At 39.1% G+C, this 57671-nt stretch carries 60 protein-coding genes (2 of these 60 running past the window's edge); 11 read left to right on the top strand and 49 right to left on the bottom strand.

The window, feature by feature from the left end; genetic code table 11:
- From ftsZ to ACFQ4X_RS05905, 23 genes are all read right to left on the bottom strand, one after another.
- A protein-coding gene (gene ftsZ, locus ACFQ4X_RS06015; protein ID WP_379833704.1) for a cell division protein FtsZ crosses the window boundary here: on the bottom strand, positions 1-974 show its 5' portion. The gene continues 220 nt to the left of window position 1, outside the view; 974 of the gene's 1194 nt are visible here — the first part of the coding sequence; its start codon is at positions 972-974; the stop codon falls past the left edge of the window.
- 31 nt (positions 975-1005) lie between these two features.
- Positions 1006-2286, bottom strand: a complete 1281-nt coding sequence (gene ftsA, locus ACFQ4X_RS06010; RefSeq protein ID WP_379833703.1) for a cell division protein FtsA — start codon at positions 2284-2286, stop codon at positions 1006-1008.
- A 142-nt stretch (positions 2287-2428) separates the two neighbouring features.
- Positions 2429-2782, bottom strand: a complete 354-nt coding sequence (locus ACFQ4X_RS06005; protein WP_066289181.1) for a small basic family protein — start codon at positions 2780-2782, stop codon at positions 2429-2431.
- A 1-nt stretch (position 2783) separates the two neighbouring features.
- Entirely contained in the window at positions 2784-3491 is a 708-nt protein-coding gene (locus ACFQ4X_RS06000; RefSeq protein ID WP_379833701.1) for a DUF881 domain-containing protein, read from the bottom strand.
- A gap of 5 nt (positions 3492-3496) precedes the next feature.
- Entirely contained in the window at positions 3497-4192 is a 696-nt protein-coding gene (locus ACFQ4X_RS05995; RefSeq protein ID WP_379833700.1) for a DUF881 domain-containing protein, read from the bottom strand.
- Entirely contained in the window at positions 4179-4958 is a 780-nt protein-coding gene (locus ACFQ4X_RS05990) for a cell division protein FtsQ/DivIB (protein ID WP_379833698.1), read from the bottom strand. Before ACFQ4X_RS05990 ends, ACFQ4X_RS05995 begins: the two co-directional genes overlap by 14 nt.
- Positions 4959-5199: 241 nt before the next feature.
- The gene (gene murB, locus ACFQ4X_RS05985) at positions 5200-6111 is read right to left on the bottom strand and encodes a UDP-N-acetylmuramate dehydrogenase (RefSeq protein WP_379833697.1); all 912 of its coding nucleotides are present in this window, start codon (positions 6109-6111) and stop codon (positions 5200-5202) included.
- A gap of 437 nt (positions 6112-6548) precedes the next feature.
- Positions 6549-7622 (bottom strand): stage V sporulation protein E, encoded by a 1074-nt coding sequence (spoVE, locus tag ACFQ4X_RS05980; RefSeq protein WP_379837058.1) that lies wholly within the window; start codon positions 7620-7622, stop codon positions 6549-6551.
- Positions 7623-7685: 63 nt separating this feature from the next.
- Complete coding sequence (gene murD, locus ACFQ4X_RS05975) at positions 7686-9038, bottom strand: UDP-N-acetylmuramoyl-L-alanine--D-glutamate ligase (protein ID WP_379833695.1); 1353 nt, start codon at positions 9036-9038, stop codon at positions 7686-7688.
- A complete protein-coding gene (gene mraY, locus ACFQ4X_RS05970) occupies positions 9039-10013 on the bottom strand; it encodes a phospho-N-acetylmuramoyl-pentapeptide-transferase (RefSeq protein WP_379833694.1) in 975 nt (324 codons plus the stop codon).
- Positions 10010-11392, bottom strand: a complete 1383-nt coding sequence (locus ACFQ4X_RS05965; RefSeq protein ID WP_379833692.1) for a UDP-N-acetylmuramoyl-tripeptide--D-alanyl-D-alanine ligase — start codon at positions 11390-11392, stop codon at positions 10010-10012. Before ACFQ4X_RS05965 ends, mraY begins: the two co-directional genes overlap by 4 nt.
- Complete coding sequence (locus tag ACFQ4X_RS05960) at positions 11389-12855, bottom strand: UDP-N-acetylmuramoyl-L-alanyl-D-glutamate--2,6-diaminopimelate ligase (protein ID WP_379833691.1); 1467 nt, start codon at positions 12853-12855, stop codon at positions 11389-11391. Before ACFQ4X_RS05960 ends, ACFQ4X_RS05965 begins: the two co-directional genes overlap by 4 nt.
- 100 nt (positions 12856-12955) lie before the next feature.
- A complete protein-coding gene (locus ACFQ4X_RS05955; RefSeq protein ID WP_379833689.1) occupies positions 12956-14890 on the bottom strand; it encodes a stage V sporulation protein D in 1935 nt (644 codons plus the stop codon).
- Positions 14891-14961: 71 nt separating this feature from the next.
- On the bottom strand, positions 14962-17181 hold the full coding sequence (locus ACFQ4X_RS05950; RefSeq protein ID WP_379833688.1) for a penicillin-binding protein: 2220 nt from the start codon (positions 17179-17181) through the stop codon (positions 14962-14964).
- Positions 17182-17196: 15 nt separating this feature from the next.
- Positions 17197-17562, bottom strand: a complete 366-nt coding sequence (gene ftsL / locus ACFQ4X_RS05945; RefSeq protein ID WP_379833686.1) for a cell division protein FtsL — start codon at positions 17560-17562, stop codon at positions 17197-17199.
- A 15-nt stretch (positions 17563-17577) separates the two neighbouring features.
- Complete coding sequence (gene rsmH, locus ACFQ4X_RS05940) at positions 17578-18510, bottom strand: 16S rRNA (cytosine(1402)-N(4))-methyltransferase RsmH (RefSeq protein ID WP_379833685.1); 933 nt, start codon at positions 18508-18510, stop codon at positions 17578-17580.
- 33 nt (positions 18511-18543) lie between these two features.
- Positions 18544-18975 (bottom strand): division/cell wall cluster transcriptional repressor MraZ, encoded by a 432-nt coding sequence (mraZ, locus tag ACFQ4X_RS05935; RefSeq protein ID WP_379833683.1) that lies wholly within the window; start codon positions 18973-18975, stop codon positions 18544-18546.
- 128 nt (positions 18976-19103) lie between these two features.
- Entirely contained in the window at positions 19104-20726 is a 1623-nt protein-coding gene (bshC, locus tag ACFQ4X_RS05930; RefSeq protein ID WP_379833681.1) for a bacillithiol biosynthesis cysteine-adding enzyme BshC, read from the bottom strand.
- Between the two features lie 80 nt (positions 20727-20806).
- Positions 20807-21190, bottom strand: a complete 384-nt coding sequence (locus ACFQ4X_RS05925) for a DUF3397 domain-containing protein (protein ID WP_379833680.1) — start codon at positions 21188-21190, stop codon at positions 20807-20809.
- Positions 21191-21194: 4 nt separating this feature from the next.
- On the bottom strand, positions 21195-22088 hold the full coding sequence (locus ACFQ4X_RS05920; protein WP_379833678.1) for a ketopantoate reductase family protein: 894 nt from the start codon (positions 22086-22088) through the stop codon (positions 21195-21197).
- An 86-nt stretch (positions 22089-22174) separates the two neighbouring features.
- Positions 22175-23716 carry an acyl-CoA carboxylase subunit beta gene (locus ACFQ4X_RS05915; RefSeq protein WP_379833677.1) on the bottom strand — a complete coding sequence of 514 codons (1542 nt, stop codon included), beginning with the start codon at positions 23714-23716 and terminating at the stop codon, positions 22175-22177.
- Positions 23717-23765: 49 nt separating this feature from the next.
- Positions 23766-23978, bottom strand: a complete 213-nt coding sequence (locus ACFQ4X_RS05910; protein WP_066289134.1) for an acetyl-CoA carboxylase biotin carboxyl carrier protein subunit — start codon at positions 23976-23978, stop codon at positions 23766-23768.
- Between the two features lie 19 nt (positions 23979-23997).
- A complete protein-coding gene (locus ACFQ4X_RS05905; protein WP_379833675.1) occupies positions 23998-25341 on the bottom strand; it encodes an acetyl-CoA carboxylase biotin carboxylase subunit in 1344 nt (447 codons plus the stop codon).
- 166 nt (positions 25342-25507) lie between these two features.
- On the opposite strand from ACFQ4X_RS05905, the gene ACFQ4X_RS05900 reads away from it, so the two are divergent.
- Complete coding sequence (locus ACFQ4X_RS05900) at positions 25508-25987, top strand: N-acetyltransferase (protein WP_379833674.1); 480 nt, start codon at positions 25508-25510, stop codon at positions 25985-25987.
- Positions 25988-26019: 32 nt separating this feature from the next.
- On the opposite strand, the gene ACFQ4X_RS05895 is transcribed toward ACFQ4X_RS05900, so the two are convergent.
- The 4 genes from ACFQ4X_RS05895 to ACFQ4X_RS05880 all read right to left on the bottom strand — a co-directional run bounded on the left by ACFQ4X_RS05895 (position 26020) and on the right by ACFQ4X_RS05880 (position 28263).
- Complete coding sequence (locus ACFQ4X_RS05895; RefSeq protein ID WP_379833672.1) at positions 26020-26589, bottom strand: RsfA family transcriptional regulator; 570 nt, start codon at positions 26587-26589, stop codon at positions 26020-26022.
- A gap of 89 nt (positions 26590-26678) precedes the next feature.
- Positions 26679-27440 (bottom strand): enoyl-CoA hydratase/isomerase family protein, encoded by a 762-nt coding sequence (locus ACFQ4X_RS05890; protein WP_379833671.1) that lies wholly within the window; start codon positions 27438-27440, stop codon positions 26679-26681.
- 79 nt (positions 27441-27519) lie between these two features.
- On the bottom strand, positions 27520-27693 hold the full coding sequence (gene rpmF / locus ACFQ4X_RS05885; protein WP_066240492.1) for a 50S ribosomal protein L32: 174 nt from the start codon (positions 27691-27693) through the stop codon (positions 27520-27522).
- Between the two features lie 51 nt (positions 27694-27744).
- The gene (locus tag ACFQ4X_RS05880; protein ID WP_379833669.1) at positions 27745-28263 is read right to left on the bottom strand and encodes a YceD family protein; all 519 of its coding nucleotides are present in this window, start codon (positions 28261-28263) and stop codon (positions 27745-27747) included.
- A 151-nt stretch (positions 28264-28414) separates the two neighbouring features.
- Here ACFQ4X_RS05880 and ACFQ4X_RS05875 point away from each other — a divergent pair, with 151 nt between their 5' ends.
- Entirely contained in the window at positions 28415-29620 is a 1206-nt protein-coding gene (locus ACFQ4X_RS05875; protein ID WP_379833668.1) for a nucleotidyltransferase, read from the top strand.
- A gap of 151 nt (positions 29621-29771) precedes the next feature.
- On the opposite strand, the gene ACFQ4X_RS05870 is transcribed toward ACFQ4X_RS05875, so the two are convergent.
- Positions 29772-30815, bottom strand: a complete 1044-nt coding sequence (locus ACFQ4X_RS05870) for a SepM family pheromone-processing serine protease (RefSeq protein ID WP_379833666.1) — start codon at positions 30813-30815, stop codon at positions 29772-29774.
- Complete coding sequence (locus tag ACFQ4X_RS05865; RefSeq protein WP_379833665.1) at positions 30802-31599, bottom strand: patatin-like phospholipase family protein; 798 nt, start codon at positions 31597-31599, stop codon at positions 30802-30804. Before ACFQ4X_RS05865 ends, ACFQ4X_RS05870 begins: the two co-directional genes overlap by 14 nt.
- Before the next feature lie 129 nt (positions 31600-31728).
- Here ACFQ4X_RS05865 and ylbJ point away from each other — a divergent pair, with 129 nt between their 5' ends.
- Positions 31729-32946, top strand: coding sequence for a sporulation integral membrane protein YlbJ (gene ylbJ / locus ACFQ4X_RS05860; protein WP_379833663.1), 1218 nt, complete (start codon positions 31729-31731; stop codon positions 32944-32946).
- On the opposite strand, the gene coaD is transcribed toward ylbJ, so the two are convergent.
- Both coaD and rsmD read right to left on the bottom strand, forming a co-directional pair.
- A complete protein-coding gene (gene coaD / locus ACFQ4X_RS05855; RefSeq protein WP_379833662.1) occupies positions 32943-33431 on the bottom strand; it encodes a pantetheine-phosphate adenylyltransferase in 489 nt (162 codons plus the stop codon). The genes ylbJ and coaD overlap by 4 nt on opposite strands.
- A 20-nt stretch (positions 33432-33451) precedes the next feature.
- A complete protein-coding gene (rsmD, locus tag ACFQ4X_RS05850) occupies positions 33452-34006 on the bottom strand; it encodes a 16S rRNA (guanine(966)-N(2))-methyltransferase RsmD (RefSeq protein ID WP_379837056.1) in 555 nt (184 codons plus the stop codon).
- Between the two features lie 339 nt (positions 34007-34345).
- Between rsmD and ACFQ4X_RS05845 the strand changes: the two genes are divergently transcribed.
- Positions 34346-34723, top strand: coding sequence for a DUF7147 family protein (locus tag ACFQ4X_RS05845; protein WP_379833660.1), 378 nt, complete (start codon positions 34346-34348; stop codon positions 34721-34723).
- A 41-nt stretch (positions 34724-34764) separates the two neighbouring features.
- Here ACFQ4X_RS05845 and ACFQ4X_RS05840 read toward each other — a convergent pair whose 3' ends face one another.
- The gene (locus tag ACFQ4X_RS05840; RefSeq protein ID WP_379833659.1) at positions 34765-35040 is read right to left on the bottom strand and encodes a YlbG family protein; all 276 of its coding nucleotides are present in this window, start codon (positions 35038-35040) and stop codon (positions 34765-34767) included.
- A gap of 113 nt (positions 35041-35153) precedes the next feature.
- On the opposite strand from ACFQ4X_RS05840, the gene ACFQ4X_RS05835 reads away from it, so the two are divergent.
- On the top strand, positions 35154-35477 hold the full coding sequence (locus tag ACFQ4X_RS05835; protein ID WP_379833657.1) for a hypothetical protein: 324 nt from the start codon (positions 35154-35156) through the stop codon (positions 35475-35477).
- 3 nt (positions 35478-35480) lie between these two features.
- Here ACFQ4X_RS05835 and ACFQ4X_RS05830 read toward each other — a convergent pair whose 3' ends face one another.
- The 4 genes from ACFQ4X_RS05830 to ylbD form a co-directional block, all read right to left on the bottom strand.
- Complete coding sequence (locus tag ACFQ4X_RS05830) at positions 35481-35915, bottom strand: YlbF family regulator (protein WP_379833656.1); 435 nt, start codon at positions 35913-35915, stop codon at positions 35481-35483.
- Positions 35916-36301: 386 nt separating this feature from the next.
- Positions 36302-36733 (bottom strand): hypothetical protein, encoded by a 432-nt coding sequence (locus tag ACFQ4X_RS05825; protein WP_379833654.1) that lies wholly within the window; start codon positions 36731-36733, stop codon positions 36302-36304.
- A 65-nt stretch (positions 36734-36798) separates the two neighbouring features.
- Positions 36799-37086, bottom strand: coding sequence for a YlbE-like family protein (locus tag ACFQ4X_RS05820; protein WP_379833653.1), 288 nt, complete (start codon positions 37084-37086; stop codon positions 36799-36801).
- 14 nt (positions 37087-37100) lie between these two features.
- On the bottom strand, positions 37101-37502 hold the full coding sequence (ylbD, locus tag ACFQ4X_RS05815; protein WP_379833651.1) for a spore coat protein YlbD: 402 nt from the start codon (positions 37500-37502) through the stop codon (positions 37101-37103).
- 171 nt (positions 37503-37673) lie between these two features.
- On the opposite strand from ylbD, the gene ACFQ4X_RS05810 reads away from it, so the two are divergent.
- Positions 37674-38153 carry a PaaI family thioesterase gene (locus ACFQ4X_RS05810; protein ID WP_379833650.1) on the top strand — a complete coding sequence of 160 codons (480 nt, stop codon included), beginning with the start codon at positions 37674-37676 and terminating at the stop codon, positions 38151-38153.
- Positions 38154-38513: 360 nt separating this feature from the next.
- Here the strand turns inward: ACFQ4X_RS05810 and ACFQ4X_RS05805 are convergent, their stop codons facing one another.
- Together ACFQ4X_RS05805 and ACFQ4X_RS05800 are read right to left on the bottom strand one after the other, a co-directional pair.
- Positions 38514-39545 (bottom strand): CAP domain-containing protein, encoded by a 1032-nt coding sequence (locus tag ACFQ4X_RS05805; RefSeq protein WP_379833648.1) that lies wholly within the window; start codon positions 39543-39545, stop codon positions 38514-38516.
- Positions 39546-39651: 106 nt separating this feature from the next.
- Positions 39652-40080: a CBS domain-containing protein gene (locus ACFQ4X_RS05800; protein WP_379833647.1), complete on the bottom strand. Its 429-nt coding sequence runs from the start codon at positions 40078-40080 to the stop codon at positions 39652-39654.
- A 159-nt stretch (positions 40081-40239) separates the two neighbouring features.
- Between ACFQ4X_RS05800 and ACFQ4X_RS05795 the strand changes: the two genes are divergently transcribed.
- A complete protein-coding gene (locus tag ACFQ4X_RS05795) occupies positions 40240-40590 on the top strand; it encodes a YugN family protein (protein WP_066289067.1) in 351 nt (116 codons plus the stop codon).
- Positions 40591-40631: 41 nt separating this feature from the next.
- On the opposite strand, the gene ACFQ4X_RS05790 is transcribed toward ACFQ4X_RS05795, so the two are convergent.
- The 7 genes from ACFQ4X_RS05790 to cyoE all read right to left on the bottom strand — a co-directional run bounded on the left by ACFQ4X_RS05790 (position 40632) and on the right by cyoE (position 47387).
- Positions 40632-41354: a nucleotidyltransferase domain-containing protein gene (locus ACFQ4X_RS05790; RefSeq protein ID WP_379833645.1), complete on the bottom strand. Its 723-nt coding sequence runs from the start codon at positions 41352-41354 to the stop codon at positions 40632-40634.
- A gap of 99 nt (positions 41355-41453) precedes the next feature.
- Positions 41454-42323, bottom strand: a complete 870-nt coding sequence (locus ACFQ4X_RS05785) for a cytochrome c oxidase assembly protein (protein ID WP_379833644.1) — start codon at positions 42321-42323, stop codon at positions 41454-41456.
- Between the two features lie 133 nt (positions 42324-42456).
- A complete protein-coding gene (locus tag ACFQ4X_RS05780) occupies positions 42457-42801 on the bottom strand; it encodes a cytochrome C oxidase subunit IV family protein (protein ID WP_379833642.1) in 345 nt (114 codons plus the stop codon).
- A 3-nt stretch (positions 42802-42804) separates the two neighbouring features.
- The gene (locus tag ACFQ4X_RS05775) at positions 42805-43425 is read right to left on the bottom strand and encodes a cytochrome c oxidase subunit 3 (RefSeq protein ID WP_379833641.1); all 621 of its coding nucleotides are present in this window, start codon (positions 43423-43425) and stop codon (positions 42805-42807) included.
- Positions 43425-45269, bottom strand: a complete 1845-nt coding sequence (gene ctaD, locus ACFQ4X_RS05770) for a cytochrome c oxidase subunit I (RefSeq protein WP_379833639.1) — start codon at positions 45267-45269, stop codon at positions 43425-43427. Before ctaD ends, ACFQ4X_RS05775 begins: the two co-directional genes overlap by 1 nt.
- Positions 45270-45299: 30 nt before the next feature.
- Positions 45300-46319, bottom strand: a complete 1020-nt coding sequence (gene coxB, locus ACFQ4X_RS05765; protein ID WP_066289058.1) for a cytochrome c oxidase subunit II — start codon at positions 46317-46319, stop codon at positions 45300-45302.
- 174 nt (positions 46320-46493) lie between these two features.
- Positions 46494-47387, bottom strand: a complete 894-nt coding sequence (gene cyoE / locus ACFQ4X_RS05760) for a heme o synthase (protein ID WP_379837054.1) — start codon at positions 47385-47387, stop codon at positions 46494-46496.
- Positions 47388-47779: 392 nt separating this feature from the next.
- On the opposite strand from cyoE, the gene ACFQ4X_RS05755 reads away from it, so the two are divergent.
- Complete coding sequence (locus ACFQ4X_RS05755; RefSeq protein WP_379833637.1) at positions 47780-48664, top strand: COX15/CtaA family protein; 885 nt, start codon at positions 47780-47782, stop codon at positions 48662-48664.
- Positions 48665-49241: 577 nt separating this feature from the next.
- On the opposite strand, the gene pyc is transcribed toward ACFQ4X_RS05755, so the two are convergent.
- The 3 genes from pyc to ACFQ4X_RS05740 form a co-directional block, all read right to left on the bottom strand.
- Positions 49242-52685 carry a pyruvate carboxylase gene (gene pyc, locus ACFQ4X_RS05750; RefSeq protein ID WP_379833636.1) on the bottom strand — a complete coding sequence of 1148 codons (3444 nt, stop codon included), beginning with the start codon at positions 52683-52685 and terminating at the stop codon, positions 49242-49244.
- 22 nt (positions 52686-52707) lie between these two features.
- On the bottom strand, positions 52708-53868 hold the full coding sequence (gene ftsW, locus ACFQ4X_RS05745; RefSeq protein WP_379833634.1) for a putative lipid II flippase FtsW: 1161 nt from the start codon (positions 53866-53868) through the stop codon (positions 52708-52710).
- Positions 53869-54067: 199 nt separating this feature from the next.
- Complete coding sequence (locus tag ACFQ4X_RS05740) at positions 54068-54337, bottom strand: YlaN family protein (RefSeq protein WP_379837052.1); 270 nt, start codon at positions 54335-54337, stop codon at positions 54068-54070.
- A gap of 142 nt (positions 54338-54479) precedes the next feature.
- Between ACFQ4X_RS05740 and ACFQ4X_RS05735 the strand changes: the two genes are divergently transcribed.
- Complete coding sequence (locus ACFQ4X_RS05735) at positions 54480-54983, top strand: peptidyl-prolyl cis-trans isomerase (protein ID WP_379833633.1); 504 nt, start codon at positions 54480-54482, stop codon at positions 54981-54983.
- A 51-nt stretch (positions 54984-55034) separates the two neighbouring features.
- Here ACFQ4X_RS05735 and ACFQ4X_RS05730 read toward each other — a convergent pair whose 3' ends face one another.
- On the bottom strand, positions 55035-56369 hold the full coding sequence (locus ACFQ4X_RS05730) for a PhoH family protein (protein WP_379833631.1): 1335 nt from the start codon (positions 56367-56369) through the stop codon (positions 55035-55037).
- Positions 56370-56507: 138 nt separating this feature from the next.
- Between ACFQ4X_RS05730 and ACFQ4X_RS05725 the strand changes: the two genes are divergently transcribed.
- Positions 56508-57143, top strand: coding sequence for a YhcN/YlaJ family sporulation lipoprotein (locus ACFQ4X_RS05725; RefSeq protein WP_379833630.1), 636 nt, complete (start codon positions 56508-56510; stop codon positions 57141-57143).
- Positions 57144-57577: 434 nt separating this feature from the next.
- On the top strand, positions 57578-57671 hold the beginning of the coding sequence (locus ACFQ4X_RS05720) for a YlaI family protein (protein WP_130295805.1). The gene runs 107 nt beyond the window's last position; the window shows 94 of its 201 coding nt (coding positions 1-94); its start codon is at positions 57578-57580; its stop codon lies beyond the right edge, outside the window.

The following is a 57671-nucleotide window of genomic DNA, read 5'->3' as shown; positions in this document are numbered from 1 at the left end:
TGATTATTCACTAGCTTTTCGTTCTCATCAAAACCAGTTGCAATTACAGTTACTAGGATTTCATCTTTTAATTCTTCGTTAATTACAGAACCAAAGATCATGTTAACTTCTGGGTCAGATGCTGATGAAACAATATCAGCAGCTTCGTTTACTTCGTAGAGACTTAAGTTAGCTCCGCCAGTAATATTCATCAATACACCTTTTGCTCCGTCGATTGACGTTTCAAGAAGCGGAGATGAAATGGCTTTTTTTGCTGCTTCAGCTGCACGGTTTTCACCAGTACCAACACCTATACCCATAAGTGCAGATCCGCGTTCAGTCATAATTGTCTTAACGTCTGCAAAGTCCAAGTTAATCAAACCTGGTACAGCAATTAAGTCAGAGATACCTTGTACACCTTGACGAAGTACGTTATCTGCTTCACGGAAAGCTTCAAGCATTGGTGTATTTTTATCAACGATTTCTAGTAAGCGGTCGTTTGGAATTACGATAAGTGTATCTACTTTTTCTTTAAATACAGAAATTCCGCCAACTGCCTGCGTAGAACGTTTGCGGCCTTCAAATGTAAAAGGTCTCGTTACTACACCAACAGTAAGTGCGCCTAAATCTTTAGCGATTTCAGCAACTACTGGGGCAGCACCTGTTCCAGTTCCTCCGCCCATTCCAGCCGTTACGAAAACCATGTCAGCTCCAGCAAGAGCTTCTTCGATCTGTTCGCGGCTTTCTTCAGCAGCTTTTTTACCGATTTCAGGATTTGCACCTGCTCCAAGTCCTCTTGTTAACTTAGTGCCAATCTGCATTTTTACAGGCGCCTTTGAAAGGTTCAAGGCTTGTGCGTCTGTATTAACACAAATAAATTCCACACCTTGTACTCCGTGTTCAATCATTCGGTTAACAGCATTGCTTCCGCCGCCGCCAACACCAATAACTTTAATCGTTGCCAATTGATCCATATTCATATCAAACTCTAACATGAGCGTTCCTCCTAATGACTAGTTCCTTAAGTTATTCAAAAAATAAACCAAACCAGTCTTTCACTTTTGATTTCATTCCGCCGGGTTGTTTCTCTTGTGCCGGCTTCTGGCTGGACTGTTTTTTCTTTGGCAAAGGCTCCCCTGCATTTTCAGCTAATGCAGAAGCAACTTCTTTTCCTTGTACTTTAATATTTTTGTGAGTAAATTGAATGAGCCCCACTCCTGCTGTAAACTTCGGTTCTCTTACACCGATATAATCAGGCAATGAAACCCTTACATTCTGCTGGAATATATCCTGAGCTAATTCCAATACTCCTGGAATGGCTGCTACTCCCCCGGTGATGACAAAACCGCCTGGGAGTTCAGAATATCCGCGCTGATGCAGTTCATCATCAATCATTTCAAAAATTTCAGCCATACGCGCCTCGATGATTAATGAAAGCTCATATTGTGAAATTTCTTGTTCTTGTGAAGAGCCAATCTGTGACACGGTGAATGTTTCATCTTTAGATGCATAATCGACAAAAGAATGACCGTGTTTTAGTTTGATTTTTTCTGCATCTTCTGCAGATGTTCTTAATCCGATTGATATATCCTTTGTAATAAAGTCTCCGCCAATCGAAAGAACTGAAGTTAATTGCATCGTCCCCTGATCGAAAACGGAAAGCGTTGTTGAACCACCGCCGATATCAATCAGTGCCACTCCAAGCTCCATTTCATCGCGTGAAAGAGCAATTGATGAAGTAGCTAAAGGTTCTAGACAAATATCAGCTACTGTAAGACCTGCTCTTTCCACACATCGAAGTAAGTTATGTAAGATGGTTTTAGAACCGGTAATAACCGTTCCTTCCATTTCCAATCGTACCCCAAGCATTCCTCTTGGATCAATGATTTCATCTGTTCCATCAACAATGAACTGACGTGGAATAACATCGATAATTTCTCTTTCTGGAGGCACTGACATGACTTGAGCTGCCTCTATTACTCTAGCAATATCCTCATCGCCAATTTCACGATCTTCTCTAGAAACTGCTACAACTCCGTGACAAGGCTGAAGCTGGATATGGTTTCCTTTCACACCTACTATAACGGCATTGATAGGGATACCTAACATTCTTTCTGCCTGTTCAACGGCTTTTCTTATGGAACGAACAGTTTCATCAATATCTACAATGGAACCTTTTCTGATTCCAGCTGATTTCGCATGGCCAACACCAATAACATTAAAGGATTCACTGGTCATTTCTCCAATGATCACTTTAATATTGGATGTACCGATGTCTAAACTTACATAAATTTCATTGCTGTTCATTCTGTGGCACCTCCTAACCTTTCATCCATTAAATCTTCATCTATTAAAGATGAACAAAATTCCTTCATTTTCGCTTATTTATGGAATAAATTCCACAAGCAACGGGTTATCCCTCTTTTTTTTTACCGTTTTTTCAAATTTTTTAGGCCTTTTTACGTGAGTCTGACCATTTTGAGATTAATAGACGCCGAATAACTGCGATATTATTAAACAGCCTTACTCCGAATGCAAAAATTGCGGCTAAATATAGGTCAATACCCAGGTGTACTCCTAGATAAGCTAGCCCGGCAGCCAGTAAAATATTGAAGAAAAAACCTGTAATGAACACTTTATCTTCAAAACTGCCCTGCAGATGTGCTCGGATACCTCCAAACAAAGTATCCAATGCAGCCAAAACAGCTATTGATAAATAGTTTGAGTATTCAGGAGGGACCCGGATATCAGACATGAAACCTAATAAAAGACCTAGTAAAAGTCCAAGTACCGGTAACCACATCTTATGTTTCCTCCTTTGCCGGTTTCATAAACTTCACTTTTACATCTTCATCAAATGCTGGCAGTATCACTTTCTCTGCAGGAGCAGATTCTACAAGGAAGTCTTCCCTTATAAACTCTTCAACAGCAGGTGAAGCAATGATTTTCTGATGCAGTTTTTCATTGTTTTTTGCCAACACTTTAATTTCTATAGGAAAAGTTGAAACAGGCTCGTTGTTTATGTAAATGTCGCCATTTACTTCCCGGATCGGTGTTTTTGATATAATGCGCTGTCCATCAATGCTGATCTCTTTTGCATCATACCTATTTAATTCATTAACAAGTCTTCTAAGCATATCAGGGTCAATCTGTGGCAGAGGGCGATCTACTCCGATTAGCTCGTCATTAAAAGGTTCGATAGTCATTACGATTCCTTGACCGCTCACCGTAGTTAATCCTGCCTGTTTTTTTAAATCTGCCAAAGCTTTTTCCATTGCATCAATTTTTTCGTCTTTTCCTTCAGTCTTATATTTAGTCAAAAGCTCGCTATAACGCTGAAGTTCCTCATTAAGCTCCTGCTGACGCTGTTTTTCTTTTTCCAGATCAGCTCTTAGTTCCCATAGATCTCGTGTGTCTCTTATGATCGGGTTATTTGTGGTCTCAAACTGGATCGCCAGCATTCCGCCTATAATGAGGGCAATAGTTGCAAACATAAATTGTTTATCTTTCAACTTACTCATCCCTCTTCTGTTATAAATGGCTCCATCTCGATCGCGCTTTCCTTCTCCACTCTTACTTCCACACCATCATTCACAATTTTATCTACGATATATAGATTCAATGATTTTTCCAGTGTGGATGAATTTCCAATGGCTGTAATCACAAATGGTGCAGGATACTGATTGCCATCAACACTTACAACAGGTCCAATACATGCAATATAAGTGTCATGTGATATTCTCTGGCCATTGATCGCAATTGCTTCTGCCCCTGAAACATGAAGTTCATCTATTACACTTCTAATATGTTCTTCATGAACAATATAATTATTCGGGTTCTCACCTTCTGGGATATAGGAGGAGTCTTGAAGTGTTACTTCTACCCCCTCCCCTTTCACTTTTACATTCCCTACTACCATCCTGAGCTCTTTCAAATCTTCTACGAGTTTAGTGGAGATTTCTTCCTGATCAGCAAATTTATTTTCTTTTTTTTCAACACTCTGCTGAAAACCAATTAGTTCGTTTGCTAGTTCTCGGTTTGTTTTTTGTAGTCTTAATATTTGGCTGCGCAAGGAATCTTCTTTCTTCCACTCGTCAGTTTTGACAGCTTCTTTTTGTTCTTCTTGAGCTCTTTGGTAGGAGAAGGATAAAATGAAACCGGTAACTAGAAGGATAAGAGACAAAAAGAGATGCATCCCTTTAATTTTCCTCATTTTTTTCCTCCGTAACTTCTCGGTTGTATCGTTCAAATCGCGTACTTATTCCTAAGTAAAATGTACCTTTTTCATCTGGTTTAATTTCGCTTATCAAAGAAGGGTAAGCAGAAAGTCTTTCTGAAAACTTGGATATTGAAGTAACTACTTTATTTCCGTCTGTCATAAACAATGTCAGTTTGCTAGGATTGTCCGAATCAGGCGTATGAGTAATTTCGGAAATACGGTGAATGATTCCCTCTGGCAGTTTTTGCAGTTCCTGTGCCATCGTCTCCAGTTGCTCAGGATCTTTCCAACTTACAATAACAGGAGCATTTACCGGTCTCTCATTTTTATTAAGAGGTTCAAGCATCTTTCCGTTTTGCAGCATCGGATAATATGTATTGTCCTTTTTAAAATAACCAACCCGCTGATATTCTTTAACGTTGATCGCAACATGATTAAAGAATTTCTTTTCAATGGAAACAGAGCTTATCTCAGAAATCGAATCGAGTCTTTTTTGTATGCTTTCTTCTGATATATTTAAGTACTTTGTATTAGTTGAAATCCGGCTCTTTTCTAAAATCTCATCATCAGTTACAAAGTAATTCCCTGAAACAGTTATTTTTTTAACATGGCTTAAATCAGATTGAAAATATACAACGACCACTAATAACAGGAAGAAAAAGGACAAGTAAAATATCAGGCGGCGATTCGCTTTTTGTTTACGATGTTCTTTCAGCTTCGGAATTCGGTCCTCAATCTTGACAACCTTCACCTTGTCCATCCTCTTCCTCCGTTTTATCATATAGTACAAGAAAGAAACTAAATGCCCAACTGTCTTAATCAAATAAAAGAACTTGGCTAAAGACGCCAAGCCCTACATATAAAGGCTTAATATACAGCCGATTTATCAGGATTAAACGAAACTGATTCTTCGCTTCACAACGTCATTGGTCATTTTTTTCTTGTTCTCTGTATTATAGCACGGATAAGTCCCAATTTAGCACTATTTATCCAATTTTTTGTTATTCATTTCGGCCGATGATTTCTACTTCTGTTTCAATGTCGATTCCATGCTTTTCTTTAATCGTCTTTTGGATAAAACTTATAAGATCCAAAACGTCTTTCGCCTTAGCATCACCGGTATTTACGATGAAATTCGCATGCATTTCTGATATTTGCGCTCCGCCGATCTTCGTACCTTTAAGACCTGACGATTCAATCAGCTGTCCAGCGTAATTAGGCAGTGGATTCCGAAAAACACTTCCGCAGCACGGAAAGTTCCATGGCTGTGTATTTCTTCTATAGTCTTTATTTTTTTTAAGTTCAGCCATAATTGTTTCCTTATCGCCTTTTTCTAACACCAAGACAGCTTCAACACAGATTCCGCCTGTTTTTTGAAGCACAGATGTGCGATATGAAAAACCCAGATCTTCATTCGACAGCCATTTCAGTTCACCGTCAGGAAAAAGAATAAGTGCTTTTTCAACGATTTGAGACATATCAGAACCATGCGCCCCGGCATTCATGAATACAGCACCGCCCACAGAACCAGGAATTCCGGCAGCAAATTCAAGTCCTGTAAAAGCTTCTCGGGACATTAGAGTGGCAAGCGGAATTAAAGAGTATCCTCCGCCAACTGTAATCTTTTTATCATCTTGTTTTAGATGATTTAGCCCCTCCCCTACTTTGATAACTGCGCCTTCGATACCGCCGTCTGCAACGAGGAGATTGGATCCTCTTCCTATTGCACGGATTGGAATATTCGCTTCTTTCAAGTAAACAATTGCTTTTTTAAGGGCGTCAATATTCTTCGGTTCGAAATAAAGATCGGCTGGACCGCCGATTTTTAATGTTGTGTGGTTCTTTAACGGTTCATTTAATAATACAGTTCCTAAGTCTTCATTTTTTAACGTATCAGCTAATTGGTTTAACATTATAAAACCCCCTACATTCATCACGCATAACTCTATTTATATGTTATGCACTATTCTTTTCCATGTTTAAACGATTCATAAACATCAACAAAGTAGTATTCGAAAGAAAAATTGTGTTTATTGCTATTTTGTCTAAAGAAAATGGTATTGTAAGTAGTTGATTTCCGCTGTGGGATGCTCGCTTTCCGCAGGGCGTGCGGTGAGCCTCCTCGCGCTTTGCGCCTTTAGGAGTCTCACCTGTCCCGCTGATCTGCAGGAGTCTCGCACCTTCCGCTCCAATCAACTTGTCAACGAAGCTCATTACTAAAAACAAATTAAAAACAAGAATCTTTAGAGAATACTTTTTAAAAAAAGAAGATACCCTGCCATATGCGACAGGGTAGCCATTGAATCTTCACTATGTTTAGAATAAGAGAATTCTCTTTGAAACTCAAGTATTAATACCGAGCGTAGCGGCTAATATTCAATATTACTCCGATTGAGGCAAGCATAAGTGTAAGAGAAGAACCTCCATAGCTTAAAAATGGAAGGGTAATCCCGGTTACTGGCATAAGCCCTGTCACAACTCCAATGTTGATCATTACTTGAATAGCAACCATCCCTATGATGCCGATCGCTAAAAAGGAACCAAAAAGGTCAGGTGCTCCAAGTGCGATCCTAATACCTCTCCATAAAAGCAAACTGAACAGGATTAAAACAAAAACCGCACCGATAAATCCTAGTTCCTCTGAAATAATCGCAAAAATAAAATCTGTTTGCGGTTCTGGCAAATATCCAAACTTTTGCCGGCTCTGTCCCAGCCCTAGGCCCAAAAGCCCTCCTGGTCCCAGTGCATAAAGTGACTGAATGATCTGAAAACCGCTTCCTAACGGATCGCTCCAAGGATCTAAAAAGGAGGTAATTCGTTTAATTCGGTAAGGAGCTGAAATAATTAATCCTGCGAGCCCAATTAATCCTATTAGCCCCATTCCAACAAAATGAGAGATTCGAGCACCAGCAACGAAAAGCATAACAATACTCGTTCCAACCATAACTGCACCTGTACCGAGATCAGGCTGGAGCATAATCATTCCGAAAGCGACCATTACTAAAGAAAGTGTAGGCAGCAAGCCTTTTTTTAATGATGTAATCTTCTTTTGATGTTCGGATAAATATTTTGCCAAAAAGACAATCATCGCTAGCTTCATAAATTCAGAGGGCTGGATAGAAAAAGCTCCGACGCCAATCCAGCTTCTGGCACCGCCGCGAACCATTCCAACACCAGGAATTAATACAGCGATTAAAAGAAAAAAGCAAATGATAAGAAGAATTTTTGACCATACTCTCCAAGTCATATAGTTGATATTCATAATAAAGAACATCGCTGCAATTCCTACTCCAGCAAACAACATTTGCCGTTTCACAAAAAAGAATGAATCATCCATCTTATACTGTCCCAAGTCTGCGCTGGCGCTATAGACCATGATGATCCCGACGGATAACAGCATAAGCGTAACAACAATCATAATCATATCAGGGGTTGATCTCGTTGCAGGCAAAGGGAAACACCTCAACTCTTGTTATTTGTACAAACCTTATTTAAGTTTATGCACGGAGTTGATAAACATGTCCCCTCTTTGTTCAAAAGTCTTATATTGATCCCAGCTTGCACAAGCAGGAGAAAGCAATATAACGTCACCATCTTTTGAATGGCTGTATGCCAAGGGAACAGCTTCTTCCACATTATCAGCACGTTTTATCGTTTCTATTCCTGCTTGTCTTCCTGCAACAGCCATTTTTTCTGCCGTCTGGCCGAATGTGACAAGTACTTTTACATGTTTTAAAGATGGAATGAGGTCATCAAATGAATTTCCTCTGTCGAGACCACCAGCCAGGAGGATAACATCCTTTTCAAAAGCTGAAAGGGCTGCTTTTGTTGCTAATATATTCGTAGCTTTTGAGTCATTATAAAAACGCCTTCCTTCAACCTCGCACACATATTGAAGACGGTGAGTTACACCAGCAAAGGTTGTTAACACTTTCCCAATTTGTTCTGTTGATGCACCTGCAAGCATAGACGCTGCAACTGCCGCCATAATATTGGACAAGTTGTGTTCTCCAGGAAGCACGATTTCTTTCAGCTCAATGATCTTCCTATCTTGGAAATACAGTCCGTCTTCATGAATATATGCTCCTTCTTTCAGCTGTTTTTTAACTGAAAATGGAATATGCTTTGCTTTTGAATGTTTCATAAGCTCTGAAACACGTTCGTCATCTGCATTGTAGATTACAAAATCGTTCTGATCTTGATTCTCGGTAATCTTCGCTTTTGCTTTTCCATACTCATCCACAGAGCCATGATAGTCCAAATGCGCTTCAAATAGATTCAAGAAGACAGAGATTTGCGGTTTGAATTTTTCTGTACCCATCAGCTGAAAGCTGGATAACTCAGCTACAAGGATATCTTGAGAAGTTGATTTTGCAGCTACTTCAGAAAAAACAGTGCCGATATTACCTGCAACAACTGGTGTTTTACCGCTGTTCTTTAGCATCTCTCCAATTAATGTCGTAGTTGTTGTTTTCCCATTTGAGCCTGTTATGGCAATAATAGATGCTTCAGAAATCAGACCCGCGATCTCTACTTCTGTATACACAGGTATATTTCGTTTTACTGCTTCAGCAATCAATGTATTCTCATAAGGAATACCAGGATTCTTTACCAAAAAATCAATGTCACCCTCAAGCAGGCTTAATGGGTGTCCGCCGCACTCTACGGAAATTCCGATCTGTTCAAGCATTTCTGCCTCAGCATTTCCATCTCTTGGCTGTCTGTCATTTACTGCAACATTTGCTCCAAAAGAATGAAGCAGTTTTGCTGCAGCAAAACCGCTTTTGGCCAATCCTACAATTAAAATGTTTTTACCTGTAAAAAACTCTTTGTTCTTCATTTAAACCCACACCTCTAAATAAATTCCTAATGCTGCAAATACAAGTCCAACAAGCCAGAAAGTAACTACAATGCGCCACTCACTCCAGCCAGACAGTTCATAATGATGGTGCAGCGGGCTCATTTTAAATACCCGTTTGCCTGTAAGCTTAAAAGAGGTTACCTGGATCATTACCGAAAGTGTTTCGATTACAAAAACTCCCCCAATGATAACAAGCAGAATTTCCATCTTCGTTAAAATCGCAACAGCACTTATTGCACCGCCTAGTGCGAGTGAGCCGGTATCACCCATAAACACTTTTGCAGGGTGCGCATTAAACACTAAGAAACCTAAAACGGCACCAACAACTGCTACACAGAAGATTGCCGCTTCAAATTGAAGCATCGTTGAAGCTAATACCGCAAAAGCACCGAATGCTATAGCTGCCGTTCCAGCCAGAAGACCATCAAGCCCGTCTGTAAGATTTACTGCGTTAGAAGCACCGATTAACATAAATAGTACAAAGACCGGATAAAACCACCCGAGGTCAAACGAAAAATCAGTTCCAGGGATATTAACCGCCGTGGAAAAATCGATCAATTTTAATCCTAAATAAAAGAGAGCCGCAATGATCAGCTGTCCAACAAGCTTCTGTTTGGAAGTTAATCCAAGGTTTCTTTTCTTTACTACTTTAATAAAATCATCTAAAAATCCTATGAGTGCATAGCCTAATGTCACAAGAAGAAGAAGATGCGTTTCAGTGGTAATGGTGAAAAACTTTGCAGTCATCGCATATGTAGCGACCACAAGGGCTAAGACGATAACAATCCCACCCATGGTTGGTGTTCCTTGTTTCTTCTGATGAGATTTAGGTCCTTCATCTCGAATGCTTTGCCCAAACTTCAGCCTTCTTAAAAAAGGTATAAAAAAAGGTGAGCTTAATACTGCTAACAAGAAGGATGCAACTAATGTAAATAGTAAAACTTGCTCAATCATTTTTTCGACTCCTGTTCTTCTTCTGTAAATGTAGAAATTAGGGTTTCTAAAACCATCCCTCTAGATGCTTTAAAAAGAATAGCAGTGTCTTTCGATAAGAGCTTTTCAATTGGTTCCTGCGCTTCTTCTTTTGTCAGACATTGGATAACTTCAAGGTCTTTTCGGTTTTGTTTCTTTAACTCGTCTGCAATCCATGCTCCTTTTTCTCCAACTGTAATTACATGGTTAATTGAAGCAGCAACATGATCAGCTACTTTTCGATGCATGTTTTCTTCAGTAGAGCCGAGTTCATACATATCTCCAAGTACTGCGACTTTTCTGGAGATATCGTTTAATTCTGCAAGCGTTGAAAGTGCAGCTATCATACTCGTTGGACTCGCATTATACGCATCGTTTATAAGAAGCGTACCTTTTCGGCCCTTTTTCATCTCTAATCTCATTGAAGTAACTTTAAGATTTTCAAGTCCTTCTTGGATTTTATTTTCTTCTATATTTAAGTAATGCCCAATTGCAATTGCATATGCCGCATTTTTAATATTATGCCGTCCGAGCATAGGGATGCGGTAGACAGATGTTCCCTCTTCCAATGTAAAAGAAACACCTTGTGCGTCAGTCTGCAAGTTGGATAATTTAAGAGTACAAGAATCTCCAAAACCGACTTTAAGAACATTTTCACCCTTTACATGTGAAAGAAGCGGTTCATCACCATCAATGATGAGCAGACCGCCCTGTTTTAACCCATCAGCAATCTCAAGTTTTGCTTTTGCTATACCTTCACGGCTGCCAAGCTGTTCAAGATGGCTTTCACCGATGTTTGTAATAACTGCAGCATCTGGTTCAGCAATTTTACTTAAAAGGGAAATCTCATCAAAGTTGCTCATTCCCATTTCAAGTATTAAAACTTCCGTTGTTTCCTCCATAGCTAGGATGGTTAAAGGAAGCCCAATATGATTGTTATAGTTCCCTTGTGTCTTAAATGTTTTGAAATTTGTTGAAGACACGCTTTCAATCATGTCCTTTGTGGTAGTTTTGCCATTGCTGCCTGTTACTGCAACTACTACAGGATTAACTTTTCTAAGGAAATACTTAGATATTTTTTGCAAGTACTCTACTGTGTCTGTTGTGTAAAGTACAGGGAAATCCTCTGAGAGCCCGGCAGGAAGTTCCTTACCTTCTTGCCAGACAGTAGCGATACACCCTTGTTTAATGGCATCCAGTAAAAAATCGTGCCCATCAAACCGCTCTCCTGCAATTGGGAGGTAAAGAGCGTTCTCCGTTTTTTGTCTTGTATCTTTTGAAACACTTTCTAGTAAAATGTTTTCTTTCTTACCGGATGAGCGGTCTGCTAATGCCACCAGTTCCTTTATATCCAGCTTCATTTTTTCACCGCCTTAATCGCTTCACGTGCAACGATTCTATCATCGAAATCAAACACGTCTTTTCCAATTATCTGATAAGTCTCGTGGCCCTTGCCGGCAATAAGTATAACATCATTTGTTTTTGCACGCTCAACCGCATATTCGATTGCTTTTTTTCGGTCAGGAATCGTCACATAACTTCCTTCATCTGCTCCCTCTTCCATATCCTTTAGAATTTGAAGCGGGTCCTCTGTGCGCGGATTATCACTTGTGAAAATAGCTGAGTCCGCTAAGTCTGCAGCAATGCCTGCCATTAAAGGGCGCTTTGTTTTATCACGGTCGCCTCCGCAGCCTACAATTGCAGTGATACTTCCTTTTGCAAATTCTTTAATCGTTCTTAAAACATTTTCCAAACTGTCAGGTGTATGTGCATAGTCAACAATAACCGTAAAATCCTGTCCTGCTATTACAGGTTCAAATCTGCCTGAAACGCCAGTTACATCTTCAAGAGATGAAATAATCTGATCAAGTTCTAATCCTGATAATAAGCATGCTGTAATAGCTGCCAGCACGTTATAAACGGAAAATTTACCGATAAGCTTAAGTGTAACTTCCCTAGAACCCTTTGGTGTAATCAGTGTAAACGAAGTTCCTTTTGAGCCAATAGTTATGTTTGCAGCTCGAACATCGCTATCATTGTCGATCCCGTAAGAAATCACTTGTGCAGATGTAACTCTCTCAAACATTTTAGAAGCTGGATCATCGTTGTTGAGTACGGCTACTTTTCGATCTGCTTTATGATAAGTATTGCCCATTTGAGAGAACAAAAGACTTTTAGCAAACTGATATTCTTCCATATTTTTATGGTAGTCCAGGTGATCCTGTGTAAGATTCGTAAAGATGGCAATATCAAAATCACAGCCCCAGACGCGTCCCTGATCAAGAGCATGTGAAGATACTTCCATTACTGCTGCATCAACTTTTTCCTGAGTCATTCTATAGAAAGCGTTTTGAAGAAATAAAGAATCAGGTGTAGTATTCGCTACTTTAAAACTTTGATCTTTAATTTTCATTTCTATTGTACCGATCATTCCAGTACTTCTGCCTGCATCACGAAAAACTTTTTCAATAAGGTGAGATGTTGTTGTCTTGCCATTTGTTCCAGTGATTCCGATTAAATGTAATTTTTGTGAGGGATGTCCATAGAAGGCATCTGCCAATACAGCCAGCGCCTTTTTAGAGTTCTTAACTTTAATTACAGGAATGTTAACATCTATATCCTTCTCAGCTAATATTGCTGCTGCACCATTTTTCGCAGCAATCTCAGCAAAATCATGGCCGTCAAATATTACCCCTTCAATACAAACAAACAGACAGCCTTTCCCCGCTTTCCTCGAGTCCATTTCAACAGAGGTAATTTCAGGATTGGCTTCAATATCCATTTCATAGTTCACTAAATATGTAAGCAATTCTCTTAATTCCATTAATCCTGACCTCTCCTCTAATCATCCTTAGAAATTCAACATATTAAGAAAAATAAGCCAAGGCAAGATTACGCGCTTGGCTATGTGTACATCTTCCATTTTAATCTTCCACATCTTTTTTGTCACCCAAAAATAAACGGATCGTCTTTCCTGCTTGAAGCTTTACTCCTGCTTGTGGCGCTTGCTGAACGATGTAATTCCCTTTGCCGGATGTTTCAATTTTTAAATTGTATAATAGATTTGTCAGCTCTTTTGTTTTCTTTCCTACTAAATTTGGCACGACAACTTCCGGGGCATCCAGCCATGTCTTTTCTTTCTCGATCTGCCCTTTTTGTTTTGCCACACCCATTGCGGAAAGACTGTCTTCAATTATATTCCCAACGATTGGCGCAGCTACAATACCCCCGAACTGCAATGTATCTTTCGGATTATCAATCGCAACGTATACGACAATCTCAGGCTTGTTCGCCGGTGCCATTCCTATAAATGAAACGATATGATTATTTTTTAAATAGACGCCGCCCTCTGCTTTTTGGGCAGTACCTGTTTTACCGCCAACACGGTAACCATCTACAAATGCATTTTTCCCTGTTCCTTGAGCAACTACACTTTCTAAAGCGTGTCTGACTTCTTTGGATGTTTCTTCTGAAATAACTTTTCTTTTAAGTTTTGGAGTTTGCTTACTGACTACTTTACCCGTTACAGGGTCAACTAACTCTTTAGCTATATATGGTTCGTACAAGTAACCCCCATTTACGGCCGCAGAAACGGCTGCAACTTGCTGAATAGGTGTTACGGAAACCCCCTGGCCGAAAGCAGTTGTTGCTAGTTCTAACGGACCTACACGATCAAGCGGGAATAGGATCCCTTTTCCTTCACCTGCAAGGTCAACCCCCGTTTTTTCGCCAAATCCAAAATCTTTTATATACGAGAACAATTTATCTTTTCCTAATCGCTGCCCTAAAATAACAAAGCCCGGGTTACAAGAGTTTTGGACACCTTCTAAAAAGCTCTGGCTGCCGTGCCCCCCTGCTTTCCAGCATTTCAGCTTTCGCCCCGCAACTTCAATCGAACCCGGATCGTGAAAGTGGTCATTTTCAAGGTCCACTTTGCCTTCTTCTAGTGCAGCTGCAAGTGTAATAATCTTAAAAGTAGAACCAGGTTCATACTGAGCCCAAACCGGCAAGTTGCGGTTATATACTTCAGGTGCTACACGTTTATATTCTTCCGGGTCAAAATCTGGTCTTGAACTCATACCTAAAATTTCACCCGTGTTAGGGTTCATAGCGATTGCAATCGCTCCATCTGCATTGTAGGTGGCTTGTGCAATATCCAATTCCCGCTCTATGATCGTCTGAACTCTGGAATCAGTCGTAAGACGCAGATCGTAACCGTCTTTAGGTTTTTCATATTTATCAGATAAAGAAGGCATTCTCCTGCCGCGGGCATCAGAGAAAAAAGAAACATGTCCTTTTTTACCGTTTAATTGATCATCATAATATAGTTCCAGACCTGTTAAGCCCTGACTGTCAATACCTGCAAAACCCAGCACATGAGAAAGATAGGCACCATAAGGATAATGACGCTTGCTGTCTTCAGCTACAAACACGCCTGATAGATTTAATGCTTCTACCTCTTTCGCTTTGTTGTTGCTGATCTTCCTGCCGCCATTATCAATTCTTACAATCGATTCTTTTTTAGTAATTCTCTTATAGACTTCGGTTTTTGATATATTCAGAACCGCTGCCAGCTTTTCAGCTGTTTCGTCCGGTTCTTTCACCTGTCTTGGCACAACAAAGACCGTCGGAGCACTGATATTCGTAGCGAGTACTACATCATTTCTATCAACGATCTTACCTCGCTTAGGTTCAAAAGGAATATTACGGCTCCAAGAATCCAGCGCTTGATCTGTCAGCATGTTCCCTAAAACGAACTGTACATATCCAAGGCGGACCGATATAACAAAAAAGAATGCTAGTCCAAATACAAGAACAAAAATTAAGCGCCTGCGTACTGTTACATTTGAAACTCGCACATACAATACCTCCTCTGTATGGTTCGTTTCAAATATATGCTTGTACACAAGCGCATAGAACATATTATCACTCAGTCAGTTACTATGGTTTCCTCTTCGCTGTTTTGCTCCGTTCCTTCGCCGTTCTGTTCTGTCTCTTCACTATTTTCTTCTGATACAGGTTCTGTTTCCTTTGGTGCTTCAAGCTGAACCACCAGGTAATCTCCCGCTTTTACCGGGCTTCCTGCCTTAACATTTTGTTTGACAGCAAATCCGCTGCCTGTGATTGTTTCTTTCAGTCCCAGAAGCTTACTTAGTCGAAGTATGTCCATATAGGACCAGTTTGTTAAATCCGGCATTTTGGCATCGCCTGAAGTCCGTAAAATAACACGCTCTCCCTTGATGACATAAGCTCCTTCATATGGCTCCTGCTTTATGACCTCATCTCCAGAGCCAATAACAGAAACATGCATGCCTAACTTTTCAAGTTCGGATTTTGCTTCCTTAGCGGATTGTCCGGTGTAATTATCCAATTCCTTACCATATGTTTTTTTCGCTTTGGATTTATTCAGTTTTTCTTTCGCTTCCGGCTGGATGTTTAAATATTGCAGGCTGCTTTTCATAACACTTGTAAAAATATTCGCTGTTGGTGTAGATCCCATTTCTGGAAATTCAACCTTTGGGCGTTCGACAGCAACATAGACTAGTAGTTTAGGGTCATCTTTAGGTGCCATCCCAATAAATGAAAAGACATTTTCTCCCCATCCTGAAATGTATTTTCCATCTTTCCCCGGAATCTGTGCAGTACCTGTTTTACCAGCAACACTGTAGCCATCAATCATGTATGGCTTCCCTGTTCCCTCGGTTACAACCGTTTCTAAAATGTCTCTGACTTGCTTGGAAGTGCCTTCTGAAATCGGCTTGCCTTTTACTTTTGGTTCATTATCTAGAACCACCTTTTTTGTTTCAGGGTTCATAATTTTATCGATAACATATGGCTGCATCATTTTGCCGCCATTCGCAATCGCCGTGGCCGCCTGTATCTGTTGGATAGGTGTAATGGTTGAACCTTGTCCAAACGCAGTTGTTACTTTTTCAATTTCATAGTTATATAGGATAGATCCGTTCTTCTCATTGGGCAGATCAATGTTTGTTTTTTGATCCAATCCAAATTTAGAGATGTAGCTTCTGAATTTTTCATAGCCCAATTTTTCACGTACTAATTTCGAAAATGCTACGTTGGAAGAGTTTTGTACCCCTTCATTGTAAGTGATCGTTCCCCAGCCCTTGCGGTTATGATCATATATCGGGCGTCCGATGTTCGGAAGCTTGTATGAACCTGACTGGAACTGTTCATTTCCGTTATATTTGCCTTCCTCAATAGCTGCTGCCAATGTGAAGATTTTCATGGTTGACCCTGGTTCAAAAGGATAAGAAACCGCAAAATTTGTATAGTTTTCAATATCTTTTTGATTCGGATTAAAAGCTGGATAGTTGCTCATTGCTAGTATTCTTCCTGTTTTAGGGTCTGCAACAATTCCTGTAATCTTTTCTGGTTCATATTCTTTAGCCGCTTCCTGCATAGCCTCATCCAAGTATAACTGGATCTTTTCATCGATTGTCAGATAGACATCCTGACCATGCTTAGGTTTTTCAATCGATTCTTTATTGGCAGGGATAGCACGGCTGAATGCATCTCCAAGAAATGTAATCTTTCCGTCCTTTTCCTGCAAATATTTATTCAATGATTTCTCGAGACCCATCAATCCAGCTTGAACGCCTTTTTCACCATTTCCTGTATAACCTATAACATGAGAGGCAAATGTTTGATTAGGATAGTAACGTCTGGATTCTCTAAGAAAATCAATTCCAGGAATCTTCAGGTCTTCAATCTGTTCCTTTTTACGGTAAGAAACTTTTCGGCCTGAAGGTATCTCAATCTGAAATCGGCCTTCCTTGCTTAGCAATTCAACTAAGTTTTCTTTATCAGTGTCAAGAACGTTGGCTAACTTTTCAGCAGCTTCTTCTGGATCCTTGATATGATTCGGGTAATTCTTATCAAGAATTGCAATAACACTGTAAGAGGGAATATCTTGTGCAACTACTTCACCATTCCTGTCAAACATCGTTCCGCGCTTCGCATCAAGAACATCGCTCTTCATCCATTTTCTTTTTCCATACTCGATTAAATCTACACCTTCAGCGGATTGAGAAGATGCCACGACAAAGAACTTGCTTGTTAAAACAAAAAAGAGCACGGTAAACAAAACCATAAGAATACCTGCTCCTACATTTTTTCTTTTTAATTTCATAACAACACCTGCTTTTTAGTCCTGAACAACTTTTACGTTTTTATCATCAAAAATAAAACCTTGTTCCTTAGCGATTTTCATGATGCGCTCTGGGTTGCTTAATTCTGTTACTTGTAGGTGATAATCTTCTACGATCTTAGTTTCAGCTGAGATATCTCTTTGGATTGTTTCAACCTTAGCAGTTGTCTGATATACAGATGCGTATAGTGAAATAAGCCACACAAGACCAGCTATTAATACAACTCCCATCATTCCCCACAGGATCACTTCACCTTTTGTAAAAAGCTTTCGTGATGGCTGTTCGACCGGTCTAGGATTTCTTTGCGGCTGTGCTTGTGTTTGTAATTGTTGTTTTTGAACTTGATATGCTAAATTACTCAATACTATTTCTCCTCTCTATTTCTGCTTTTCGGCAATTCTTAGTTTCGCTGATCGAGATCTTCTATTCTCTTCAAGCTCGTTCTCTGTTGGCACTATTGGTTTGCGTGTGATCAGTTTTAAAGTTGGTTTGTATTCTTCTGGTATTACAGGCAGCCCTGGAGGGAGTTCCGGGCCCGTACTCGCTTTTTTTAGTATATTTTTACACGCACGATCTTCAAGTGAATGAAACGTGATGACTGCAATACGTCCACCGATATTTAATATTTCAATGGAGTCTTTTAGTGCATCTTCAAAGGCGTTCAGTTCATCATTAACTGCAATGCGAATGGCTTGAAATGTCCTTTTTGCCGGATGACCACCTGTTCTTCTTGCAGGTGCAGGTATAGCGTCCTTTATTATTTCGACAAGTTCACCGGTTGTTTGAATCTCTTTTTTCTCTCTGGCCGCTTCAATTTTCCGAGCGATCTGCTTAGCGAACTTCTCTTCGCCATATCGAGAAATAATCTTCATCAACTCGTTAAAAGACCATTCATTTACAATTTGTTTCGCTGTAAGTTCACTAGTCTGATCCATTCGCATATCTAATTCAGAATCATGCTGATAACTGAATCCCCTGTCTGCCTCGTCAAGCTGCGGTGATGAAACCCCAAGATCGAAAAGAATCCCATCTACTTCATGTACCCCAAGGCGGTTCAGCTCTTCTTTTATGTACCGGAAATTGCTGCGGACGATCGTGAACTTCCCTTCATATTCTTTCAACACCTGCCGTGCATTTTCGATCGCTTTGTCATCTTGGTCAAAAGCATATAAATGCCCTGTTTCTAATTGGGACAGTATAAGTGCACTATGGCCTGCCCCACCCAACGTACAATCAACATAAATTCCATCTGGCTTAATGTTTAATGCATCTACTGATTCTTGTTTTAAAACTGTTATATGGTCAAACAATGGAAAATTCCTTTCTGCTGTAAACTTAAGGGTTTATAAATCAAAGTCCATAAGACTCTCTGCAATCTCACCAAAAGAATCTTCTGATTTTGAGAAGTATTCTTCCCAAATTGATTTGCTCCAAATCTCAATTCTATTCGACACACCTATAACTACGCAATCCTTTTCTAGTTTTGCATAGTCTCTGAGCGGAGATGCAATATTCACTCTTCCCTGTTTATCAAGCTGACATTCAGCAGCTCCAGAAAAGAAAAAACGGGTAAATGCCCGTGCATCCTTTTTAGTAAATGGCAGGCTCTTTAATTTTTCCTCAATAACCTTCCACTCACTTAAAGGATAACCGAATACACATTGATCCAACCCGCGAGTCAAAATAAACTCGGTGCCTAGTTCTTCACGAAATTTGGAGGGGATGATCATACGTCCTTTGTCATCGATGCTGTGCTGATACTCTCCCATGAACATATGATCACCCCACTTTCTCCCCTAAATCTACCACAACACTCCACTTTTCACCACTACAAGTATTATTCGTTTACAAAAAAAAAAATCCTGCTGTCTCACAGGATTTTTTCGAAAATATTTTTTAATTTTTATAGGAAAACAATTTTATGTTTTTCATTGAAACAAAAAGGGAATTCTAAGAGGTCTTTTATTAAATCTGAGCCTTCTTCGTTCATATATTGATAAACGTTCCACACTCTTTCTTGCAATACTCCGCCTGGTTTTAATTCCAGCATAATTTCATCAAATTCAGCCAGCGGAACCTTTACTTTTTTCCTGACACGCTGTTCCATCTTTTGTTCCATATAATCAATCTCAGATAAAATACGGTTCAAGTTTTGCTCCGTGACGGGGAGCAGCTTAGGATCTATCTCTTGAGCAAGCTTTACCAGCTGCGAATATGATTTTGCGATATCGGATTTCACAGTCTCTATTGAATCGTTCGTCTCAACAGGTCTGTTCTCATCGAACCAATCTCTTTTGTACTTTTCGGTTCCTTCCACTAACACCTGTTCCGCTCTAAGTTTCTTAGAACCTAAGAGTCCATTAATCCTTTGCGAAACAAGTGTTATGGACAGCCTTGGCATCACCACAGGCATCTTACGGTCAAAATGATGAAAGACTTTTCCAAGTGATGCCCAATATGAAATTTCTCCCGGACCTGCTATAAAGGATAAAGCAGGCAGCAGGAACTCCTGCATTAAAGGACGAGTCACTACATTATTACTGAACTTCTCTGGATAAAGTGCAGCTTCTTTCAATAATTCATCTTCAGAAATAGTAAAGTCCTTTTCTTTAGAAGTAAAACCATATTCATTTCGAAATAATAGAATACGCTCCCCATTTTTTGTGTAAAACAAATGAGCATTGTTTTCTTGAACTTCAATCGGATCATTAAATCCCTTATCGTTCAGATTCTTTGTTTGTAATCTAAAAGCCTGATCGATATCAAGATTGTTGCGAATCATCTTTTCTAGATATTCGGATTGAAGTTTTTTGAATTCCGGATCACCTGAATCCAGTAATATTAATCCTTCGTCTGAAAACCAGTGTGAAAGAAGCTTTGCAAAAAAGGTCACGATAGAGTCTGAATCATAAAGAAAACGTTCAGTTTGTGCAAAGAAGTCATTTGTGAAAGCAGTTTCTCCGAACGAACGGAAAACATCTTGTAGCCAAGGCTTTACATCATCAGGATCCCATTGCCACAGTGAAGCAGAGGATTTCACTGATGACGCTGCTTTTAATGAAATTTTCTTAGCTGTATCATTCTTAGGAACCATAACATGGTTTATCTCATCCATATCATGATCTTCACCTGCTATCCAGAAAACAGGAGCCACAGGAACTCCAAGTTCTTTTTCTGCCTGTTTGGCTAACTGAATCGTGCTGATACATTTATAGATAACGAGAAGCGGTCCGGTAAGAAGGCCGGCTTGCTGCCCTCCGACAACTGCTATTCCATCACTGCTTTTTAGCTTTTGAATGTTATTCAATGTTTTGTCTGAAGTACCAATCTTTTGGTTGTATGACGACAAGTATTCAGTCAGTTCATTTCTTGGAAAAGTATGATGCTTTAACTCCTGCTGTCTAGTTAAAAAATCTCTGTTGTTAAAGGGCTCTTTGTAATCAAAAAAACTGGCAGCATCCTCATCTCCATTTAAGTACATCTCTAGAAATGGCGATGTCTGAAGTTTTATTTCCTCCAGTCTCATTCATGTACTTCCTTTCTGCATATCAATTACATCCTTAACGAGTATAGCAAAGAAACAGCTATGGTTATAAAAGATATGCTCTAAGCCTCAAGAATACGTTCGATTATCCCGTATGTCATTAATGAAAAATAGCCAAAAGTAAGGAGCAAAAACTGCAGCCGCCAGTTCAGCCTGAAGATTTTCCCCATCGACAGGTCCAGGTCATTTTTCCAGATCATTACCGTGATCATTACACATCCTGATATAAACAATAAGATTAATACCCAATAATAAGATTGACCCCATATTTCAACTGTCATTCTTTCAATGGAAAGAAATAAAAAAAAGGTTGTTACATCCGTACTTATTTTAAAAGCTTTTCTTTTCTTCCGGGTTACTTTATAGATGCTCTTTTTAACAACAAAAAAGACAAGATACGGCACCGTTATGAAAGTAGCAATAACCGCACCTAAAACACTAGACAATTACTCATCCTCTCCAATCCAATGCTTTAACAGCTTTAAACACATGCATAGAACAAGGAATCTGTAAGTTGCTTTTTTTTGCACGCTCTATAATTTCACCTGTTATGCTGTCTATTTCAGTTTGCTGTCCGCTTTCGACGCTCTTTAGCATAGAAGAACGGTTAAATGAAGTATTTCTGCAAAGGACTAACAATTCCTTCCATAGTTCACCTCGTTTATCCGTCATATCCAAAACTAAGATTGTTTCTTCAAAAAGTTCCTTCATGATTGAAAGAGCATATTCATTTTCTATCAATTGACCGTTCGGTATTCTAAGTATTGCAGTTACTGGATTTATGGAGGAATTGATAATTAATTTTTTGTACAGCATTTCTTCCCAATTGCTCTCTGCAGTGACAGGGAAATTTAAACCATGAAGAATTTCAATCCATTCAGATGATGAATCACCTTTAAAAGATGAAACTTTAATTCTTCCTTCTCCCAGGTGATTAACAGAAGACAATCCATCTTTAAGTGCTCCGTGCTCCACAACTCCCACTGAGAGGTTCATTTGCGGAAGATTTTCTAAAAATTTTATATGGCTCATCCCGTTCTGCAAAAACAAGTACGATACTTCTTGGAAATTTTCATCTTTTAAAAAGAATAATTCCGAGATCGAAGTTTGTTTCACCGAAATAATGCAGTACGATTCTTCACCTGAATATTCATTTACGTGGAGTGCTTGAACGTTAACTTTATTTTCTTTGCTTGATTGATTCCTATATGTAATTCCATTTTGGTTTAAAAATTCAGCTTGTGCACTGGTTCGTGTATATATAACAGGTTCATGCCCGTTCAATTTGAGGAAATAAGAGATTAATAAGCCGATTGCTCCTCCGCCGATCACACCGACTTTCATAGAAAGCCTCCTTGTCATCAATTTTCTTAGTATTATTTTACCATATAAAAGAAATTACCCCTCCTTTTGAAGGGAGGGGCAGTATTTTAAACAGGATATACTGGATGTTTGCGTTCACTGAAAATCATTTCTTTGTTTTCATAGAAACTAAATCGGTTCTTAAGTTCATCTCTAAGGGATGAAGGGGAAACGATATCATCAATGATCATTTCTGATGCAAGCTTGTAAATATCAATATGCTCTTTATATTCCTGTTGTTTTTGCTGGACAAATTGAATTCGCTCTTTCACATCTTCAATCTCGTTAATTTTATTGGAATAGACAGCATTTACTGCTGCTTCAGGCCCCATTACAGCAATTTGCGCTGTCGGAAGCGCCAAACAGCAGTCTGGTTCAAAAGCAGGGCCTGCCATTGCATAAAGACCAGCACCATATGCTTTACGAACGATTACAGAGATTTTAGGAACCGTAACATCGCTCATCGCAGCTATCAGTTTTGCACCATGTCTGATAATTCCTGCTCTTTCAACTTTTGTCCCAATCATAAAGCCAGGAACATCTGATAAGAAAAGAAGCGGAATTGAGAAAGCATCACAGAGAGTGATAAAACGTGCAGCTTTATCCGCTGAATCTACAAATAATACTCCGCCTTTTACTTTAGGCTGATTTGCAATAATACCAACCGGCTTTCCGTCAATACGTCCAAATCCAGTAACGATTTCTTGCGCGAACAGCTTTTTCATCTCAAAGAAGCTGCCCTCATCAATTAATCCATCGATAAACTCGTACATATCGAAAGGAACGTTTTGATTTTCTGGAACAATCTCCTCGAGCTCTCTCCCTGCTTTTGGAGAAAGAGCTTCAGAAACCGGTGCTTTTTCTTTATAGTTACTAGGGAAATAAGAAAGATAACTGCGAGCTTCTTCAATTGCTTCTGTCTCATCAGCAGCCAGAACATCACCGCATCCGCTAATTGAACAATGCATTCTTGCTCCGCCCATTTCTTCAAGCGTTACTTTTTCGCCAATAACTTTTTCAGCCATACGCGGACTTCCTAAATACATGGAAGCATTTTGGTCAACCATGATAACAACATCACAGAATGCTGGGATGTATGCTCCGCCCGCAGCAGAAGGACCAAATAAAATACAGATTTGAGGGATCATCCCTGACATCTTCACTTGATTATAAAAGATTTTCCCTGCTCCGCGCCGATTTGGAAACATGTCGATCTGATCTGTTATTCTTGCTCCAGCTGAGTCAACAAGATACAGCATCGGCACTTTAAGTTTTTGAGCCGTTTCTTGAATACGGATTATTTTTTCTACAGTTCGCGCTCCCCATGATCCTGCTTTTACTGTAGAGTCATTTGCCATAACACAAACCGTTTTTCCGCCCATTTTGCCAATCGCAGTAACAACACCATCCGCAGGCAGATCACCTGCTTGGTTGTTGGCAAATTTAGCATCTTCTACTGTATATTCACCATTATCGAATAATTGTTTTAGACGGTCACGAACGAACATTTTGTTTTGAGCACTGTTTTTTTCATGATACTTTTGTGCTCCTCCAGCTTCAATCTGTTCAATTTTCTCTTTTAGCTGATTTTCTAATTTTGCTACCATCATGTACCTCCTTCAAGAGAGTGAGCGCTCGCTCAGAATGTAAGCATAACTTTTATTTCAACGTAACGAGTACGTCTCCCTCATTTACAAAATCGCCAGATGCAAACTTAATGCTTTCTACTGTTCCTGCATCTGCAGCATCAACAGGAATCTCCATTTTCATAGATTCCAAAATGATAACCGTTTGTCCTGCTGTTACTTCATCACCTTCACTTACTAATACTTGCCATACTGTTCCTGCCATAGATGCTGTAATTTCTTTCATGTTTCTCTCTCCTTTTTGTTTACGGTTTGCTTACTGATCTCTTGCTAAGGAAATCTGTTGTGTAGTTCCCTTTTCTAAACCCTTCTTCTTCTAAAAGCTGTCGAAAAAGCGGCACGTTTGTTTTGAGCCCTTTAATCTGAATGCTGTCAAAGAAATGCTTTGCACTATTTAGACATTCAGCACGATTGGAATCGCTTACAATAATCTTCGCAATCATTGGGTCATAAAAAGGTGTAACCTGATTTCCGCTTTCATACCCTGTATCAATTCTTACGTTATCCATTTCTGGCCATACCAATTCTTCTATCTTTCCTGGGGCTGGGAAGAAGGTAACAGGATCCTCAGCATACAGTCTGAATTCCATCGCATGCCCTTTGTTCATGATCTCGTTTTGAGCGAGCGGCAAAGCTTCACCTTGTGCGATCTGAATCTGCCATCTTACTAAATCAAGTCCTGTAATGCTTTCTGTCACGGGGTGCTCCACTTGAAGACGTGTATTCATTTCCAAGAAGTAAAAATCACCGTTCTCACTCACTACAAATTCTACTGTTCCTGCATTCACATAATTTACAGCTTTGGCTGCTTCCACCCCAGCTTCTGTAATTTTTGAACGAAGACTTTCAGTTAAAAAAGGGGAAGGAGATTCTTCTACCACTTTCTGATTTCGACGCTGAATGCTGCAGTCGCGTTCGTACAGGTGAACAATATTTCCATGTGTATCACCCATTACCTGAACTTCAATATGTCTTGCGTTTTCAATGCATTTTTCAATAAACATTCTTCCGGAGCCAAAATAGTTCTTAGCCCGCTGCTGCGAGGATACGAAATGCTTATGAAGATCTTCTTTATTTTCGCATTTTACCATTCCGATTCCGCCGCCGCCGCTGCTCGCTTTTAGCATAACAGGGTAGCCGATCTGCTCAGCAAGTTTAACGCCTTCTTCGACATCCTCGATCGGTTCGATAGTACCCGGAACGATTGGAACGCCTGCTTGCTGCATCGTTTTGCGAGCCATGATCTTGTCACCCATCCACTCGATCGTTTGAGGTGAGGGACCAATAAATTTAATACCTGCTTCTTCTATTTTTTTAGCAAACTCGTCATTTTCAGATAGAAGGCCATAGCCCGGGTGAATAGCATCCACTTTTTGCTCGATAGCGGCTTTTAAGATGGCATCACTTTGCAAATAAGATTTGGCAACCGGGGATTCCCCAATATGTATTGCCTCATCAGCAGCCTTTACAAAAGGGAGGTCTTTGTCTGCATCAGAATAAACGGCAACTGTTTCAATATTCATTTCTTTACACGTTTGAATAATTCTAAGTGCAATTTCTCCACGATTAGCGATTAAGATTTTTTTCATGTTAATCCTCCTTCCTGTTGTCAACATTACCTTTTTCGACAAAAAGACTCATTTTCCTTTTTTGAAAGCGCAAACTAAACGAATATTTTATTTTTAAAGAATTTTTAGCATAATTAGTATATACTATAAGTATAGAGAAAAGTACAGAATGACTGGGGGAGAGAAGATGTTTCAATATGAAGTTAAGAAATTATTAGTTAACTATAAAACATTGGAAGAGTTTAAACAGTTCAAGGAATATGGTGTACAAGAACTGTCAATGCTCGAGGACCTTCAAGATAATATGATCGAAAACGACAGCGAGTCCCCTTTCTACGGAATTTATTACGGTGATAAGTTAGTCGCACGAATGAGTTTATATCAGATCGAAGCGGCATATGATCAATATTTTGATCCTCCGCAAGACTATTTAGAGTTATGGAAACTGGAAGTACTTCCGCATTACCAAACAAAAGGACTTGGAAAAGCTCTTGTGGAATTTGCCAAAACGTTTAATTTGCCTATCAAGACTAACGGAAGACAGCAATCAGGCAGCTTTTGGGAGAAGATGGGGTTTGAGGCAGTAACATATAATAAAGACCGCGACCGCGGACAAAATCCTTATGTATGGTATCCAACCGGAGTAAGCGAACAGCGGCTTGCATAAAGTGAAAAAAAGATGGCAGATGCCATCTTTTTTTAATTTCTCACAGGTACTTCTGTAAGTTTTCTAGCTCTTTCCATGATCTGCAGTACTTCTTTATAGTCACGGCAAACAGATTCATATTCTTTATTAAGTTTATCCAGCTTATTTTTTAGAGTGCCGTTTTCTTTTTTCATATGTTGGAGCCTTGAAAGCAGAGCTTTGTTTTCTGCTTCTAAATTTTTTGCGGATGGTCCTTCTGATTGAAGCTGCTGTAAAAATACAATGATTTCATTCAGTGAGAGACTTTTCTCTCCTTCATTTCTGTTATAGACTTCTGCATTGAAAGAAAATGAATTATCGCAGGATTGTGAAACTAGCTGTTTACCTTTTCTTTTATTGCGTTCTTTGCGAACTTTTTTCGCTTCTGCTATCGCTTTTTCATATTGTTTCCGTATTAGTGAGTTCCACCTAAACCCGCAGGCAGCAGGTGTTCTTGTTAATTTCTCTCCCACTTCTTCAAACGCTACAAGCTGTGTACTGCCTTCACGTATGTGCCTTAGTGTAACTTCTGCAAGAATCGCATCTTCGTCTTTTGTCCAGGCATCCTGGCGCAAATTGGTCATTATGATCCCCCCATTTTAGTGGTTTGTAATATGAATATGCTAGTGCTAGAAAAGATAGACTTTTTATTCTACTAAAATGAGGGTTAAGTTTATTTCTTTAAGAACGCCTCTACTCTTCTATGATGGTCATCAGAAGCCCAGAGTTTTGCACATCTTCTTATTTCATGCTGAACATTTTGCTTAATTTTCTGCTGATCAAACCTATTGAGTTGCAGCGTTTTATATGAAGTGATGACACCAAGAGGCTGAGCAGTGTATCTCTCTAAATAACGTTCTGTTTCCTTTTTACTGCTTCCTTTAATTACATATTGAATAAATCCGAGGTCCTTTCCCTGCTTAGCTGTAACTGGAGAGGAACTATAGAGAAGATCCATTGCTTCCGTCTGCCCGATACGCTCTAAAAGATAACTGCCTCCACCCCAGCCAGTTGTGATTCCAAGCTTGCCCTGTATAAAACCAACTTTTGCTTCAGCCCGTGCAAGCCTGATATCACAAGCAGCAGCGATCTCACAGCCTCCACCAACCGCTGAACCATTTATTAATGCAGCAGTTGGTTTCGGAAAGAAAAATAATTTATCCAGCACATCCCCCATTTTGGAGAGCATACCAAATGCTTCTTCTTCTGTTTTTAATGAGTGAAAAGCACTTAAATCCCCGCCAGAACAGAAGGCTTTAGTCCCTGCTCCCGTAATAATCAGCACTTTTACATCATCATCCATTTTTGCTGTATTCAAAAGTGACGATAATTTTTCCATCACCTCAAAATTAATTGCATTTCTTACAGAAGGACGGTTTAGCGTTACCCATCCGATATTATTTTCTTTATGCCAAAGTACAGGCTGCTCACTCAATCCTTACACCTCCAATAAAAGAAAGCGCTTCTTTTTATGTATATGAAAAAACAGGAAGCATAAGGCTTCCTGTTTTTCATTACTTGCTAACTACTTCTTTTCCTTTGTAAGAGCCACACTCACGACAAACACGGTGAGATAACTTGTATTCTCCGCACTGTGGACACTTTACCATACCAGGCATGGAAAGCTTATAGTGTGTACGACGCTTCGCTTGGCGAGTTTGTGATGTTCTGCGAAAAGGTACTGCCATTTTGTATCCACCTCCTTAAAGGTCTTGAAAGAATCATTATAACCTATTCTTTCATTCATTGTCTTTGTCAAAAAATTTAGCCAGACCAGCCAATCTCGGGTCAACCCTGTTTTGACGGTCTTCATCCGTTATCCTTTGCCATCCTTTTCCCTCTTTGGGAGCAGGACCATCTGTGACATCACCAGCCGTTATTTTCAGCGGCTTCTCAAGCAAAATATGCTCTTCGATGACAGGGAGAAGATCAACGTAATGTCCTTCGACTTTATGAAGGCTTTCTTCATCTTCAAATTCCGTATAGTTCGGGTCGAAAATGAAAATTTCCGTCGTTTTTACCGAAAATGGAAATTCCACATCCACCAATGTGCTTGCACAAGGCAGCACCATTTTTCCTTTTATGGTCAAATAAAAAGTGGCTTTTTGTTGAGTAACATCTGCATGTCCTTCTACGTAAACAGGATCAATGCTTCTGATCTCCGGGTCTTTTTCCATCACACCGCTCACATCAACATTTTGTTCAAATGTTAACGGTTTACGGTAAAAATTCTTTAATTCCTGTAGTGACCATTTCATGTCGTTATCACCTCAAGGCAACAGTAGTAATTATATCGGTCAAAATATAAAATGTCAATATTATATCTTTACAGTGATGCTTTTGATTTTAAACTGTTTTTAGTACAATGTAAACGTAAAAGATTTAAGGTCTGTCAAGGGAGTGGAATTATTGAGAGCTAGCGGTGTTGTTGTAGAATATAACCCTTTTCACAATGGTCATTATTATCATTTGCAGGAATCCAAGAATGTAACACAAGCTGACTGTATTATCGCTGTTATGAGCGGAAACTTTCTTCAGCGAGGGGAACCTGCTCTGCTTTCTAAATGGAAAAGAACGAAAATGGCTCTATTAGGAGGCGCTGATCTTGTGATTGAACTTCCTTACGCTTATGCCACAAGCCACGCACCCCGTTTTGCATTTGGAAGCATCTATTTGCTTCAGGCAGCAGGTGCTGATTCCTTCTGCTTTGGGAGCGAATCTGGTGATGTCTCGGTTTTTCATGAAACGCTTGATTTAGTAAGTTCCCAAGACCATGTCTACCAATCACATGTAAGTGAATTTATGTCACAAGGGTTCTCCTATCCTTCAGCTGCTGCCAAGGCTTATGAACAGCTTAATATGCCACTGACACTTGATCTAAGCAAGCCAAATAATATTTTAGGGTTTGAATACATACGTGCAAGCCGGGAACTCGGTTCAGCTATAAAGCCGCTGACTATAAAACGAAAAAATGCGGATTATCATGATGTAGTTCTTGGAAAAGGAGACATTGCAAGTGCAACTGCTATCCGGGAAGCTGTATTCTCTCACGATATTGAAAAGGCAGTTAACTATATGCCGTCTTTTACTTTTGACATATTAAAAGAAGAAAAAGCGTATAAGGGTGCTTTAATGAACTGGGAACGTTTTTACCCGCTGCTTCGTTATCAACTATTATCTTCAAGTCCTTCTGAATTAAACAGGTTTTATGAAGTGGAAGAAGGATTAGAAAATAGGATGATCGATGCAATGAAGGACTCTGACAGCTTTCATTCGTTTATGACCCGTTTAAAAACGAAGCGATATACATGGACAAGACTTCAGCGAGCATGTCTTCACGTGCTGAACAAAATTCATAAAGAGGATATGCACCGTATTTTAGAGTCTCCTCCAGCCTATCTGCGTGTCTTAGGGATGACAGAAACAGGACGCGAATATCTGAGTACTGTAAAAAAATCATTAGAACTACCTCTGGTGACGACTGTCTCAAAACATGATTTTGAAGGTTTGAAGATGGAGGCGAAAACGTCCCTTGTATATGCGCAAGGGGCATCATTAAACAGGCTAGATGCTGAGAAGGAAGAGTATAATACTCCGCCGGTGATGGTGAAGTAAGAACGATCATAAATTTCGTAAGGCGCTAGTTTATCAAGGATAAATCCTGCTAAACGAGCTACTCATTCTTGAATACGATTAAAAACCTCAAAAACAATTAAGAAAAAGGATGCAGGCCCCATCAAAAATGGACCCTGCATCCTTTTTTAAATTATAGCTTCTCCAAATACTCCAAAGCGTCATCTAAAGTCTTTACTGGCACGATTTTCATCTTCGAACCGATGTCTTTTTGTACTTTAACAGCATCACGATAGTTGTTGCCTTCAACTGGCGCAAAGAATATTTCTGCTCCTGCATCATCAGCAGCTACTATCTTCTGCTGAATCCCTCCGATTGGACCTACGTTTTTCTGTAGATCCATCGTGCCTGTTCCAGCAATTTTTTTGCCGTGTGTTAAATCTTCTTTGTTAAGCTGATCTAAGATTTCAAGAGTAAACATAAGACCTGCAGACGGTCCTCCGATTTGAGAAGTGTCAATCTTAACTTTAGGATTCGTTACAATAGAAACATCTGCTACAGGTGAAGTGATTCCAAGTCCTGCTTTTGGACCTTCATCTTGCACATACTTTTTTGGGAACTCTTCAATGTTTAAAGCAACGTTCATCTTTTTGTCACCGCGTAAAATAGTCAGGTCTACCTTATCCCCTGCTTTTTTCGGACTTAGCACTTCTAAAAGTTTTTTAGTTTCCATAACGGGTTTATGGTCAACTGCTATTATCTTATCTCCAACTTTTAATTTTTCTTCTGCAGGCATGCCAGACATGATTCCAGTCACATACACACCGTGATATTCTATGTCGACTTTCTTTCCTGCTTCTTGATATGCAACGATTGTTGCCGCATGCTGAGAATCTTCCATCATTTGCAGCTGCCGCTGATTATATTCCTCATCTGTTTCATCTTCGCTTCTGATTTGATCTGCAGGTATTACTTCTCGATAATCGCTGAATTTTGCCCATATGTACTGTGGTATATTTGCTGTTCCGATCGATACGGTTGTAAGCATAAAGACCCCTTCATCTTCATCACCATCTTCTACATGGATTATCGGATCTAGCTCCCTTGCATCTCCAGGAGAAGTAATGTAGTAAGGAAGGGGATAAAAAGCGATGAATGCAAATGCGATTAAAAACAAGATTACAAATTTATTTTGCGAGAAAAAATTTTTCTTCTTCTCATCTCTATTGATGGTCATTCGATGACTCCTTCCACGTCTTAATCTTTTCTAATATTTTTGGAACCTGCTTTCTGCCAGCTTCCTCTCCTATAGCAATGATGTCATTAACATCTTTAAACGCTGTAGAGCTAAATTGCTCAACCATTGGACGAATCATAATATCGGCAGATACTTCATGCCACCTGACCATTTCACGCTGCATGATATCTATGCTTTGAATAATCACATCAAAAATAGAAGATACCTCATGCTCGGCTTTAAAATGAGATATATCCACAGCAATAACTAAATCTGCGCCCATCTCTCGAACTACAGATACGGGTACACGGTCAATTACGCCGCCATCCACTAACAGCTTGCCATCTATCTTTTCAGGAACCATAATTCCAGGAATAGATATGCTCGCTCTTACTGCTTCAGCTATCGGACCTGTTCTGAACACAACTTTTTCACCATGCAGCAAGTCAGTTGCAACGATCGCCAAAGGAATTTCCGTTTGTTCGATATGCTTTTGCTTTGTAAGAAGTTTTATTAATTCTTTTATTTTTTTGCCTGTAATAAAGCCCATTTTAGGAACCGTATAGTCCATATAATATTTCCGTTTAAAAAGATTTGCCATTTTATATAGGTTTTCATCACTTTGTCCGATGCAAACCATTGCACCGACAAGTGCTCCCATACTGCTTCCAGCTACCATATCAATTGGAATTCCGGCTTCTCTTAACGCTTTTACCACTCCAAGATGCGCAAAGCCTCTAGCACCGCCAGATCCTAGAGCAAGTCCGATTTTGGGTTCAGTCATCCTTTGCTCCTCCTTTGGAAGCATCGTCTTTTTTTAACATATGGTCTAAAGAGATTCGCTATACGTATAAATAAGGATGAGGACAAGTAAGCATTGCGTAATTTTTTAGTGAGAGGAGCACTCCCCTTTATGAATAAAGCACATTTAAAATCATTTTTACTGGCTGCTTCGGCAATCATTATTGCTTTCTCCATTATTATATACCCAAAAGATACCTTTATAGCATCCGTAAACGGACTCAAAATGTGGTGGGATGTTGTCTTTCCTTCTCTTATGCCTTTTTTTATTTTATCAGAGGTCTTGATGGGTTTTGGTGTCGTACATCTTATTGGTGTCTTATTTGAACCCATGATGCGGCCGCTCTTTCGTGTGCCTGGATCTGGAGGATTCGTTTGGGCGATGGGAATCTCGTCCGGCTTTCCTGCAGGAGCGAAATTAACAGCCCGTCTTTGGCATCAAAAACAAATTACTACCATTGAAGCAGAACGCCTCGTTTCTTTTACAAACTGTTCTAACCCTCTCTTTATGTTCAGCGCGATCGCTGTTGGCTTTTTCCATAATGCTGCCCTTGGTATCGTTCTTGCCGTCAGTCATTATTTAGGAAATTTCGTTGTCGGATTAATCATGAGATTTCATGGCTGGAAAAAAGACGAAAGTACTCAAAATGATATTTATCGCGGGAAAGGACTCAAAAATGCTTTTAAACACATGCACGAGGCTAGGCTGGCTGATAACCGCCCTATTGGTCAGCTGCTTGGTGATGCCGTTCAGCAGTCCACTAAAACCCTTTTAATGATAGGCGGTTTTATCATTCTGTTTTCGGTATTAAGCCGAATGATGGATCTGCTGCATGTTGCAGATCTTTTATCAAAGCTTATGAGCTATATCTTCCTTCTGTTTTCACTTTCGGAAACATTAAGTCTTCCATTAATAAAAGGAATTTTTGAAATTACGCTTGGCAGCAATTTAACAAGTCTTGCTCAATCCTCTGTTTTACAGCAGGCAATGATTACAAGTTTCATCTTGGCATTTAGCGGTTTTTCTGTACAGGCACAAGTAGCCAGTATTCTTGCAGATACTGATATAAAGTTTAAACCATTCTTTATTGCCAGAATCATGCATGGATTTTTGTCTGCCATTATTTGTGTTTTAGTATTCCCTTATTTGTACCACGTTAAAAGCGGAGCTGCTCCAGCATTTGCCTTCATTACCGATAAAAGTGCGGATTTTGGAAATTACGGTATGGCAGCGCTGGCACATAGCCACTATGTTACCCTTGGATTTTTATTGCTTTCCATATTTATTTGGCATCGAAAACTTATTAAGAAAAACAGCCTCCGTTACTAACGGGGGCTGTTATATTTTTCTTTAAGAGCTTCTTCTACGACTTCTGGAACCAAATCTGATACGTTAGCATGATATTTTGCAGCTTCTTTTACAATGCTTGAACTTAAGAATGAATATTGGTTATTGGTCATCATGAAGAATGTTTCGACCTCATCGTCCAATTTTTTATTGATAGATGCTATTTTCATTTCATATTCAAAATCCGAAACGGCTCTAAGTCCTCTTAAGATAACATTCGCACCGATACTTTTCACATAATCGATCAGAAGACCATTGAAAGAATCTACTTTAACATTAGGAAACTTTTGTGTAACTTCTTTTAATAAAGCAATTCTTTCATCTACTGTAAACAAAGGGTCTTTGCTCTGGTTATTGGCTACTACTACAATTACTTCGTCGAATACTTTTGCTCCGCGTTTAATAATGTCCAGATGACCTCTTGTAACAGGATCAAAGCTTCCAGGACAAACAGCAGTCGTTGGCATAATCTTCACCTCTTATTTTCTTAAATGCGTCTAAAAATAGAAATCGTCGTCGTTTTCCCGTAGGTTTCCTGTCTTATGCGATGAAAGTTGCCAACCTGCTCAGGCAGTGAAACGTCTGCCCCATGTTCCGTTACAATGCTTCCATCATCTGCAAGCAGTTCGAGCTTATCTATCTCTTCCATATCTTTAATAAGCATTTGTCTTGCATAAGGAGGGTCGAGAAATATCATGTCAAATCGAACTTCTCTTTTATGAAGCGCTTTCAACGCACGTTTTGCATCATTTCTAAAAACTTCAGTTTTTTCTTCATAGTTGCATTGTTTAATATTTTCTTTAATGGTATGTATAGCTTTTTGGTCTTTATCAATGAATATAAAATGATTCATACCTCGGCTTAATGCTTCGAGTCCAAGACCTCCGCTTCCGCCATAAAGATCAAGACCTGTTCCCCCCTCAAAAAAAGGACCGATCATGTTAAAAATGGATTCCTTAATCTTATCGGTAGTAGGTCTCGTATTCGTTCCCGGTACAGCTTTAAGTGGTCTTCCTTTACATTCTCCAGCTATTACTCTCACGTTTTTCACCTGATTCTTTTATCCTTTTTTCCATTACCTATCCTATCACAAGTAAACACGTAATCAAACAATCAAATCTTTTACTAATAAGTATAGAGCAAAATAAAAGAGGTCATACTACATATAACAACATCACGAACGATGTTGTTGCCAACCGCGGAGAAGACTTACTCCCCATAAGTTCTTCATCCGGTTTCTCCTCTCCCATCGCCTTTGAACAGAAGTGATTTTGTTTTAAAGGCAACCTGCAGCAAATGCTGCAGGTTTTTTTCATGCAAAATCCCTTTATAACGGCTTTTTGTTATGCTACATTGAGGAAGGAGAAAGGAGCATTTTAATATGATTCAACGATTTATTGAGCTTGGTGAAGGGTATTCTGATTTATATGAGCTTTTTGAAATTATGGGAACAAATCAAAATAGAGTTTCACAGCTTTTGTGTTTGAGGGTAAAAAAAGAAGACAAAGAATATGCATCAGTTGTAGTAGTTCTTAACCCTGCATCAGAGGGCAAATTCCAGCCATTATACATATGCCGCGAAGGAATACCTATGCCTTCGAAACGCTACAGCCTGTTTGAAGTAAAAGCCGCTGAGATCAATAAGGAAATTATTTCTTTTGATGTAAAACCATCAACAGATTTTGCTGAAACTGAGCTCTATTTCCATTACCTGACCGGCATCTTAAGACTTAACTATTTAATCCCGCCATTAACCTAAAAAAAACAGGCAGCAGCTTTTACGCTTTGCTTGCCTGTTTTTTAAATACCCATTTTATAATCATATTCTTTTGCTTTATCAGCAATTTTGCTTTCATATTCGGTTTTGATTTCCTGTTTGTGCGATTTCTTTACTTCTTTTACAAAGTGCAGTGATTCAAGCTTTGCTGCAATCTCGTCTGTTTTGTTTCCATCACAATATAACACAGCATATTTAAGTCTTCTGGAAACGTAATGAACATTTCCGTAGCGCCGCAGCTGCTTAGAGAATTTTAAGGAATGTAGAAAGACAGAAAGTCCACGACGGTTACCAATCATAACATAAGCCCCTTTAATTAAAAATTTTCATACCTCTATAATTACACAAACATTGTAAAGCTGCGATACTATATTTTACCCATAATACTTGTTAGATAAGGATGTGATGATGTATGGACTTAAATATCATATGGGAAGATTTTTTAAATCGTACCAACCCAGATCCTGAAGTAATCAATATCGAAAAAAAAATAAAGGCAGGTATCCCTTTTGTATATGTAACAGTTGTTCCACACACATCACTTGATGCCACAACAGACATTTTGAAAAAACATGCGGTAAAATCAATGAAAGGAAAGCGTCTGACATTGGAACTGAATTTTGTCAGATCAGAAGAAAACCTTTATGTTTTCCGTATGCGTTTCCTGGTCCCGCAGGAAAAAATGTTCTGCTGCGGCAACTTATGTTTTGATTGTATCAGACTAAGGAATCCTTAGATTCTATGCACACCCGCAAGAACCCCCTGATCCACAGCCTCCGCTGCAAGAACTCTCGTCAAAAAACGGATTGCCTGTCGGTACTTTAATCTGCTCCGAAACACTGTGGGCTATGATTCTGCTGCACTCAATAAGAAGCTTTTCAAGCTCTTTTTCAGCCTTCTTAAAGTTTGCTATGTTCTCATGAAAATCAAGTTCCCGCTTAAGCGTACGCACTTGTGAAGAAACTGTATGAAAGTCAGGATGATATTTACCAAACCTTTGCACTTCTTCATACTTCTCTTTCATATCTGCAAAGCGTGAAATCATCTCCTGAGCCTGTTTATCTTGTTCCAAAATGTATTTGGATTTTTTATATTCTAATGCAATGCTGGAACTTGAAACCATTTCTGCTAATGTTAAAGACTCTTCCAGCAATACAACTTGATCTAAACTCATACAACACACCTCCCTTTAGGTATGAGGTTTCCTTTATATTATAGCGGATAATGATTCTAGTTAAAAGCATAGCTGTCTATTAGCAGTAAATAAAAGGCTGTTCTTTTCTAAAAAGATTGTTGCTTTTGAGTATTTTGTTACCTCTTTTCATTGACAAGTTGATTGGAGCGTAAGGTGCGAGACTCCTGCGGGAGCAGCGTGCCAGCTACCTGAGTATACTTCTCGTAAGGCATGCGACGAGGAATCATGCTTCGGCAGGATTTTCTTGTAGACGTAGGAGCAGCACTTTTATCGAGGCTCACCGCACGCCCCGCGGAAAGTGAGCATCCTGGAGCGGAAATCAACTACTTACAAGATTAAATAAAAAAACCCTTCGGTTAGAAGAGTCAGCGAATATGAACATATATATTTTTCTTAATCCCGTAATCTGAACCGTCTTTTTTCTTAAGTTGAAGTGTAATCTTATGTTTTCCCTGGCTCATGTTTTTCAATATAAAGATAGATTTATTTGCATTCATTGTCCATTTCCCATTTATAAAAACAGCTATATACCCATCTAATCGATTCATACCTTCTGGAGCATTCTCTTGAAAAGAAAATCTAGGGATAATGTTTTCTACATAGATGCGCTGTTTTTTTACACGGTAGTTTATTGCCCAGTCTTTTTCCATTAACGGATATACACTTGATGCCTCAATAGCTTGAATTTTATCGGACTCATTTTGCTTTGCAGAATCAGTATAGTTAAAGCCTAATATGACTAAAGAAACAATAAATATGAAACCGGCAGCTGCTAACATTGCCTTCTTTTTATTCATAAAAAAACCACTCCTTATAGGAATAGTTTTTCCAAATTTTATTATATTATCCGCTTGATGTTTAATTAAGCATCAGGCATCGGAGGATTAAATTCATCAGGAGGCATTGAATCATTTGATGTCTCCCCCATAACAGAGATTAATTCCATTAATAGTCCAAAGTTTTGAAGCTGCTGGTGAAACCGGTCTACTCTCTGGCCAAATGTACGACCGTAAAATACTTTTGCGCTTTCTTCAAGTTCTGCCACTGAAAAAGGATTACGGCTTAACTTTCTATACCATTCAGGCTTTTCTCTTATATAGTACTTGAGGTCAGGTCTTGTATTTAAGTAATCCTGGATTTCTCTCCGCACACCACACACATCCTTTAATCTTTGTAAGAAGGATAATCATTCATTTTATTTTCCGGCAGCTGGCTTGGTCTGTCAGACTGATTATTAAATTGTTGTAAAAGTTCTTGAACTGCATCCATTAAACTGCCAAATTGGGATAAGTATTTCTGAACATCGTTGATCTGAAGTTTGCTCAGTCCAGCGACAATATCTCCGATTGTCAGCTCTGCTTTCATATTTTGTGCAGATGAAGACCGTTTATCTTGCTGCTTTTTTTTCTCCTTGGAATATTGATTCCAGCTTTCATGCTCTTCTCCTAACACAATCCAATCCTGGTAAACTTCTTTCCAAGGCCGTTTATTCTTCTTCACTTCTTTTATTAATTCAGGATGTTTGTGCACAAATTCCTTAAAGCTTTCGATATCAGTCTTTACCACAGAATCCACCCCCAGCCGTCCACTGACGAATCATGTTTTACTACATGATACATAAATGCCCAGTAATTGGTGCGCCCATTTTTCGTAAAATTTTAAAGTTGATTCTGTTTACTTTATTCCACGGTGCCTAAAAAGGTACAATAAAAATAAAAAGATTGAGGGAATGCATCTGTGGATATTAAAGACGAATTGAACCGTTTTATCGATGAAAGCAGCGATCAAGAAAAAGTGGCTATGAAAATATTTTTAAACAGCCTGAAGGCTAAACGGGAAAATACAAACCTTACTCATATCGCTTCCTTATTGCAATTCAAAACTACCCTTATAGATGAGAAAACTTTAGAAATGGAAATGCCAAATTCACCTCTGCTTGATAACTCCATCGGAATTGTTCACGGAGGACTTACTGCAACACTTCTTGATACCGCATTAGGTACTTTGGCAAGCCATGTCCCTGGAAATAAAAAGGGAGCAGTGACTGTTGAGTTAAAAGTAGATTTCCTAACACCAGGTATTGGTGAAAAATTCATTTGCAGAGCTGAAGTGGTTCATAATGGTCGTCAATTAGTGCGAATGGAAGGGAAAGTTAGAAATGAAAAAGGAAATCTAATTGCCTCAGCTACCGGAACATTCTTTAAGCTTCCAGAATGAAAGCTAATAAGGCTGTTTTCGCAAACTTTGTTGTTTTTGAGTGTAGTTGATTTCCGTTTCAGGCCGCTCGCTTTTCGCGGGGCGTGCGGTGAGCCTCCTGACGCTCTGCACCATTAGGAGTCTCACCTTCATGGATGTATATGTGTCCTGCGTCTGCAAGCAAAACAGCATCGAAGCTTGTTCCTCGTCGCATGGCCTGCAGGAAGTATATTCAGGTGGCTGGCACGCAGGAGTCTCGCACCTTGCACTCCAATCAACTTATCAATGAAGTGAAAGAAACAATAATCGTAATCAACAATATTTTAGAAAAGAGCCTTTAAAAACAAAAGAAGAGCTGACTCATCAAGTCAGCTCTTTGCTTTATTCAGCAGGAATAAGAAAGTTTTGTGTATAGTACTTCTTATTAGCACCTACCCCTAAATGGGTAAATTCATCGTTTAACATTGTATTTCGATGCCCCTCACTGTTCATCCAGCCCTCAACTGCTGCGATTCCATCTGTGTAGTTTGCAGCAATGTTTTCACCCGCTTGCATAAATTTTACATTTCCTTCCTGCAGCCGGTCAGAAAGAGTTCTTCCGTCTTTGCTCTCATGTGAAAAATATTGCTGGTCCAGCATGTCCTTAGAATGTAAGAAAGAAACATCTGATGTACTTTCATCCCATTGCAGCGGGTTCTTACTGTACTTTAATCTGATAATATTCGTCAGTTCAAAAATTTGCTGTTCCTCAGATTGATCAATTTTATTTTGTTTTTCTTCTGATATTTCTTCAGTTTCTGGAAGGTCTCCCCTGTAAACAATAGAATAAGGTCTTTGTTTTAATAAAATATCTGAAGTGGTGTATCTAACACTCGATAATTTATTTGTAAATTTATCGAAGTACAATTGTACCCACATATCTTTTCCAACATTAATAAGCGGCCTGAGCATTACTTCCTGTTCGGAAAGTTCAAATCTAAAAAAATCCTCGCCATCGTTAATCGTAACATCACTTTCAATAGGATATTGCTGAATGATGCTGTTTGAAGAATCGCCAATCGTAAAAGGTTTCGTATTTAACTCAGAACCAATTGCAAAAATGGTAACTACTTTACCATTTTGAACGCCAGCCTGCATGTATCCTTTGGGACTTCTGCTGCCATAAATCAGCCATTCATAATCATATGCTGATGGATCAATTCTCTCGGGTTCCCCCCACTGCTTTTTAAAAGTATCTATATCTTTGCCCAGCCAATTAGATAAAGCACCGTCTGGAATTTTTAATGGTTCTTCTATGTATTTTAATTTTGTTTCAGATGGTTCTTTTTCCAGTGAAAATTCTGGCAGTACATCATAAAAAAACAAACCAATCAAGATCACTACTGATAGAAAAAAAGTAACCAATCCACGCATAATGGTTCCCCCTGTGTCTTTCATCTCCTTATAGTTTAGCATATAGAGCGATTTACAGGGTTAATAAAAAACAGCATCATCAATAATTGATGATACTGTTTAAGTTTTATTGCAATTGATCTCTTTGTTCTGAAACTTCACTCAAAGTGTGTCCTGCCGCATTGTCACTTTCTTTATTAAGAGAAATATCACCTAAAGAAATGATTCCTACCAATTTATTGTTCTCTACAATCGGAAGTCTTCTGATTTGTTTATCTGCCATAAGCTCAGCAGCTTCCTTCACGCTCATTTCAGGTGATCCCGTATACAAATCTTCACTCATGATATCAGAAACTTGAGTAGAGCCTGGGCGTTTCTCTGCTACGCCTCTTACTACGATATCGCGGTCTGTAATTACCCCTATTATCTGTTCGTTTTCACAAACTGGGATAACACCTACATTATCTTGTTTCATTTTTACAGCTACTTCGTAAACATTGTCCAAAGGTGTTACAAAGTCTACATCTCTAGTCATAATATCACTTATTTTTTTCATAAAAATTGCCTCCATTAATATTAATTTTGATACCTTTTATCTTTTGCGTTAGAAGAACAAATATGCATGTGTTTGACAATGATTGCATCTTTAGCGCTTTCATAATATCATTAAGAAGTGATTGTTATTTTTTATTGAATTTTCCTAGGAGGTTTCACAATGAAATTTGAAGAAAGCGGCTTAAACGGGAAGGTAATTGAATTCTCACTTTTAGAACATGTCATGGACAGCCACGGAATGATCCGCGCAGGGCAATGGGACTATGACCGTATTACATACGATTACAAATTTGAAGACATGACAAATGGCGATGTTTATTATTTCCGTTTTCCTTGCCACGTGATTGAGGGAGAAACTGAAACACCGCATGCTAAAATTGAACTTGGCACTCCATATTTAGGCAAGCATTATTATCCGCACGGTGTTGAATATGATGAAGAGTTTCCAAAACATGTCGTTAACCAATGCAACAAGTTGATTGAAGCACTTCATAATGAACTCCATGTATAACATAAAAAAATCCCTCAGATCATGATCATGAGGGATTTTTTCTATTCAGCTGCACTTTCAGGTGCATGTGAGGAATATCCTTCAAAAAGCCTGCCGCCATATGGAGCGATAGTTTCATCAACAAAATGGATTACACCTGTTTTTTCACGGCTGCTATAGTAAAGGTTAAACACCTCTGCAAAATCGTCTGCAAATGATTCATTGAACTCCTTTAACGCCCTTATTATCCACTTTCCTTCTCCAATCCAATGACCGTTGACTCTAAGGACAAATTCATGCGTTAAGTCGGCTAGCTTTGACACAATAAATAAATCCTCAATCTCATTAACTGATCCTTCTAAGTCATTTAAAAGGTCTGTTATGTGATATCTGGCTTTCTCAATTTCATTAGATCTCCATGGTGTAGGTCCTGCTTTTAAAAGTTGAAGTGCTTCATTTTTTATCCGGGAAGCATGTCCGGTATCACGAAGAATTATGCCCTCTGCACACATTTGCGGAAGAGATGGTCTCGCTCTATCAATATTTTCTTTGAAAAAATTTTTGTAAGTAAACATATTATGGACGAACACTTCTATTGGCCAACCGAATTCGGTAAGAGATTGGCGATACGATTCTCCAACTGTGCTATCGATAATAATAATATCCAGATCAGAACTTTCCGTTTCTTCTCCTCTGACGACGCTGCCAGCCAAATATGCTATTTCACAGTTTGGAAAATAAGATTCTATAAATTTACTTGCTGCTTGTCTTGCGCTGATTCTCATAATTTTCTTCTCCTTCACAATTGGCTTCTATATATCATTCTACAAAAGGATACAGTTTCATTTTTTTTTGACAAAAAAAATAACCAGAACATGTACTGGTTATTTCATCTCGGGATTAAGTCTGTTATTTTGGCTTTTTATCATTTCTAAATCGGCTTTATCCCGGGCACGTTCTTTTTTCACCCATCTAAAGAATATTAAGCCTAATACGAAAGCATAAATGACTTCTTGGAATATCTTCATCGTAACGCCGCCAACGTGCTGATCCTCTGATGGAGTCATTGCAGCATATAGCTGTGGAACATTCTTATAAGCCTCATATAGCTGATAATCAGCAAACATGATCAATGCACAGGCTGGTGTCATCAAAACGCCATTCGCAAATACATATCCTACTTTCTTAATATCCGAAAGCGTATCAAATTCCTTTACAGGACACAGAACTGGCCACCACATCGTAAAAGCAGTCACAATAAGAATAAAGTGATAAGTATAATGGAGAAATACATTTGATACAGCAGCATCAAATACTACCGGTATATGATAGAAAGAAAAAAGAGTATTAAATACTAATAATGCTATTAAAGGTTTTGTGAGTGCTTTAAAAACACTTGAAATCAAAGGGCTTCTATCGAGCCAGCTTTTCCATTTTTGCTCTGGAATAGCCAATATGAACAATGGTGCTATCATCAAGTATAATACAGCCATTTGTGCCATATGAACACTAAAGAGATAGTGGTGCCCTAAAATCTGAATTGGCGTTCCTTTTATAGCTATATATAGAACAATAGCTGATACCATAGCAGTTATATTCCACTTAGTTGCGATATTACTTCCGTCTTTTCCTTTTATGATCCACCGGAAATAAAGTATGGCAAGCAGGATTGAAATGATATATACAGATGGCGGATAAAGCTCACTCCAGCTAAACTCACTTAAACTTGAAGGCATATGATGATTGTGATGCAATTTTGTCATCTCCTTTAGGGTACTGCTCGTTTTAACTATAACAGTCTTTAGTATCCTTGTAATCGAAAAACAGGACAATTCTTAATTTTGTAACAAATAAAAAAGGGCTGCATTTGATGCAGCCCTTCAAATATTACGATGTCCAGATCATTCCCATTAAGGATGCTACTGTAACAGCTGCAACCAATACACCGCTGGCCATGCCCCAAATTGGGAAATCATGTCCTTTGTGGCTTAAGTGCATCCATATATAAAGCTGGAAAAATACTTGAACTACAGCCAATGTAAGGATAAAGATAACAGCGAAAGAATCACTGATCTTGTCACTCCAAATAGCGAAAAACGCAACGATTGTTAGAAGAATCATCATAACAAAGGAAACATTGTGGTGCTTACGTTCCTCTTTTAAGGCAAGTTTACGCTGAATCTCCTCATGACGATGCACGGTTGGTTCAGTAGTATTATGGTGATCAGCCATTGATTAACCCACCTTTCCCATTAGATAAACAACTGTAAAAATGAATACCCATACAACATCGACAAAGTGCCAATAGAGAGCAAACAAGTAATACTTAGGTGCGTTAGCTAATGTAATACCTCTGTTCCAGTTTCTGCCCAGCAATGTTGCGATCCAAAGAATTCCGAATAATACGTGAGCTCCGTGGAAACCAACTAATGAATAGAAAGCAGATCCAAATGCAGAACTAGTAAATGTATGTCCTTCATGAACATAGTGTATGAACTCATAAATTTCTAAGCCAAGGAACCCAAGACCTAGTAATAAAGTTACGATAAACCAGCCCTGTAAAGAACGTACTTTGTTTTGTTTTAAAGATAGTACTGCATACACACTCGTAAGAGAGCTTGTTAATAAAAGCATTGTTGCTAAGAATACCAATGGCAGAGAGAATAATTCTTCCCCAGATGGACCATCCAGATGCATATTTCTTAGGCCTAAGTATGTTCCAAATAGTGTAGCAAATAGGACAGTTTCTCCACCTAGGAAAAGCCAGAATCCTAAAAACTTATTTTTACCTTCAAGGGTAGCTTTTTCCGGGTGAGCAGGAAAATTAGCATCTGTTAAACGTTCTCCAGCATTCATTAAGCTCTACCCCCTTTAATGTCTGCTTCCACTTCTTCTTTATGGATATGATATCCATGGTCGTCGATTACAGATCGAAGGAACATTGTTACTAATACTCCACCTAAACCAACAATAGCAACGATCCAGTTTGAATAAATAAATCCAAAACCAGCAACAAACATACCTAAAGATAAGAAGAACGGCAGAATTGAACCATTCGGCATATGAATTTCTCCTACAGGTTCAGCTGGTGTCATTTCACCATTGCCAGCTGCCTTTTCTACATACAATGCATCAAGACCACGAACAAGCGGTGTTTGTGCAAAGTTGTATTCAGGAGTTGGAACAGGCATTGCCCATTCTAGAGTACGGCCATCCCATGGATCTTTCGTAGCTGCATGCTTAGATGAAGCAGATATAACGATATTAATTAACAATACGATTGTTCCAAGACCCATCAAGATCGCACCAATCGTACTTACAAAGTTTGAACCATCAAGCTGTTGTCCAGACATATAAGTATATACACGTCTAGGCATTCCCATTAATCCTAACCAGTGCTGAGGGAAGAATGTTAAATGGAATCCAATAAAGAACAACCAGAAGTTCCATTTTCCAAGTGTTTCGTTCAGCACCCGGTTAAACATTCTTGGATACCAGTAGTATAACCCTGAGAACAATCCTAAAATCAATCCGCCCACGATAACATAGTGGAAGTGAGCTACTACGAAATAACTGTCATGATATTGATAGTCAGCTGCAGGAACAGAAAGCATAACTCCTGTTACCCCGCCCATTACGAATGTAGGAATGAAGCCAACTGCAAAAAGCATAGCTGTTGTAAAACGGATTTGTCCGCCCCACATCGTAAAGATCCAGTTAAAGATCTTAACACCAGTCGGAATTGCAATCGCCATTGTTGCAACCGCAAAGATGGAGTTTGCAACAGGTCCAAGACCTACAGTGAACATGTGATGGACCCAAACCATGAATCCTAAAAATCCGATAAGAACTGTTGCGAATACCATTGCACTGTACCCGAACAAACGCTTACTTGAGAAAGTAGAAACTACTTCAGAGATAATACCAAATGCAGGCAAGATCAAAATGTAAACTTCCGGGTGACCAAAAATCCAGAAAATGTGCTCCCAGATCAATACGTTACCACCCATATCTGGATTAAAGAAATTAGCATCGAATACACGTTCAAACATTAGAAGGAAGAATCCTACTGTAAGTGCAGGGAATGCAAATAAGATAAGTCCAGATGTTACAAATGAAGCCCAAGTAAATAGAGGCATACGCATAAAAGTCATACCAGGCGCACGCATATTAATTACAGTTACAAGGAAATTAATACCCCCAGCTAGTGTACCTGCCCCAGCGATTTGAAGACCAAGTACGTAGAAATCTACGCCAGTATCTTCAGCTACGGTAGATAGCGGTGCATACGCAGTCCACCCAGCTTCAGGTGCTCCGCCTAAGAACCAGCTCAGGTTTAATAGTAAACCACCGAAGAAGAATAACCAAAAACCTACAGCGTTAACATACGGGAATGCTACGTCACGCGCCCCGATTTGCAGTGGAAGGATCGCATTCATAAATCCAAAGATGATCGGCATGGCTGCCAAGAAGATCATCGTTGTTCCGTGCATCGTTAATAACTGATTGTAAAGCTCGCCAGTGAAAATCTTGCTGTCTGGCTCCATTAATTGAATACGCATTAAGATGGCTTCGAGTCCTCCGATTAAGAAGAAGAACCCGCCAGCCAAAAGATACAAAATACCGATTTTTTTATGGTCAACGGTAGTGAGCCAATCCATTAGCCCACTTCTCTTTTTGTGACTTTCGTGAGTTGCCACGGTGTAACCTCCTTTTTTCAATGCTTAAGACTATTTCAATTTAAGACCTAACAAGTAGTCTGAAACAGCATCAATTTCCTCATCAGAAAGATTCACTTTCGGCATGTTGTTGCCTGGTTTCACTTCTTGAGGATCTTTAATCCATGCTTTCAGATTTTCTTTGTTATGTTCTAAGATACCTGCTACACGGTCTTTATCACCAAAACCAGTTAAGCTTGGTCCTGTGTTACCGCCTTCTTGTCCAACAGCGTGGCAAGATAAGCAGTTCTTTTCAAAGACTTGTTGTCCATTAGCATTAGCAGAAGATTTACCGTCTGCAGCCTTATAGCTTGCAACCCAGTTCTTATAGTCTTCTTTAGAAACAACTCTTACTTTGAAATCCATTAAAGCATGTGATGCACCACAAAGCTCGGCACACTTACCTTTGTAAACAACATCTGTTTTGCTTCCAGTATCAAACCACATATAGTTCTTGTTTTTATCCCCTGGGTTTGTATCTGTTTTACCTGCTAATGACGGAATCCAGAATGAGTGGATAACATCAGCTGAAGATAATTCAACGTGAACTTTTGTATCCGCAGGGAGTACTAATTCCTGTGAAGTAATCAATTCTTCTTTTGGATACTCAAATTCCCACCAGTATTGGTGTCCTGTTACTTTAATGCTTAATTCATTTTTTGAAGCTGGTTTCGCATCTGCAGAGAATTCAAATGTTCTCATAACAGTTGGCACCGCTAAAATGATTAGCAAAAGAATAGGGATAACAGTCCATAACAACTCAAGCATGTGGTTACCTTCCACTTGCTTAGGTGTAGAAGTATCTCCTTTTTTCTTTCTAAACTTTAATAATACAAATGCATAAAGAACGAAAACTACCACTAGAACCAGAATCATAATACTAATTGAAATCAGCATTAGCTGGAACTGTTTGTCAGCAACTTCACCTTGCGGAATTAACGCCGATAGAGTCGGATCTCCGCACCCCATCAATAAGAGTGCCAACATGGCAAATAAGGAAACCAGACGTCCTTTTTGTAGCCATTTTTTCATCACTACATATACCCCACTTTCTCGTTGTAGTCTGTCTTGACTGATCTTCTTTCTATTCAATTCAAATAATTTTATTTGAATGGAAATAGCTAAATAGCTTTTGAAAGCCCTTTTATGTAAAGGCAATTACAGGAACAGCGCAAAATTACGCTGTTCCATAGAGTAAACATTACATTATATATTAACTAGAATCATGGCAACAAACATGATTGTCATGTAATTCAATGAATAAACAAACATCATACGGGCCCATTTCATATCATCTTTCGTTTTTAATCCTGAAAGAGCTAAGATCAGCCATCCTGTACCTAATACAGCTGCCAAAATTAGATATAACATTCCAAAATCAAATAAGTAAAGAGATACTGGAAGCAATGCAGCCACATACCAGATCATCTGACGCTTAGTAATCCCGAAACCGGATACTACTGGAAGCATTGGTATGCCTGCTTTTCGATAATCTTCGCAGCGTTTCATGGCAAGTGCCAGAAAATGGGGCGGCTGCCATAAGAACATGATAAGGAATAGGATCCATGCTACCCAATGAAGGTTAGCATCTACTGCAGCCCAGCCGATTAGCGGAGGCACAGCTCCAGATATTCCTCCAACAACCGTGTTAATTGAATGAGTGCGCTTTAGCCACATTGTATATACGAAAACATATACAAAGAGTCCGATTAATCCAATTACTGCTGCTGTAGGTGTTGTCATAGCCAGCATTACTGTTCCTATAGCAGAAAGAATAATTCCCACCCAAAGGACCTGACTGGCAGAAATACGGCCTGTAACAGTTGGTCTTTCAATTGTTCTTTCCATAAGCTGATCGATATCTCTATCAATATAGTTATTTAAACAGCATCCTCCGGCAATAACTAAAGCAGCGCCTAGTATACACAATACTAATATAAGGATGTTGTCAGTAAACAAATAACCGTTATACTTGAGAGCCAGGAAAAATCCTGCAAAAGTTGTAATCAGATTGCTCATTACAATACCGAGTTTAGCGATTGTTAAAAAGTCTTTCCAAGTACCAGTTGGATTTGCTTCTGAAAGAGGTCCTGGTTCCATAACCTTGTTAGCGGCTTCATATGCAGTTGGTGTTTTGCTCAACACAGATACACCTCCTTCTAAGGAAAAATTCAGTTCCAATTCTTTCTTTAAGTGTAAGATAAGCCCTCATTCATTCTATATGGGCTTGTAAGTAAAATCAACGGTTAAAAATTGTCTTTATCTGTTCACAATATGTAAAGTAGATTGATTTTCCCATATGATAGGATAAGAATATACAAAGAAAGTAAAGAAAATGTCCTTTAACATTATAAAACAAAACATGTACTTTGTATACTTCGACTAATACTGACAGTACCTTATATTATTTGTACTATCAGGCCGACCTTAATACTAGCAAATTTTTTTACAATTTTGTGAAGTTTATAGAACTTTAAAGCAGGTGAGAGAAATTGAAAAGAGCTTATCAAATTTATTCTATTATTACATCATTCGGCATGCTGCTTGTTTTACTTATGGGAGCAGTTGTTACAAAAACAGATTCAGGCGACGGCTGCGGTAATTCTTGGCCCCTTTGCTATGGAGAATTGCTGCCTACTCAGCCAAAGCTTGAAACGATCATTGAAGTCAGTCACCGCTATGTATCTGCATGGCTTGGTATTTTAGTTATCATTTTAGCAATATGGGCGTGGAAGAGGGATTCTCATAGAAAAGAAGTTAAAATACTAGCAGGATCTGCTGTGTTTTTCATTGTTCTTCAAGGTCTTTTAGGAGCCGCTGCTGTAATATGGAGTCAGTCATCAGCTGTACTTGCTTCACATTTTGGCTTCTCACTCGTATCTTTTGCCAGTGTGCTGCTTCTTGCACTACTATCTTTTGAAAAACGTGAAGATTCATTTGTTGCAAGAGTTTCTCAATCATTTAAAAAGAACCTCTATTGGCTCTTTGCTTACCTATATGCAGTAGTTTACACAGGCGCGCTTGTAAGGCATACAGGCTCAAGCATGGGATGCGGGTCAGAGTTCCCGTCGTGCAGCGGTACTATAGCAGAGTTAGGTTCTCAAGCAAGCATTCACCTGCTCCACCGAATTGCAGCTATTGTTTTATTCATATGGATTGTTTATTCTTGGTATCACGCGAGAAAGCATTATAAAGAACAAAAAGCATTAAATAAAGGGTTACAATTTGCTGCGCTATTTGTTTTGCTTCAAGGTATATCTGGGGCCATGATCGTCTTATCAAACTTAAACTTATTTGTAGCTTTATCACACGGATTAATTATTTCTTTCTTATTCGGAGCACTTAGTTTCGTGGCTTTAATTGTTTATCGAAAATAGTTATTTAAAAGGCTGACAGATGTTGTTCTATGGAACATATCTGTCAGCTTTTTTATAGTAACGCTGTTATCTTATACTTTGTTGTTCTTGAAAGTGGTTGATTTCCTTTACAGATGCTCCCTTTCCGCGGGGCGTGCGGAGAGCCTCCTCGGCGCTTTGCACCCTTAGGAGTCTCACATTTAAGGAAGCATTTGTGCTCCTGCGTCTACAAGCAAAACCTGACGAAGCGTGTTCCTCGTCGCATGCCTTGCAAGAGGCATAATCAGGTGGCTGGCACGCACCTTGCACTCCAATCAACTTGCGAGAAGAGCTCGTAGAAATGATTTACCCTTACAGTCAGGGGTATTTTTAATTTAATTTGACGAAAACCAATAATATATTCACCATTTATGAAATAATTTCACCAGTTATGGCTATAATTTCACCTATCAAGCCGATAATTTCACCTTTTCACAAGATTTATTGACGAACCGGAAATTTCACAACATCCCCCATATTAAAAAATCACCCTGCATACATGTGGAAACAAAACTTTACCAACAAAAAGACGTCTCTCATTGAGACGCCTTTTTCGTGATTATTTTTCCAATTCAATCAATAGATCCCCAGCACTGATGCCTTCTCCGTTTTGTACAGAAATGGATTTAACGCGTCCGTCAAATGGTGCTTGAACGGTTGTTTCCATCTTCATGGCTTCAGTAATCATCAAGTGATCGCCTTTTTTCACTTTTTCACCTTGCTCAACAAGAACTTTAATTACTGTTCCTGGCATACTCGCACCGATTTGAGAAGGATTTGAAGGATCTACCTTTTGTTTAGCTGTAACCGTTACTTTTGCACTTTCGTCGATTACTACAATCTCACGTGACTGTCCGTTTAGCTCAAAATAGAGAACTCTAGATCCATCATTTTGAGCTTCCCCAATCGAAACTAGTTTTACGATAAGAGTCTTTCCTTGTTCGATTTCCACTTCAATTTCTTCGCCTAATGTCATGCCATAGAAAAATGTAGGCGTATCAAGCACAGATACATCTCCAAATTGAGCATACATTTTCTCGCGGTCTAAGAACACCTTAGGATACAAGGCATATGCCAGAACATCAAAACTTGTAACTTGACGGTTGATTTTATGGAATAACGTTTCTTTAATGTCATTAAAATCAGCAGCTTCAAGTGTTTCTCCAGGTCTTACAGTTAACGGCTCTCTGCCTTTTAAGATGATCTGCTGAAGTTCTCGAGGGAAACCTTGATACGGCTGCCCTAGGTAACCTTGGAAGAATTCCACTACTGAATCAGGGAAGTCGAGTGATTCTCCTCTTTCGTATACTTCATCCTCGGTTAAGTTGTTTTGAACCATATAAAGTGCCATGTCCCCCACTACTTTGGAAGATGGCGTAACTTTAACTACATCCCCGAACATGTCATTAACTCTTCTGTACATCTGCTTCACTTCGTCCCAGCGTTCTCCCAATCCAACAGCTTTCGCTTGTTGCTGAAGATTACTGAACTGCCCGCCAGGCATTTCATGTTCATATACCTCAGGATCTGGAGCAGTCATGCCGTTTTCAAAGCCAGCGTAATACTTTCTAATATCTTCCCAATAAGCGGACAGCTGATTTGCATTTTGAATGTTTAAATCAGGCTGTCTTTCGTTTCCTGTTAAAGCATAATATAAAGAGTTAGCGCTTGGCTGAGATGTTTGACCAGCCATTGAACTCAATGCAACATCTACAATATCTACACCCGCTTCTGCAGCTTTCGCATAGGTATAAATACCATTTCCGCTCGTATCGTGCGTATGAAGATGAATAGGAATGTCAATTGAATCCTTTAGGGCCGAAACAAGATCATAAGCAGCTTGTGGCTTTAACAGACCTGCCATATCTTTAATTGCAAGGATATGAGCACCTTCTTGTTCAAGTTCTTTGGCAAGATTCACATAATAGTTCAAATCGTATTTTGTACGGCTAGAGTCTAGAATATCACCTGTATAGCAAATAGCAGCTTCAGCAATTTTTCCTGTTTCACGAACTGCATGAATAGCAACTTTCATTCCTTCTACCCAGTTTAAGCTATCAAAAATTCTAAAGACATCTATTCCAGCCATTGCTGATTTTTTAACAAATTCTTCAATGACGTTATCAGGATAATTCTTGTAGCCGACAGCATTCGATGCCCTTAAAAGCATTTGGAACAATACATTTGGAGCTTTTTCTCTAAGCTTTAAAAGCCTGTCCCACGGATCCTCATTTAAGAAGCGGTATGCAACATCAAACGTTGCTCCACCCCACATTTCCATAGAGAACATATCTGGCCAAAGTCTTGCAGTCGGCTCTGCAATATGAAGGAGATCGTTCGTTCTGACACGTGTTGCAAGCAGCGACTGATGACCATCTCGGAATGTTGTATCTGTAAGCAATAGTTTCTTTTGATCCTTAACCCACTGAGCAACTGCTTCCGGGCCTTCACTGTCCAACAATTGTTTTGTGCCATTAGGCATTGGTTCATAGTGTTTCACTTTTGGTATGCGAGGGTTATCAAACAATGGCTTTTCTTGCTTTTGAAGGCCAGGAAAGCCGTTAATAGTTGTCGCTCCAATATATGAAAGCATCTTTGTTCCTCTATCTTTGCGTTTAGGGAACACAAACAATTCACTGCTCGTATCAATAAAGGAAGTATCATAGTCCCCAGATAAGAACTTCTGGTGTGTTACAACGTTCTCAAGGAAAGCTATATTTGTTTTAATTCCACGAATACGAAATTCTTTTAAATTTCTTAACATTTTAGAAGCAGCTTGTTCATAGGACAATGCCCATGTTGAAACTTTTACAAGCAATGAATCATAAAATGGCGTGATAACTGCACCCTGGTAGCCATTACCGGCGTCTAAACGTACTCCAAATCCGCCTCCTGAACGATATGCCATTATCTTTCCTGTATCAGGCATAAACTGATTGGCAGGATCTTCAGTAGTAACACGAGATTGAATGGCGTACCCATGACAATAAATATCTTGTTGCTGAGGAATTCCTAATTCTTTACTATGCAATGAGAAGCCCTGAGCGATAAGGATCTGTGATTGAACTATGTCAATGCCGGTTACCATTTCTGTAATCGTATGTTCTACCTGAACACGAGGATTGACTTCAATAAAATAAAACTCACCAGATCCAGTAACAAGATATTCTACAGTACCTGCATTTACATATCCTACATGCTCCATTAAAGAAACCGCAGATTCGCAGATTTCATGACGGAGTTCCTCAGTTAATGAAACGCTAGGTGCTACCTCAACTACTTTTTGATGTCTTCTTTGAACAGAACAGTCACGCTCATATAAATGCACAAGATTTCCTTCATTATCTCCTAGGATCTGTACTTCGATATGTTTTGGTTTATCTAAGAATTTTTCAACATAAACCTCGTCCTTACCAAAAGCCGCCTTGGCTTCAGACTTAGCTCTCTCAAAGCTTTCAGCTAAAGAATTTTCACTTCTTACGATTCTCATACCTCGGCCGCCGCCGCCCATGGAAGCTTTAATGATAATCGGAAACCCATTTTCTTCTGCGAATGTTTTAACTTCTTCTAATGAGTTAACAGGACCATCACTTCCTGGGATAACCGGGATGTTTGCATCAATAGCTGCTTGTCTCGCTTTTACTTTGTCTCCGAAAATATCAAGATGTTTATCTTCAGGTCCGATAAAGACAATTCCTTCTTCACGGCATCGCTCTGCAAACTCTTTATTTTCTGACAAGAAACCATAGCCTGGATGAATGCCATCTACGCCGTTTGCTTTTGCTATTTCAATTATCCCTTCAATATCGAGATAAGCATCAATCGGCTTCTTTCCTTCTCCGACCAGGTATGCTTCATCTGCTTTATAACGATGGTAGGAACCAGTATCTTCCTTTGAATATACTGCCACAGTTCGAATATTCAGTTCTGTACATGCTCTGAAAATCCTTATTGCAATTTCTCCTCGGTTTGCTACTAAGACTTTGCTGATTTTTCTGCTCATACAAGTTCCTCTCCTTTTACCGTTACATGATTGCTTTTAAGCTTTTGTTTCTTACATTCGGTTGTTTGTCAGGCACTTTCTTATTCAGTTTTACTTTTGCAGAAATATTTATTAGAATCCCCATCGATGTCAGAAACAAGAGAAGGGAAGATCCACCATAAGATATAAAAGGAAGCGGGACACCAGTAATAGGCAATAAGCCTACTGCTGCTCCTAAGTTAACAACTGTCTGAATACCAATCATCCCAGATATTCCGAAAGCAAGGAGGCTCGTGTATGTGTCGTCGCTCTGCATACCTATCCAGAATCCCCTCAATACGATATACCCTAAAAGAGCAATAATTAAAAACACTCCTATGAAACCTAATTCCTCTGCGATGATCGCTATAATGAAATCAGTATGGGGTTCAGGCAAGAAGCCGTACTTTTGAATACTTTGTCCTAGACCGCTGCCCGTTAAACCGCCAGCTGCAATAGAAATATAGCCGTTAACTAGCTGATATCCATCACCCGCTGGATTTTTAAATGGTGCATAAGCTGCATCAAACCGTGAAAGCTGTTCATCACTTAGCTGAAAGTAAATCCCGAGTCCCACAATTCCGGCTAATGCTGCCATCGAAAAAATATGTTTAAATTTAATACCTGAGCAGAAAAGGATAATTCCCGCTACACCTGCGACAATCAGTGCTGTTCCTAGATCCGGCTGCAAAATGATCAAAATAAACATTATTGCAAAGATACTAAGAGGAGGTATGACACCTTTTTTAAAGTCATGCATTTTTCCTTGTTTTTTTGAATAGATTGCGGCCAAGTACATGGCTAGAGTTAATTTAATGAACTCTGCAGGCTGAATTCCAACAGGTCCTATGTATAACCAGCTTTTTGCATTATTTACTTCCCGGCCAAATAGTAATACGGCAACAAGTATTCCTATGGATATCAGTACGATGGGCAGCATTAATTTTTTGTAGATTTGAACGTTAAATCTCATTGTAAAGTACATGAAAATTATTCCTGCGATTAAAAAGATGAGCTGTCTGGTGAAGAAGAAACTGCTGCTATAATCGTATTTATTGATTGTTACCCCTATACTCGCGCTGTATATCATGACTAAACCAGTACTGCACAATAAAAGTACGGCCACTAAAAGAGAATAGTCATAGGGTCTTACTGCTTTTTTCACGTTGTCCACCTTTCTCCTCTCTAAATTCATAATTATTAGATATTGTAACACATAAAATCTTTTTCTTATTGATTCAGCCCGGCGACATTCTCTTAAACATATTATTTCGTAACGTTTTATCAGTTTTTGATTAAAAAATGAATACTTCTTTATAAATATAAAAAAATCCAGTCCAAATGTTTTTCGGACTGGCTGTGAATCATTTTTTCATAGAAGCATCATGCAATGCAGTAAGCTGCTTTTCGAGCGACTCTAATAATTGTTTGCCCGCATCTTCTTCTACAAGATTTAAGCGGACTGCAAAATCTATTTCACGGGATAAACCAAACATTTGCGTATCCAATACTTCCTCATAGAGGGGACATTGTGGCATTGTTAAGTTTTCCATTTGAACTTCAATTAATTTCAGGATTTTGTCTGCATCTGCTTTTAAGAGTTCAAATGCCCTTTCCCGATGTCCAGTTGCCATCTCAGCTGACAATGATCATCCCTCCGTTCGCACGAATTTCTACCTTTAAATATAAAGGTTTGTCTAAAAAAAATCAACATATTACAGTATTCACATAATCATGCTATGCTTTTAATAGTGTTTTCAAATCAAGGAGGTACATATGGAATTTATAGTTGCACTTAAAGGGAAGGTAAACTACCCGCTGACTTTAGATCCAGGTGTCTGGATTTTTGATGATAGAAAAGAAGATCTGAACACTTTGTTCGATAAGCAAGGAGACAAAGAAAGCGAGCAAGAGAAATATTTAAAGGACGTTTCTGCTCACTGGGACAGAGAATTACAGGAAGGTGCTATCCCTCCTTCTGAAAAAGATAAGCAAAAACCTAAGGCAACTTTAAAAGAAACTCTTCTTACAAGTTCCTTCGCTATATCTTTATCTTATTTTATCTATAATGCACAACCGCACCCTGACGCAGAAAGAGTACTCATTGAATCAGGGGACGGAAATGTAGAAATCACACTTAAAGAAGCTCAAGATGGTTATTTGGCTTTTTCCGAAAACGGGAAACCATTAAAAACAGATGGACCTGTTCACTTTTATTTTGGTGACGGAAGCAACAAAGAAAACCCAATTAAGCGCATTACAGCAATCACTCTTCTCTAAAAAACAAACAGAAATAATGAAAGGCAGCTCTTTTGGAGCTGTCTTTTTCGGTTACAGCAGATCTGCTGCAATTTGTGCCAATGAAGAACGTTCACCTTTTTCCAGCCGCACGTGCCCGCTGACTGACTGGTCTTTAAACTTTTCCACCACATATGTCAGTCCGTTTGTAAATTCGTCCAAATAAGGATGATCAATTTGCTGAGGGTCACCGAGCAAAACAATTTTACTCCCTTCCCCTACCCTTGTAAGAATCGTTTTTACTTCATGCTTAGTCAGGTTTTGAGCTTCATCTATAATAATAAACTGATCCGGCAGACTTCTCCCCCTGATGTAAGTGAGTGCTTCAACATGGATAGAGCCAATGCCAGCAAGAATTTTTTCCAGTTCCCCTTGCTTTTTTGTATTGAACAGGTATTCGAGATTATCATAGACCGGCTGCATCCACGGCTTAAGTTTTTCTTCTTTTTCTCCTGGCAAATAACCGATATCCTTTCCAACGGGTACTATTGGGCGTGCAATAAATAATTTGATATAATCCTTCAAATCTTCTGTCTGAAGCAATGCTGCAGCCAGTGTTATCAGCGTCTTTCCTGTGCCTGCTTTTCCAATCAGTGTAACTAGCGGAAGGTCTTTTCGCAGCAAAAGTTCAAATGCCATTTTTTGCTGTACATTTCTAGCCCGGATTCCCCAGATCTGCTCTGAATCATAACGCAGGGGCTTAAGAGTTTTACCGAACTCGTCTACTTTCCCAAGAGCAGAAACGGATGACCTGAATACATCTTTCAAGATGACAAATTGATGGGGGTAAAAGGAGTGTCCTGTAAGTTCGATAAGCTGAAGTTCATTCTTCTCATAAAATTTACTCAGAAGTTCTCCTTGTACATAAATTTCTTTATAGCCCGTATATGTCTGGTCATTCTTATCGATAACCCTGTCACTTAAAAAATCTTCTGCATCTATACCTAGAGCATCTGCCTTTACTCGGACCAATACATCTTTTGAAACTAGTATCACTTTCACACCGCTCTTTTTGGCCTCTTCTTCTTGTTTTAAATTCAAAGTAACAGCTAATATCCGATTATCGTTTGTAGGTTCAACAAACGTTTCCTGAAGCCTTCGAAAAGATTTATGGTTAAGCTCAACACGAAGTTTACCCCCATTTTCAAGTGGAACACCTTGATGCAGTTTACCATTCTGTCTTACACGGTCAATTAAACGGGAAACTTCTCTTGCATTCCTCCCAATTTCGTCCATATAACGTTTCTTGGAATCCACTTCTTCTAAAACTACAGCAGGTATGATCACTTCACTGTCTCCAAAAGATTGTATGGAATAAGGATCCTGCAAAAGCACGTTTGTATCTAGGACATATCGTTTATTCAACATTCAGCCTCCTGACTTAAATGTAATCCTATCTATTAAGTGCATTTTTATGGACTGCCTATTAAAAATGTATGTGTGAAGGAATAAAGTTAGAAGAATGAACAAAAAATAACGAAAATGACTTGGAAGGACTGATATTCATTGAAAACATTACGAATAGTTGCAGTCTTAAGCGCAATTTTTGTTCTATTTGGCTGCATGAACGAAAAAAATAACGATAATGCACAGCAAGCTGATAAAAATACTCCCCGTCTTACTAAAGTAAATCAATCTGCTGAAAGCAAGAAACCCGATCAGCCAAAAGGCTCTCAGGAAGTATCACGGCATCTTGTCGGACTGGCTACAGGAATTCCTGGTGTTGAAGATGCTACAGCTGTTGTCTTAGGCCCATATGCCGTTGTAGGTATAGATGTAGACCGGAAGCTTGATAATTCACGAGTTGGATCGATTAAATATTCCGTTGCAGAAGCACTTAAAAACGATCCTAATGGCAAAAATGCTGTTATAACTGCCGATCCTGATGTTGTTGAAAGACTGCGGCAAATGGGAAAACAGATACGCCAGGGGCATCCTATCGGGGGAATCGCTAATGAATTAGCAGGAATCGTAGGCCGTTTAATGCCGCAAGTTCCACACAGCCTTCAAACGGAAAAGCCTTCTCCGACAGAAACAAATAACAGCCAGCTTTCAGAAAAAGAAGAACGTCAGCTGAAAAATAATCAACAAAAGCAAGAAAAAGCAGATAAAAATCAGCCGCAGCGTTTGAATGAAAGCTGATATTAATGAGACTGATGAGGGATAATTTCAACAACTTCCCTTGTCAGTCTTTTTTATGAAAGGTTTTTTAATTCCCGCTTGATGCTCGCTTTACGAAGGTACTGTCAGGAAGTAGCGAGAGTCTTTTATCATACGGATAATAATTCCCTTAAATTGGTAAATTGTATGATGATGGGTCATTTTTATATGATGTTCTACCTTTTTTAAGTGATGAGCATCATTATTTATGTGATGAACACTATTTTTTATGTGATTTGAGTTTTTCCCATCTCATATAACGAGGATTTCATATATTTTGTCGGTTTCAGACGCACAGCCTTAAAAAAATCCTCTTGAAAAATACAATGACCACCATGATCCTCTATATTGCTTCAATTCCTTTACTTAATTTACAATTTTCTTTATGGTATACTGTTTGAAAGAGGTGAAATACGATGCGTGTAAAATGCGTATTATGCGATAATATTGAAGTTATTGAAAATGAATGTTCACTTGCAAAGAAATTACGAAATAGACCGATACACACCT

This window comes from Fictibacillus halophilus (genome assembly GCF_042680145.1).
Lineage (GTDB): Bacteria > Bacillota > Bacilli > Bacillales > Fictibacillaceae > Fictibacillus > Fictibacillus halophilus_A.
This window is presented reverse-complemented; position numbering and strand designations above follow the sequence as displayed.

Bases quoted from the DNA above. Each gene is read 5' to 3' on its own strand.
- ACFQ4X_RS05805 (WP_379833648.1), bottom strand. From the start codon at position 39,545: ATGCGTGGATTGGTTACTTTTTTTCTATCAGTAGTGATCTTGATTGGT.
- ACFQ4X_RS05995 (WP_379833700.1), bottom strand. From the start codon at position 4,192: ATGAGGAAAATTAAAGGGATGCATCTCTTTTTGTCTCTTATCCTTCTA.
- ACFQ4X_RS06005 (WP_066289181.1), bottom strand. From the start codon at position 2,782: ATGTGGTTACCGGTACTTGGACTTTTACTAGGTCTTTTATTAGGTTTC.
- mraY (WP_379833694.1), bottom strand. From the start codon at position 10,013: ATGATTGAGCAAGTTTTACTATTTACATTAGTTGCATCCTTCTTGTTA.
- ACFQ4X_RS05835 (WP_379833657.1), top strand. From the start codon at position 35,154: ATGGACTTAAATATCATATGGGAAGATTTTTTAAATCGTACCAACCCA.
- ACFQ4X_RS05950 (WP_379833688.1), bottom strand. From the start codon at position 17,181: ATGAAATTAAAAAGAAAAAATGTAGGAGCAGGTATTCTTATGGTTTTG.
- ACFQ4X_RS05910 (WP_066289134.1), bottom strand. From the start codon at position 23,978: ATGAAAGAAATTACAGCATCTATGGCAGGAACAGTATGGCAAGTATTA.
- ACFQ4X_RS05880 (WP_379833669.1), bottom strand. From the start codon at position 28,263: ATGAAATGGTCACTACAGGAATTAAAGAATTTTTACCGTAAACCGTTA.
- ACFQ4X_RS05845 (WP_379833660.1), top strand. From the start codon at position 34,346: ATGATTCAACGATTTATTGAGCTTGGTGAAGGGTATTCTGATTTATAT.
- ACFQ4X_RS05905 (WP_379833675.1), bottom strand. From the start codon at position 25,341: ATGAAAAAAATCTTAATCGCTAATCGTGGAGAAATTGCACTTAGAATT.
- ACFQ4X_RS05790 (WP_379833645.1), bottom strand. From the start codon at position 41,354: ATGAGAATCAGCGCAAGACAAGCAGCAAGTAAATTTATAGAATCTTAT.
- coxB (WP_066289058.1), bottom strand. From the start codon at position 46,319: ATGAAAAAATGGCTACAAAAAGGACGTCTGGTTTCCTTATTTGCCATG.
- ACFQ4X_RS05840 (WP_379833659.1), bottom strand. From the start codon at position 35,040: ATGATTGGTAACCGTCGTGGACTTTCTGTCTTTCTACATTCCTTAAAA.
- ACFQ4X_RS05900 (WP_379833674.1), top strand. From the start codon at position 25,508: ATGTTTCAATATGAAGTTAAGAAATTATTAGTTAACTATAAAACATTG.
- ACFQ4X_RS05775 (WP_379833641.1), bottom strand. From the start codon at position 43,425: ATGAATGCTGGAGAACGTTTAACAGATGCTAATTTTCCTGCTCACCCG.
- ACFQ4X_RS05865 (WP_379833665.1), bottom strand. From the start codon at position 31,599: ATGACTGAACCCAAAATCGGACTTGCTCTAGGATCTGGCGGTGCTAGA.
- ACFQ4X_RS05740 (WP_379837052.1), bottom strand. From the start codon at position 54,337: ATGGCAACTGGACATCGGGAAAGGGCATTTGAACTCTTAAAAGCAGAT.
- ACFQ4X_RS05825 (WP_379833654.1), bottom strand. From the start codon at position 36,733: ATGAATAAAAAGAAGGCAATGTTAGCAGCTGCCGGTTTCATATTTATT.
- ACFQ4X_RS05990 (WP_379833698.1), bottom strand. From the start codon at position 4,958: ATGGACAAGGTGAAGGTTGTCAAGATTGAGGACCGAATTCCGAAGCTG.
- murD (WP_379833695.1), bottom strand. From the start codon at position 9,038: ATGAAGAACAAAGAGTTTTTTACAGGTAAAAACATTTTAATTGTAGGA.
- bshC (WP_379833681.1), bottom strand. From the start codon at position 20,726: ATGAGACTGGAGGAAATAAAACTTCAGACATCGCCATTTCTAGAGATG.
- ftsA (WP_379833703.1), bottom strand. From the start codon at position 2,286: ATGAACAGCAATGAAATTTATGTAAGTTTAGACATCGGTACATCCAAT.
- ACFQ4X_RS05795 (WP_066289067.1), top strand. From the start codon at position 40,240: ATGAAATTTGAAGAAAGCGGCTTAAACGGGAAGGTAATTGAATTCTCA.
- ylbJ (WP_379833663.1), top strand. From the start codon at position 31,729: ATGAATAAAGCACATTTAAAATCATTTTTACTGGCTGCTTCGGCAATC.
- ACFQ4X_RS05920 (WP_379833678.1), bottom strand. From the start codon at position 22,088: ATGAAAGTCGGTGTGATCGGCGGAGGAGCAATCGGCTTATTAATCTCT.
- ACFQ4X_RS05960 (WP_379833691.1), bottom strand. From the start codon at position 12,855: ATGGAATTAAGAGAATTGCTTACATATTTAGTGAACTATGAAATGGAT.
- ACFQ4X_RS05915 (WP_379833677.1), bottom strand. From the start codon at position 23,716: ATGATGGTAGCAAAATTAGAAAATCAGCTAAAAGAGAAAATTGAACAG.
- ACFQ4X_RS05870 (WP_379833666.1), bottom strand. From the start codon at position 30,815: ATGACCATCAATAGAGATGAGAAGAAGAAAAATTTTTTCTCGCAAAAT.
- pyc (WP_379833636.1), bottom strand. From the start codon at position 52,685: ATGAGCAGAAAAATCAGCAAAGTCTTAGTAGCAAACCGAGGAGAAATT.
- ACFQ4X_RS05965 (WP_379833692.1), bottom strand. From the start codon at position 11,392: ATGAAGCTGGATATAAAGGAACTGGTGGCATTAGCAGACCGCTCATCC.
- ACFQ4X_RS05735 (WP_379833633.1), top strand. From the start codon at position 54,480: ATGGAATTTATAGTTGCACTTAAAGGGAAGGTAAACTACCCGCTGACT.
- ACFQ4X_RS05780 (WP_379833642.1), bottom strand. From the start codon at position 42,801: ATGGCTGATCACCATAATACTACTGAACCAACCGTGCATCGTCATGAG.
- ACFQ4X_RS05800 (WP_379833647.1), bottom strand. From the start codon at position 40,080: ATGAAAAAAATAAGTGATATTATGACTAGAGATGTAGACTTTGTAACA.
- murB (WP_379833697.1), bottom strand. From the start codon at position 6,111: ATGTTAAACCAATTAGCTGATACGTTAAAAAATGAAGACTTAGGAACT.
- ACFQ4X_RS05895 (WP_379833672.1), bottom strand. From the start codon at position 26,589: ATGACCAATTTGCGCCAGGATGCCTGGACAAAAGACGAAGATGCGATT.
- mraZ (WP_379833683.1), bottom strand. From the start codon at position 18,975: ATGTTCATGGGAGAGTATCAGCACAGCATCGATGACAAAGGACGTATG.
- ACFQ4X_RS05830 (WP_379833656.1), bottom strand. From the start codon at position 35,915: ATGAGTTTAGATCAAGTTGTATTGCTGGAAGAGTCTTTAACATTAGCA.
- coaD (WP_379833662.1), bottom strand. From the start codon at position 33,431: ATGCCAACGACTGCTGTTTGTCCTGGAAGCTTTGATCCTGTTACAAGA.
- ACFQ4X_RS05730 (WP_379833631.1), bottom strand. From the start codon at position 56,369: ATGTTGAATAAACGATATGTCCTAGATACAAACGTGCTTTTGCAGGAT.
- cyoE (WP_379837054.1), bottom strand. From the start codon at position 47,387: ATGGAACCAGGACCTCTTTCAGAAGCAAATCCAACTGGTACTTGGAAA.
- spoVE (WP_379837058.1), bottom strand. From the start codon at position 7,622: ATGATTATGATTGTTGTTACGCTTATGCTGTTATCCGTCGGGATCATC.
- rpmF (WP_066240492.1), bottom strand. From the start codon at position 27,693: ATGGCAGTACCTTTTCGCAGAACATCACAAACTCGCCAAGCGAAGCGT.